This is a genomic window from Streptomyces sp. NBC_00829 (assembly GCF_045161795.1).
GTDB lineage: Bacteria > Actinomycetota > Actinomycetes > Streptomycetales > Streptomycetaceae > Streptomyces.
Map to the genome: position 1 here is coordinate 6360587 of NZ_CP108867.1, position 55627 is coordinate 6416213.

Here is a 55627-nt window from a genome sequence, read left to right on the forward strand (position 1 = left end):
TCGTTGGAGAGCTCGCCCTCCGCGGGAGCACGCTGGATCCACGACCAGCCCTCGCCCATCTTGTGCCAGTCGACCGTGCCGCCCTCGCCGCTCGCGCCGAGCACCTTGAGCGCGTTCTCCTCGCCGACCTTCCACTTCGCGGACTTGACGAACTGGAACACCCCGATCGGCCAGCCCTGGTTCCAGGCGCGCAGCGCCATCCCGAAGGCGGCTGTCGACTTCCCCTTGCCGATGCCCGTGTGGACCATCACCAGCGGCCGGTTTCGGCGCTGGCGGGTGGTGAGTCCGTCCCTGGGCACGATGGTCGGCTGTCCCTGCGGCATCAGGCGGCCCTTCCGGTTGCGGTGACGTCCCTGACAAGCCCGGCGATGCTGTCGGCGCGCAGCTCGTCCAGGGTGACGGCGGTGCCGCCGAGATCACGTGCGAGTTCCCCGGCGAGCCCGAGGCGCACCGGCCCCGACTCGCAGTCCACGACAACGGCGGCGGTGCCCTCGGCGGCATGCAGCCGGGCGGCCCGCGACGCGAGGGCGACGGCATCGCCGTGCGCCCCCGGGACGCGTACCCGTCCGCCGGGGCCGGCGGCCCCGGACCGGGTGGTGCCCGCCTGGCTCCCGGCCGCCGTCGCGCGGCCGTCCGTCACCACGACCAGCAGCGGGCGGCGCGCCGGATCGCGCATCCGCTCCACGCGCAGGACGTCGTGCGCCTTCAGCAGCCCGGCGGCCAGCGGCGTACGGCCGCCGGTCGGAAGCAGTTCGAGCCGGGCCGCCGCCGCGTCCACCGAAGACGTCGGCGGCAGGGCCACCTCCGCCTCCTTGCCGCGGAAGGTGATCAGCCCGACCTTGTCGCGTCGCTGGTACGCGTCGAGCAGCAGCGAAAGGACCGCGCCCTTGACCGCGCTCATCCGTTGCCGGGCGGCCATCGACCCCGACGCGTCCACCACGAACAGCACGAGGTTTCCCTCACGCCCCTCACGCGTGGCCTGGCGCAGATCGTCGCGCCGGACCACAAGACCGCGCCCGCTGCGTCCCCGCGCCCGCTGGTGCGGCGCCGCCGCCTGCACGGTCGCCGCCAGGTGCAGCTTGGTGAGCGCCCCCCGGGGACGCCGGGCACCCGTCGTCCGGCCGTGCTCGGTCCGCGCCCGGGACCTGCGCCCGGCCGCGCCCTCGCCGAGACCGGGCACGGTCAGCATCTTCGTACGGAACGGCTCCGCGGCTCGTACGGCCTGCTGCTCGGCGCCGACCGGAGCCGGTGGCAGCGGGGCCTCCTGCGGCGGCACGGAAGGGTCGTCCTGGCCGCCGCCGGCATCCGGCGGTGTGCCGGGGCCGTCCTGCGGCGGCTGCCCACCGCCGGACCCGGGCCCCTCCGGACCCGGGTCCGGCTCCGGGTCGTCGTCGCCGAACTCCTCCAGCGTCTCGTCGAGCTTGTCCTCGTCCAGCCCCGGAGCGTCGAAGGGGTTGCGCCGACGACGGTGGGGGAGCGCCAGCAGGGCTGCCTGGCGCACGTCCTCGGACGTGACGTCCGCGCGCCCCGCCCACGCGGCCAGCGCCGTCGCCGTGCGCGCCATCACGATGTCCGCGCGCATGCCGTCCACCTCGAAGGCCGCGCAGGTCGCCGCGATCTGCCGCAGCGCGCCGTCCCCGAGCCGGACCCCGCCAAGCAGCGCCCGCGCGGCCACGATCCGCTCCCGCAGGGCCGCCTCGGTCTCCGCCCAGCGCCCGGCGAAGGCGGCCGGATCGTCGTCGTACGCGAGCCGCCGCCGGACCACCTCCACCCGCTGGTCGGGCTCGCGGGAGGCGGCGACCTCGACGGTGAGCCCGAAGCGGTCCAGCAACTGAGGCCGCAGCTCGCCCTCTTCGGGGTTCATGGTGCCCACCAGCAGGAAGCGCGCGGCGTGCCGCACCGAGACGCCCTCACGCTCGACGTACGAGGCGCCCATGGCCGCCGCGTCGAGGAGCAGGTCCACCAAGTGGTCGTGGAGCAGATTCACTTCGTCGACGTAGAGAATCCCGCGGTGCGCTTCGGCGAGCAGCCCCGGCTCGAAGGCCTTCACACCCTCGGCCAGCGCCCGTTCGATGTCGAGCGCGCCGACAAGACGGTCCTCGGAGGCGCCGACCGGCAGCTCGACGGTCCGGGCGGCCCGCGCGAGACCGCCCCCGGGCTCGTGCGGACCGTCGGGGCACGCCGGGTCCGGAAGGCCGGGGTCGCAGGAGAACCGGCACCCGGAGACCACCGCGACCTCGGGAATCAGCGTGGAAAGGGCGCGCACCGCGGTCGACTTGGCGGTCCCCTTCTCACCGCGTACGAGCACACCGCCGACCGCCGGGGAGACGGCGTTCAGCAGCAGCGCGAGCCGCAGGTCGTCCTGCCCCACGATCGCGGTGAAGGGATACGGGGTACTCACAACGCCTCCTTGACGACGGTGTCCGCCGGCCTGCCGGTGCTCATGACGAGCCTCCGGGCGCTCCGGGCGGGATGAACGGAAGGCCGGCGGGGGCCCCCGACTCGACGAGACGCCACAGGGCGTCCGTGTCGGCGTACTCCTCGATCAGATCGCCGAGCCGGTCCAGCTGCTCCTCGCGCAGCGCGTCGAAGCAGGTGCCGGGTGCCGGTACGAAACGCCGGCCGGCGGCCGACGCCACCTCGCGCAGGAAAGCCCTGCGGAAGCCGTCGCTCTCCAGCGAGCCGTGCCAGTGGGTGCCCCATACCGAGCCGACCCGGCAGCCGTCCAGAAAAGGGTCCCCGCCGAGCACGTCGGCGACCCCGTGGTGGATCTCGTAGCCCTCGACCGTCTCTCCGAGCGCGTCGCCGACCGGGCGGGCCAGCGTCTTGTCGACCGCGAACCGTACGCGTACGGGCAGCAGTCCGAGCCCGGGGACCCGTCCCGCCTTCGACTCGACCTCGTCGTCGATCTGTTCGGACAGCGCCTGGAAGCCGCCGCAGATGCCGAGCACAGGCCGCCCCTCGGCGGCCCGGCGTGCCAGAGCCGCGGCCAGACCGCGCTCGCGCAGCCATTCGAGTGCCCTGACCGTGCCCCGGGTGCCGGGCACGACCACCAGGTCGGCGTCGGTCAGTTCCTCGGCCCGGTCCACGAACCGCACGACGACGCCCGGCTCGGCGGCCAGCGCGTCCACGTCCGTGAAGTTCGACATCAGCGGCACGGCGCACACGGCGACGCGCAGCACGTCCTCGCCGACCGGGGGCGCGACCACCGACTCGCGTACGGCCCCGCGCAGCGAGACGCGCAGCCCGTCCTCCTCGTCGATGCCGAGACCGTGCGCGTACGGCAGCACCCCGTAGGTGCGCCGACCGGTGAGCCCGTGCAGCATCTCCAGGCCCGGTTCGAGGAGCGACACATCGCCGCGGAACTTGTTGACCAGGTAACCCGCGATCAGCTCCTGGTCCTCGGGGGCGAGGAGCGCCGTCGTACCGAAGAACGAGGCGAACACGCCGCCTCGGTCAATGTCGCCGACCACCAGCACCGGCAGCCGTGCGGCCCGCGCGATGCCCATGTTCACGATGTCCGTGCGCCGCAGATTGATCTCGGCCGGACTGCCCGCCCCCTCGCAGATCACGGCTTCATACGTGCCCCGCAGTTCCTCCAGGCACTCCAGGACGGTGCCGAGCAGGGCCTCCTGGCGTCCGCCGTGGTAGCCACGGGCGCTCAGCTCACCGACCGGCTTTCCCATCAGCACGACCTGGCTGGAACGGTCGCTGCCGGGCTTGAGCAGCACCGGGTTCATCAGCGCGCTCGGCTCCACGCGCGCGGCCCGCGCCTGCATGGCCTGCGCCCGCCCGATCTCCGCGCCCTCGCGCGTCACGAACGAGTTGAGCGACATGTTCTGTCCCTTGAAGGGCGCGACCTTCACCCCCTGCCGCACCAGCCAGCGGCAGATCCCGGCCGTGACGACGCTCTTTCCGGCATCCGACGTGGTCCCCGCGACCAGCAGTCCGCCGCCCCTGCGCCTGCTCATCCCCGCCCCTTTCCGGCGCGCCGCGCGCGCAGCGCGTGCCCCGCGACGCGGCCCGCCGCGCAGGTCGCCAGAGTCAGCCAGCCGACGCGGCGGGAGAGCCGCACGGCGCGTTCGATGTCCCCGAACTCCACCGGGCGGCCCCCGCTGTTGAGCACCGGCCGGTGCTCAACACGTCCGCCGTACGAGAGGGTGCCGCCGAGCCGTACGCCGAGCGCCCCCGCGAACGCGGCCTCCACCGGTCCCGCGTTGGGGCTCGGATGCTTCTTCGCGTCGTTCCGCCAAGAGCGCACCGCCCCGCGCGCGTCCTCGCCCGCGAGCACAGCGAGAGCGGCGGTGAGCCGGGCGCCCGGCCAGCCGGCCACATCGTCGACGCGGGCCGAGGCCCAGCCGAACCGCCGGTAGCGGGGCGACTTGTGCCCCACCATCGCGTCCAGGGTGTTGACCGCGCGGAAACCGACGAGGCCGGGGACACCCGCGAGCGCGCCCCAGACCAGGGCGCCCACCACCGCGTCGGAGGTGTTCTCGGCGACGGACTCCACCACGGCTCGGGCGATCTGCTGTTCGTCCAGGGAGTGCGGATCACGCCCGCACAGATGCGGCAGCCGCTCCCGGGCCGCGTCCACGTCCCCGGCGGCGAGTGCGCCGCCGATGGTCCGCGCCTCCCGGCCGAGCGAGGTGCCGCCGACGACGGCCCACGTGGCGGCGGCGTTCAGCGCGACGGAAGCGGCGGGGCGGCCCCGCAGGGCGCGGCCGAGAAGCGCGGCGGCAGCGACGGCGCCCCCGGCGCACACGGCGGTGTGCAGCGCACCCCAGCCCCGGTGGTTTCGCCACAGTGCACGCTCGACACGCGACGCGGCCCGCCCGAACGCGGCGACCGGATGTCCCCGGCGAGGGTCACCGAGAAGCAGGTCACCGGCGAGGCCGGCGGCGGCGCCGTACACGAATTCACGGTCGGCACGCATCGGTTCAGGCCGGCGTTCCGCCTGGTAGGGCCTTCGTACTCACAGCAGGAAGTGAACCGCAGCCGGGCATGGCGATATGTCCTCACTCAGGGTGTCCGCGCCCTGGTTCGACGTGACGGGCGGCGAGAGTTCCTGGCTTCCGGAGGAGTGCTCCTCCGTGACAGTGGCGGGACCGCGCCGGATTCGCACCGGCTTCCTCTTCTGCCGCCCAGGGACGTGTCTCCCACGACATGTCCCAGATGGCCTCGGCAGTCCACCACGCTGCGAGAACGGCCGTCAACTTGCCTTTGACCTGCGAAGGGAGAGTGTGCTGCGGCACACACGCCGGGCCGGCCGCCCCGGGAGGGGTGACCGGCCCGGCTGGTGGGACGGGTGGTGAAGGCGCGCCCTCAGGTGACGATCAGATAGATGCCGTACGCCACGGCCCCGGCGCACAGCGCGAAGCAGGCGTACGCGCCGGTGCGTGCGAGCGCCGCGGAGCCGCCCTGCGCGGCGGCGGACTCCTGCTTGGTCATGCCCACCACGCCGAGGGTGAACAGGCTCACGAGAGCCACCGTGGCCACGAGGCTCACGCCGAAGACGGAGCCGAGTGCTGCCCAGTCGATGTTCATGCTGATCTGTCCTTACACCGTGGCCGGCTGGGGCGGCTCGGAGTCGGCCGCGGGGGCCGGAGCCGAGATGGTCGTCTTGAGATCCTGCGCGGGCGTGCCGACCGGCGGCGGGGAGACGGCGGCGATCGCGGCCGTCACGACACCGGCGGGCTCGGCGTCGGCGTCCGCCTCGTTGACGTTGGTGTGGTCGACGACCTGGCGGCGCGAGACGAGCCAGATCGCCGCGCAGGCGCCGATCAGGAACGCGGCGACCACCGCAACACCCCAACCGCCCTGCTTGGTCACGAACTCCGAGCCCGCGGCCACCAGCCCGGCGGCCGGCAGGGTCAGGCCCCACGCGACGAACATCCGGGTGGCGGTCGACCAGCGGACCACACCGCCCTTGCGGCCCAGTCCCGCGCCCATCACGGCGCCGGAGCAGGAGTGCGTGGTCGACAGCGAGAAGCCGAGGTTGGAGGAGGCCAGGATGACGCTGGCGGCGCTGGTCTGGGCGGCGAAGCCCTGCTGCGGCTGGAGGTCGGTGAGGCCTTTGCCCATGGTGCGGATGATGCGCCAGCCGCCGAGGTAGGTGCCCATCGCGATCGCGAGTCCGGCCGAGAGGATGACCCACAGGGGAGGGTTGGAGCCGGGCGAGAGCACGCCCCCGGCGACGAGCGCCAGCGTGATGATGCCCATCGTCTTCTGGGCGTCGTTGGTGCCGTGGGCGAGGGAGACCAGGCCCGCCGAGGCGATCTGGCCGGAGCGGTAGCCCTTCGCGGTGGCCTTCTCGTCGGCGTTCTTGCCGATCTTGTACGTGAGCCGGGAGGCCAGGAACGCGGCGAGGCCCGCCACCAGAGGAGCGGCGATCGCGGGGATCAGAACCTTGGTGACGACCGTGCCGCCGTTGACCCCACTGACGCCGACCGAGGCGACGGTGGCGCCGATCAGTCCGCCCATCAGGGCGTGCGAGGAACTGGAGGGCAGACCGATCAGCCAGGTCAGCAGATTCCAGAGGATGGCGCCGACGAGCGCCGCGAAGATGACTTCGGGGGTGATGCCTGACTCGGTGACGATCCCGCTGGAGATCGTCTTGGCGACCTCCACGGACAGGAACGCCCCGACAAGGTTGAGCGCGGCGGACATGGCCACCGCCGTCTTGGGCTTCAGAGCGCCGGTCGAGATGGTCGTCGCCATCGCGTTGGCGGTGTCGTGGAAACCGTTCGTGAAATCGAACACGAGCGCTGTCACGATCACAATCGCGAGCAGCAAGGTGATGTGTTCCATTTACCCAGGCAATCGTTTGACGTCAGTGGCCCGGCGAACGTAGTTAACCTGGGTGAACGGAAGATGAACTGTGATCGGCTCTGGAGTGTCCTCGGGTGAGGATTCCTCGCTCCGCTTGTGACGGCCGCGATGGCGTCGGGGAAATGCCGTATTTATGGTGATTCAAGTGATCTCCATCATCCATCCGCCCTGTGGCATTCCGTCCCCGCCTGACAGGATCGGCGCATGACCGATCAGGTGCGACAGGAAGTGATCGAGAAGGCGTGGCAGGACCTCGTGGCCACCGCCCGCAGGACGGCGGCGGAGGGCCTGGTGGTGGGCACGTCGGGCAATGTCTCGGTGCGGGTCGGCGAGCTGGTCCTGGTCACCCCGAGCGGAGTGCCCTACGAGCGGCTCACGCCCGGGGACGCGATCGGGGTCGGACTCGACGGCAGGCAGCTTCTCGGCGACCTGGCCCCCACCAGTGAGCTGCCGCTGCATCTGGAGGTCTACCGTCACACCGGCGCGGGCGCGGTCGTCCATACCCACGCCGTGCACGCCACCGCGGTCTCCACCCTCGTCCCCGAGCTCCCGCCCGTCCACTACATGGCCGCGGCCCTCGGCGGGAGCGTCCGCGTCGCCCCCTACGCCCTGTACGGAACCCAGGAGCTGGCCGCGAACATGCTCGGCGCCCTGCGCGGGCGCACCGCCTGTCTGCTCCAGAACCACGGAACCGTCGCGTACGGCGACAGCCTCGACCAGGCCTACGACCGCACCGCCCAGCTGGAGTGGATGTGCCGGCTCTGGCTGACCGCCGCGTCGGTGCCCGGGCGCGCGCCGAGCCTGCTCTCCGCCGCGCAGCTGCGCGAGGCGGGCGAGAAGCTCAGCGGCTACGGCCAGCGCGGCTGAGCCGCGCTCGGGCACACGGGTCGCCGGTCGCGTGGGGGTGGGCTCGGGCACACGGGTCGCCGGTCGCGTGGGGGTGGGCTCGGGCACACGGGTCGCCGGTCGCGTGGGGGTGGGCTCGGGCACACGGGTCGCCGGTCGCGTGGGGGTGGGCTCGGGCGACAGGGGTCGCCGGTCACGTCGGGCGGGCGCTCGGGCGACAGGGGTCGCCGGTCACGTCGGGCGGGCGCTCGGGTGACGCCGGCGTTCCGCGGAGCACCGCGACCCCGCCGCGTCTGCGCCCCTCGGTGACTTCCGGCGGCCGGGGTGCCCCCGAGGGCACCGGCGGCGGCCGTCCACTGGCAGGGCGGCCCGCGGGTGCCGACACTGGACTGGTGCGCCCGGTTATCGCGACGGCAGCAGCCGTCACCACAGTGATCGGCGTCGGCGCGGCCGCCATAGCGGCCGGCCGCTACGCAAGCGACGTCGCGCTCAAGGCGCGGCCGAGAAGGCCGCTGCCCGGCGACCCCCGGCCCACCGTGCACGCCGCGGCCGAGGGCCATGTGACACTCACCCGCAGCCTCGCCACCCAGCGCCCGGGCACGTACGGAATCGAGAGCGACGACGTCCACGCCGTCATCGGCCCCGTCATCGACGGGGTCGAGCACTCCGCCGACACCGTCGTACGCCGGCTGGAACGGGTCGTCCTCGGCAGCCTGGAACCTCGCATGCGGGTACGGCTCACGCCCCAGCTCCACCGGGGAGACCCGGCGACCGCACTGGGCCTCGACCACCGTGATGTCGACATTCCCGGCGAACTCGGTGCCCTGCCCGCATGGTTCGTGCCCGGCGCCCGCGAGACCTGGGTCATCACGGTCCACGGCCTGGGCACCACCCGGGAGCACCCGCTGAACCTCCTGCCGTTCCTGCACCGCCAGCAGCTCCCGGTGCTCAACCTCGGCTACCGGGGAGACCCCGGCGCCCCCGCTTCCCCCGACGGCCTCTGCCACCTCGGCGACTCCGAATGGCGTGACCTGGACGCCGCCATCCGCTTCGCGGTGAGCCACGGAGCCGAGCACGTGGTTGTGCACGGCTGGTCCACCGGCGCCTCGATGGCACTGCACGCCGCGGCCAACTCCGCGCTGCGCGACCGGATCAGCGGCCTCGTCCTGGACTCCCCGGTGCTGGACTGGGAGGGCACCCTGCGCAGCCTCGCCGCCGCCCTTGGCGCGCCCACGCCCCTGCTGCCCCTTGCCGTCAGGGCTGCCCAGGGCAGGACCGGACTGCACGGCGACCGGCTTCTGGAAGCCGCGGACCCGGGGGCCATGCGGGTGCCGACGCTGATCTTCCACGGCCCGGAGGACTCGCTCGCCTCCTGGCAGCTCTCCCGCGAACTCGCTTCCCGGCGCCCCGATCTGATCAGCCTGAACACCGTCCGCAACGCCCCGCACGCCGCGATGTGGAACGCCGGCCCGCAGCGGTACGAGGAAGCCCTGCGACGCTTCCTCACCCCCTTGATGTAGCGCCCCCCGATCCGACGCCCGGGCGCGGCCCCGCTCGCCCCGCGCACCGCCCGGCGGGCGAGTCGATCAGCGGGCCGACCAGGTTCCGTTTGGGCTTTCGGGCTGTCAGCGGGAAGACTGCTCCCTGTGACGTCCCGAAAGCCTGATGAGCAATTGGCGCGCAACTCCAGACTCCGTCTTGTCCGCCCGCGATCGCTGGCCACCGCACGGCGGGCAGTGACGACCCGGCGTACCCGTCCGGCCCCCCGGCCGCCCGAGGGCACTCCCGCCCCCTCGGAACTGGCCCGCCAGGCGAGGGTGGTCCTCGCCGACGCCGTACGCATCGCCCGCTGGGCCGCCGTCGAGCGGGACCCCAGCACAGCACAGCTCACGGACCGCACGCAGGAACGAGCCGCTGTCGCATTGGAGTTGACCCCGCTCCAGGTCCGCGCGGGCTGGGACCGGGCCCGTCTCGCCGGTCTGGTCGAGCTGCACGGCGACACGGCCCGCCCCGGCTGGCGCCTGCGCGCCTGGGACCGCGACGACATGGCCGTCCTGCGCGGCTGGGTCGCCCTCTTCGACGCCTGGTCGCTGGTCCACCCGGCCCCCGACGACATCGCGCCGACCGCGGTGGCGGAGGTTGTCGAGGCCGTGCCCCAGGTGCTCTCCCTCCTTCAGCTGTCGGCCGGACCCGTGCTCGTGCCGGTGCTGCTCGACCTGCTCCAGCAGCGCGTGGCGGAGCTGCGCGAGGAGCGGTGCGAGGTCCCCTACGGCCCGCAGTCGGACGCCGAGTCGGGTCCTGAGCCGGACGCCGAGTCGGGTGCCGCTTCGGGTACCGACTCCGCTGCCGTGCCCGCCGACTCCGGCGGTGGAGCCGACGTACCTGTCTCCCTCCTCCTCGCCTGGGCCCTTCAGGGCCTGTCCGCCGTCGGGGCCCTTACCCTCGACCAGGGCCGGTCCGCCACCCTGACTCCCCTCGGCAACTGGGCGGTCTGGGTCAAGCTGGAGCAGATCTGCGTCGCCGCCCAGAGCCCCGCGGGCAATATCGAGCAGTCCGCCGAGGACATGCTGCGCGGCTGCGCCCGCCTCACCCCCGGCCCCGCGCGGGTCGAGTACCGCGCGTGGCTCGCCGCCCGGACGGTCTCCGGCGCGGTCACCGAACTGCTCGCCGTCGCCCGGGGCGAGGACGCACTGCTGCGTGGGCTCGCCTTCGAGGCCCTGCGGGTCGTCGGCGCCCCTGCCGAGCCCGAGGTCCGAGCCGCCGTCGACGAGCCCTCCTTGCGCCCCTACGTCCTGCTCTGGCTCGCCGAGTACGAGGGCGCGGACCCCGAGGACGCCGCGGACGTCCTCACCCGGGAGGAAGCGACCTGGCTCTGGGTGGACACCGCGGCGGCCGTGGCCGACCACGGCGAGCCCCAACTGCTGCTGCGCCATCTCGACTCGGCGGTCCAAGGCACCGTGCCCGCTCTGCTCGACGCGGTCCGGGCCGGGGGCCACCCCCGCACCGTCCAGGTCCTGGTCGCCCTGGCCGCCGCGCACCCCGACCCGGCCCTTGCCAAAGCCGTGCGCCGGGCAGCGTTCCAGGTGCACACCGGAGGCTCGTGACCCGGCAGGCGGTCCTGCGGCGCCGGTCGGGCTCGAAGACGGGCCGGCCCGGCGGCGGGGACCGCTCACCTGTCCACAACCTCCCCGGACAGAACACCTAGGACCCCTCCGCCCCGGGCGCATACGTGCCGAAGCTCCAGACGTTGCCCTCGATGTCCCGCGCCATGTAGTCCCGCGCGCCGTAGTCCTGGTCGGTCGGCGGCATCACGATGTCCGCGCCGTGCTCCACCGCCCTGCCGTGGTGCGCGTCGACATCGTCGACATGGACGAACACCCCGGTCGGCCCGCCGCCCTCCATCAGCTTGTCGAACTCGCTGCCGGTCCCCTTGCTGCCGAGCATCACCATGCCGTTGCCGAAGGACAGCTCGGCGTGCATCACCGCGCCCGACTCGTCCTCGTACACCGCGTGCTCGGTGAAGCCGAATGCCTCGGTGAGCTGCTTGATCGCGGCTTTCGCGTCCGCGTACACCAGCGTGGGACAGATGCTCGGTGACTGAGTCATCTCGATCACTCCTTCAGGCTCGACGACAGGGATGTGATCTGTGTCTCAGTCTGGCAGCCGCCACTGACACTCCCGCAGACACTCAGCCGAAGGTGTTGCACGCGGCCACGTCGCCCGTGCGGAAACCGGTGGTGAACCACTGCCGGCGCTGCGCGGCCGAGCCGTGTGTCCAGGTCTCCGGAGTCACCCGCCCCTGGAAGCTCTCCTGGATCCGGTCGTCGCCGACCGCCGCCGCCGCGTCCAGGCCGTCCCTGATGTCCTGCCGCGTCAGTGTCCTCAGCAGCGGTCGCCCCGTCTTCTCGTCTCGGGTGGTCGTCGCGTGGCGCGCCCACACCCCCGCGTAGCAGTCGGCCTGGAGCTCCACTCTCACCGCGTTGCTGTTGGCGCCCTGCCGCCCGTCCTGTGCGCGCTGGAGCGTGCCCATCAGGTTCTGCAGATGGTGTCCGTACTCATGGGCCACCACATAGGCCTGGGCGAACGGTCCCCCGCTCGCCCCGAACGTGGTCCGCAGTTCGTCGAAGAAGCCGAGATCCAGATGGACCTTCCGGTCGGTGGGGCAGTAGAACGGCCCGACCGCCGAGGTCGCGGTCCCGCACGCCGTACCGACCCGGCCCGTGAACATCACCGTGGGCGCGTCGGGGTAGCGCCCCTGACGGCGCGCGAACTCCGCCCGCCAGAAGTCCTGCACGCTGTTGACCACCGCGACGATCCGGCAGTCCTCCCGGGTGTTCGCGTCCGCGCCCGTCCTGCACGCCTGATTCACCTGCGCCTGCGAGGAGGAGGCCGCGACCGGGGCCGGGTCGCCCGACGACAGTCCGAGCTGCTCGGGTCCCACGCCGAAGAGCAGCCCCATGACCAGCGCGATGAGGCCGACGATGCCGCCGCCGACGGTGGCCCTGCCGCCGGGGACGCGACTGCCGCGCACATCCTGGACCTCGGAAGTGTCCAGATCGGCGTCGTCGTCGAACTGCACGGGCCACCACCTCCGCTCCACGGCGGTGGCAGCCCGCCGCCCTGGGCCGAGTATCGATCAGTGCGGACCGTACTGCCCCTTTTGCCGCCTGCCCTGACGCTGCCTCGACCGTGCCCTGCCGGTGCCGTGGCGGTGCCCCGAGAGCGCCCCGCCGGAGCGCTTCGGGCGGCCGTCGACCCCGGCCGGCAGCTCCGAAGCCGACGCAAAACCACTTGCACGGTCCCGCTAGACTGGCCCGTATGGCAATTCTCCTTGCGCATTAGGCGGCGTCGAAGCTCCCGCGCCCGTCCCTTCCGCCGTCCATACCGCCCTGGAGTCTTTCCGTGATCACCGCTTCCGGCATCGAGCTGCGCGCCGGCGCACGCGTCCTCATCGAGTCCGCTTCCTTCCGCATCGCCAAAGGCGACCGCATCGGCCTGGTAGGCCGCAACGGAGCGGGCAAGACCACCCTCACCAAGTGCCTCGCGGGCGAAGGCATCCCCGCTTCCGGCACCATCACGTGCTCCGGCGAGGTCGGCTACCTCCCGCAGGACCCGCGCACCGGCGACCTCGACGTCCTCGCGAGCGACCGCATCCTCTCGGCCCGTGACCTCGACTCCGTACTGAGGAAGATGCGGGAGAACGAGCACCGGATGGCGAACGGCCAGGGCGCCACCCGCGAGAAGGCGATGAAGAAGTACGAGCGCCTGGAGACGGAGTTCCTCACCAAGGGCGGGTACGCCGCCGAGGCCGAGGCCGCCACCATCGCCGCCGCGCTCGGGCTGCCCGACCGGGTGCTCGGCCAGCCGCTCCATACGCTCTCCGGCGGTCAGCGCCGCCGTGTCGAGCTGGCGCGCATCCTCTTCTCGGACGCCGACACCCTGCTGCTCGACGAGCCGACCAACCACCTCGACGCCGACTCGATCGTCTGGCTGCGCGACTACCTCAAGACCTACCGCGGCGGATTCATCGTCATCTCCCACGATGTCGATCTCGTCGAGACCGTCGTCAACAAGGTCTTCTACCTGGACGCCAACCGCTCCACGATCGACATTTACAACATGGGCTGGAAGCTCTACCAGCAGCAGCGCGAGGCCGACGAGAAGCGTCGTAAGCGCGAGCGCCAGAACGCCGAGAAGAAGGCCGCGGCCCTCAATTCCCAGGCCGACAAGATGCGCGCCAAGGCCACCAAGACCGTGGCCGCGCAGAACATGGCCAGGCGGGCCGAGAGGCTGCTCGCCGGTCTCGAAGACGCCAGGGTCTCCGACAAGGTCGCCAAGCTGCGCTTCCCGGAGCCCGCGTCCTGCGGCAGGACCCCGCTGACCGCGGAGGGCCTGTCCAAGTCGTACGGCTCCCTCGAGATCTTCACCGACGTCGACCTCGCCATCGACAAGGGCTCCCGGGTCGTCATCCTGGGCCTGAACGGCGCGGGCAAGACCACCCTGCTGCGTCTGCTCGCCGGCGTGGAGACGCCGGACACCGGCGCGGTCACCCCCGGCCACGGCCTCAAGCTCGGCTACTACGCGCAGGAGCACGAGACGCTCGACCCGGAGCGCACGGTGCTGGAGAACATGCGCTCCTCCGCGCCCGACCTGGACCTCGTCGAGGTCCGCAAGACGCTCGGCTCGTTCCTCTTCTCCGGCGACGACGTCGACAAGCCGGCCGGGGTTCTCTCCGGTGGCGAGAAGACCCGGCTGGCGCTGGCCACCCTGGTCGTCTCGTCCGCGAACGTCCTGCTGCTCGACGAGCCGACGAACAACCTCGACCCGGCCAGCCGCGAGGAGATCCTCGGCGCTCTGCGCACCTACAAGGGCGCGGTGATCCTGGTCACGCACGACGAGGGAGCGGTCGAGGCCCTTGAGCCCGAGCGGATCATCCTCCTCCCGGACGGGGTCGAGGACCTGTGGGGCGCGGACTACGCGGACCTGGTGGCGCTCGCCTGACCGGCCCGGACGGGCATCTGTGTGCCGGTCCGGCTCTGATCCACTCCATATGGATCATTCGGCCTACGGGTGATCCATCATCTGGATGAGAACGTCTCGTACCTCGGCGTGGCGCCGAGCGGATCCCTTCCGTCCGGTGCCACGCGCCGCACGGCCTGTGTGCGCGCCTCTGACCTGGCACTTCTGCCGTCAAGGCGCTCGGACGTGCGAATACGAGCACTCGGAATTCTGGATTCCGGTCGTGGTGAGCGCTCCGTGCGCGGCAAAGCTTGTCGCACGGACCTTGCCGAATGGGTGGCCAGGAAGCCCTTGAGGGGTGATCATGAGAAGTCCAGAGCGCACTTCCCATGAGGAGGCACGGGTGGCCGAGACTCTGAAGAAGGGCAGCCGGGTTACCGGCGCCGCGCGCGACAAGCTCGCGGCAGACCTGAAGAAGAAGTACGACTCCGGTGCGAGTATCCGGGCGCTGGCCGAAGAAACAGGCCGCTCCTACGGATTCGTCCACCGGATGCTCAGCGAGTCCGGAGTCACGCTGCGCGGACGCGGCGGAGCGACGCGAGGCAAGAAGGCCACGGCCTGATCGGGGCCACCGCCTGATTCGCCTCGGTCTGGTCATCGAGGCTCCACCGGTCCACCGGTTTCCGCGGTGGTCACCCGGTCGGTCGCAGGGTCGGCCGGGTGGTTACTGTGCAGTCACTTATCTTTTGTCCGCAGTGACTGCACCCGAACCGGAGGCGCCCCATGACTTCGCTCGACTCTGTGCTCGACAAGGACGGCGTACGGCTCACCGTCGAGGACGCGGTCGCCACGGTGACCTTGACCAACCCGGACAAGCGCAACGCCCAATCTCCCGCTCTGTGGCGGGCGTTGGTGCAGGCGGGTCGGTCATTGCCGGGCGATGTGCGGATCGTGGTGCTGCGTGGCGAGGGCAAGTCCTTCTCCGCGGGGCTCGATCGGCAGGCGTTCACGCCCGAGGGCTTCGACGGCGAGCCGTCCTTCCTCGATCTGGCACGGGGCTCGGACGAGGAGCTCGACGCGGTCATCGCCGAGTACCAGGAGGCTTTCACCTGGTGGCGTCGTAGTGATGTCGTCACGATCGCGGCCGTCCAGGGCCACGCGATCGGCGCCGGGTTCCAGCTCGCTCTCGCCTGCGACCTGCGGGTCGTCGCGCAGGACGTGCAGTTCGCCATGCGTGAGACCAGCCTGGGGCTCGTCCCGGACCTCACCGGCACTCACCCGCTGGTGTCGCTCGTCGGCTATGCCCGCGCGCTGGAGATCTGCGCCACGGGCCGCTTTGTCCATGCCGAGGAGGCCGAGCGCACCGGGCTCGCCAACCTTGTCGTGCCCGCCGACGAACTCGACGGTGCCGTACGGGATCTCGCCTCCGCTCTGCTCGCCGCGCCGCGGGACGCCGTGATCGAGACCAAAGCGCTGCTCCAGGGTGTCACCGGGCGTTCGTACGAGGAGCAGCGCACCGCCGAGCGTGCTGCGCAGGCGCGCCGGCTGCGCGACCTCGCGGGCATCGGGGACTGATCCGACCGGTCCACTCGACCGGCTGATCCGACTGGTCCTCTCGACCGACCGACCGACTTCTGGTCCGGCCGGTCCGGCCGGTCCGGCTGGCCCAGGTCCGCCGGTCCGGCCGGTCATGCGATCCCGTCGGCCGGTCCGATCCACCGGCCACTGATCCCAGCCGCTCAAGCAGCCCCGGCGGATCCGTGCCCCTCACTCGGCCACGGCAGTGACCAGCACCGACACCGGGCGTCCGTCCCCGAGCGCGTCCGTCACCGCCTCGCGGACCGCCCGGACCACCTCCAGCGGGCGGTGCCCCGACGCCGTCGCCAGCTCGATGCGGACATGGTCCGGTGCGAGATGCACCGCCGTTCCCAGGGTCGCCGTCAGATGGGCAACGCCCGGTGCCCGCGACGCCGCCTCGCCCGCAAGATCCGTGGCGGTGACCGCCCGTACGCCGGGTGGCGCAGTGGGCTCCCACGTATCCGCAGCGGTGTCCAGCAGCTCCGTCACCCGCAGATCCACCTCCGTGACCGCCAGATCCAGCAGCTCCCGCGCCGCCAGGAACAGTGCCGTACGCAACGCGTCCGCCAAGACCGGCAAGGGCTCTCCCGCCACGGCCGCGAAATCCGTCTCGATCCGCAGCGGCCCCGGCGGCAGCGCGCTCGGCGGAGGCGGCACGGCAGGCCGGTCCGCGGCGCCCGGATCCACCGGCGCCAGCCGCATCCCGCCCGGCGCCACACCGGGCACACCGGCCGCGGCGCGCCGCAGCACTGCCTCGGCCGCCTGCTCGGTCAGCCAGGCCCCGTCGGCCGCCCCGCCCAGCGGCAGCAGCCTGCCGAGCCCGAGCCGTCGCCGTACTGCATCAGCGGTGGTCATTGCTCCAGCCTGCCGCATCCCCGGCGCGAGAGCGGGCAACCGCACTTAATGTGGACAACGGAGTCCAAGACGCTCGGAAAGGACGCAAGGCGATGACGGAAACCGCTCAGTCGAACCGGCCCGAGAACCCTGGCAGCGTGTCGTCGGGCTCAGGCGACGAACCACGGAGGACGTCCACCACCAAAAGGGGTATCGGTGATCCCGCATCCCGTGGACGCACCACGATCGCCGACGGCGTCGTCGAGAAGATCGCCGGACTCGCCGCCCGTGACGTCCTCGGCGTCCACGCGATGGGCAGCGGCATGTCCCGCACCTTCAGCGCGGTTCGCGACCGGGTTCCGGGCGGCAGCAAGTCCAGCGTCACCAGAGGAGTGAAGGCCGAGGTCGGCGAGGTACAGACGGCCCTCGACCTGGAGATCATCGTCGACTACGGCGTGTCGATCTCCGATGTCGCCCGGGCGGTACGCGAGAACGTCGTCTCAGCGGTGGAACGGATGACCGGGCTCGAAGTCGTCGAGGTCAACATCGCGGTCAGTGACGTCAAGCTGCCGGATGAAGAAGAGGACGAGCCTGAGCCGCGCATCCAGTAGCCGCGCATCCACCAGAGGAGCCCACGATGAGCATGGCTGTGGCCGGCCTGATCGCCGGCATGGCGCTCGGCTTTGCCGGATACTTCGGCGGATTCGGTGCGTTTCTGCTGGTCGCCGCTTTGGGGGCGGTCGGCTTCGTGGCCGGCCGCTTCCTCGACGGTGACCTCGAACCCGGCGACTTCTTCCGCGGTCGCGAGCGCGGCGACCGGCGGCGGTGACCGCGGTGGCCCCTGGGGGTCCCCCCGCCCGCGGCAGGGGAAACATCGAACCCGCCGAGCGCGGGGCGACCACGATCGCCGACCGCGTCGTGGCGAAGATCGCCGCGCAGGCGGCGCGGGAGGCGCTCCCCCGTGTGCCCGAGGGCGGCACACAGCCCCGTGCCATGGTCACGGTCCACCATGACGTCGCGCACGTGCGGGTCAGTCTGGAGCTCGACTACCCCTCCGACATCGGACGGCAGTGCGGTGCCGTGCGTCGCCGGGTCACCCAGCGGGTAAACGCGTTGGCGGGCATGGAGGTGCCCGAGGTGGTGGTCCAGGTCGAGCGCCTGCACTCGGTCCACTCGCGCACCGCGGCACAGGGGAGGATCCGATGAGCGAGCCCGTACGGCCCGTACTCGACCTGGACCAGTCGGCGTCGGCGGCGGCCTATCACCCGGGCCCGTCGCAGAAGGACGGCGAGGGGGGCAGGGCCGGACGATTCTGGTCCGTGCGCAGGGTGCCGGCCGGGGTGGTGGCCGCGATCGTGCTCGGCGCCGCGGGACTGCTGCTCTACGACGTCGCCGCGGTACGGGCCGACCGGCCCGCCATGCACTGGCGTCGGGTGCTCGCGGCCGACCTCGCGAAGTGGCCGCTCGACAACCCCTGGGTGATGGCGGTCGCGTCGGCTGCCATGCTCCTCGGCGTCTGTCTGATCGTCATCGCCGCCACGCCCGGACTGCGGTCGCTGCTGCCGATGCGGCGCGACGTCGCAGCCGTACGGGCCGGGCTCGACCGGGACGCGGCGGCGCTCGTGCTGCGCGACCGGGCGATGGAGGTCTCCGGTGTGCAGTCCGTGAGGGTGCGCATGCGGCGTACGAAGGTCTCCGTGCGCGCCCAGTCGCACTTCCGTGAACTCGACGACGTACGCGCGGATCTGGACACGGCGCTCGGCGCGGGCATCGTCGAACTGGGCCTCGCCAGGCCGCCGGCGCTGACCGTGCACGTCGCCCGGCCGCCGGCGAAGAAGAGGTGAGCCGGATGCTCTCGACGGTCAATCGCGTACTGCTCGGCCTCGCCGGGCTGGTGCTTGTGTTCCTCGGCGGCGCGGCTGTCGCGGCGGGAGCGGGCTGGCCCGTGCCGTCCTGGTGGCTGTGGGAAGGCCCGAACGACGTCCTGCTCAGCCAGGCGGACCGCGACCGCTGGCGCGACGAGGGCTGGTGGTGGCCCTCGGTCATCGCCGTGCTCGCGGTGGTCGTACTGCTCGCGCTGTGGTGGGTGATCGCCCAACTGCGGCGTGCCCGGCTGTCGGAGGTCCTGGTCGACAGCGGCGACGGCGAGGGCGCACTGCTGCGGGGGCGGGCGCTGGAGGGAGTCCTGGCGGGCGAGGCGGAATCCCTGGAGGGCGTGGCCCGCGCCCATGTCGCGCTGACGGGCCGGCGGAGCACGCCGTCGGCGCGGGTGGCTCTGCTGCTGGAACCGTACGCGTCCCCCGGGGAGTCGCTGACGCGGCTGACGGAGGAGGCGGTGGGGCACGCGCGGGATTCGGCGGGGCTGGAGGTGCTGCCGGCGGAGGTGAGGCTGAAGTCGGCGAAGCATGGGGCGCGGAGGGTGAGCTGAGGCGGGGGCCGCGAGGGGCCTTCTCCCCGGCCCGCCCCTTTGCGAATGCCGCCCTGGTGGCCGATGGGGGGTACGACCCGGGGGTGCGGGCCGGCCCCCGCAGCGGCAGCTTCGCGCCGCGCGTACGGGAGGCTGTCCGCAGCTGCGGCGACGCTCGGCTGCGGCCTGGACCCGGCGGGTGGGTGCCCTGGGCCGCCCGCGTGGGGACTGATTGATTCGGCGGGGTGGGGGACACCCCCGTGTGCGGCCCGGCGGGGACACACCCCGCCGGGCGGCACCCCGGCGACGGGCGGTCAGCGCCCCGTCCGGCCCCGACGCGGGACCGCCCTCAGAACCCCCGCCTCGCCCCGCCGTCCACCGGCAGCATCACACCCGTCAGGTACGACGCCCTCGGCGACAGCAGGAACGCCGCCGTGTTGCCGAACTCCTCCGGCGTGCCGTACCGCCGCAGCGGGATGCGGGACTCGTTCGATGCCCGGGCCGCCTCCGCGTCGCCCGAGAGCGAGTCCAGTTCGCGGACACGGTCCGTGTCGATGCGCGAGGGAAGCAGGCCCACGACCCGGATGCCCTGCGGGCCCAGCTCGTCCGCGAGGGACTTCGCGAAGCCCGCCAGACCCGGGCGGAGACCGTTGGAGATCGTCAGACCGGGGATCGGCTCATGGACCGACGCCGACAGGACGAAGCCGATGACACCGCCCTCGTCCAGCGCCGCCGCCGCGGTCCGGGCGAGGCGTACCGCGCCCAGGAAGACCGCCTCGAAGGCCGTCATCCACTGGTCGTCCGTGTTGTCCGCCGCGAAGCCCGGCGCCGGGCCGCCCACGCTGATCAGAATGCCGTCGAAGCGCCCGAAGTGCGCCCGCGCCGCCGCGATCAGCCGTTCGGCCCCCGCCGGGTCGGCGTTGTCCGAGGCGATGCCGATGGCGTTCGGGCCGAGCTCGGCCGCGGCCCCGGCGACGGACTCCTTGTCGCGCCCGGTGATGACGACCTTCGCGCCGTCCTCGGCGAGCGCGCGCGCCGCGGCGTTGCCCAGCCCCCGCGACGCACCCGTGACGACATAGACGCGGTCCCTCAGTCCAAGATCCATGGGTCTATCCTGCCGGGTCCTCCCCGGCCAGCGCGAGGGCCGAGGTCACCAGTCCGATATGGCTGAACGCCTGGGGGAAGTTCCCGACCTGCCGGCCGGATACCGGGTCGTACTCCTCGGCGAGCAGACCGACGTCGTTGCGCAGGGCGAGCAGCTGCTCGAACAGCTCTCGCGCCTCCTTCGCCCGTCCCGTCATCCGCAGTGCGTCGACCAGCCAGAACGAGCAGGCCAGAAACGCCCCTTCGTTCCCGGGCAGCCCGTCCACCGACACCCCGGCGGTGCTGTAGCGGCGTACGAGACCACCCGTGCCCAGCTCCGCGCGGACCGCGTCGACCGTCCCGATCACCCGGGGATCGTCCGGCGGCAGAAACCCGACCCGGGGGATCAGCAGTACCGCCGCGTCGAGGTCGACGGAGCCGTACGACTGCGTGAAGGTGTTCCGGACCGGGTCGTACCCCTTCTCGCAGACCTCCTCGTGCACCTCGTCCCGCATCGCCCGCCACCGGTCCGCGTCGCCGCGCAGCGTCGGGTATGTCTCCAGCGTGCGTACGGCGCGGTCGGCCGCCACCCACGCCATCACCTTGGAGTGCACGAAGTGGCGGCGCGGCCCCCGCACTTCCCACAGCCCCTCGTCCGGCTCGCGCCACTTGGACTCCAGGAAGCCGAGCAGGCTGAGCTGGAGATTCCAGGCGTGCTTCTCCGCTGGAAGCCCCGCCTCCCGCGCCACGAAGAGGGAGTCGATGACTTCTCCGTACACATCGAGCTGGAGCTGTTCGACCGCCTCGTTCCCGGTGCGGACCGGAGCGGAGCCCGCGTAGCCGCTCAGCCACGTCAGCTCTGTCTCCGGCAGCCGGCGCTCGCCCGACAGCCCGTACATGATCTGGAGATCGGCGGGGTCGCCGGCGACCGCCCGCAGCAGCCAGTCGCGCCAGCGCCCGGCCTCCTCCTTGTAGCCGGCCAGCAGCAGCGCCCCCAGGGTGAGAGTGGAGTCGCGCAGCCAGCAGTACCGGTAGTCCCAGTTGCGTACGCCCCCGATCTCCTCCGGCAGGGACGTGGTGGGCGCGGCGACGATCCCGCCGGTCGGCCCGTAGGTAAGGGCCTTGAGGGTAATCAGCGAACGGACGATGGCCTCGCGGTAGCGGCCGTTGGTGGCGCAGCTCCTGGACCACTCGTGCCAGTCGTCCAGGCTGCATTCGAGCGCTTCGTACGGGTCGATGAGCGTCGGCCGTTCCTCGTGCGAGGGGTGCCAGGTGAGGACGAACGCCACCTTCTCGCCCGCGCCGACCGTGAACGACGAACGGGTGCTGAACTGCTGACCCCAGGTCTTGACCTCCGGCTCGCTGCGCAGCCACACGGAGTCGGGGCCCGCGATCGCCACTCGGTGGCCGTTCGCGCGCCGCATCCACGGCACCACGGACCCGTAGTCGAAGCGCAGCCGGAGCGTGCCGCTCATCTCGACACTGCCGCTGACGCCCTCCACGATCCGGATGACGTCCGGACTGGTGTCGCGCTGCGGCATGAAGTCGATCACCTTGACTGTGCCGGTGCGGGTCTCCCACACCGACTCCAGGACGAGTGACTCCCCGACATAGCCGCGCCGGGTGCATGCGCCCGCGCCCTTGGGCGCGATCGTCCAGTGGCCGTTCTCCTCGTTGCCGAGCAGCGCGGCGAAGCAGGACGCCGAGTCGAAACGGGGCAGACAGAGCCAGTCGATGGAGCCGTTGGCGCCGACCAGCGCGGCCGTCTGCAGATCGCCGATGAGCGCGTAGTCCTCGATGCGTAGGTTCACGCTTTCGCCTGTTCCCGCAGCGAGCTGCCGTTAAGCAGTCGGCAGGACCTGTCGGGGGCGGCTACGCGTTCGCGGGGGCCGGCTCGGGCTCGGTGCGCGGCGCGCCGGCCGCGCGGTCGTGCTTCTCACGGCGTACGAGAATCACCCAGCCCACGGGTACCGCCGCGGCGAAGAGCCACCACTGGACGGCGTACGCCATGTGCGGGCCGATGGAGTCGTGGTCGGGGTCCGGTACCAGTTCCGGGCTGTCGCCCGCGGGCCCCGGAGCGGTCAGCTCCAGATAGCCGCCCAGCACCGGTCGGCCCAGCGACTTCGCCTGCTGCGCGCTGCTGATCAGCATGAACTGGCGGGGCGGCAGACCGGCCAGGTCCCTGATGCCGCTGGCCTTCGTCGTCTCGTCGGCCATGAGCCGCCCGGTCACCGTCACCGTGCCCTTGGGAGCGGGCGGGACGGAGGGGAAGGCCTTCTGGTCGGCGGCGGCCGGGATCCAGCCACGGTTGACGAGGACCGCCCGGCCGTCGGCCAGGACGAGCGGGGTCAGGAGATGGAAGCCGACGCGCTCGTCGGCGGAGGTGCGGCGGCGTACGACCACTTCGTGCGCGGTGTCGAAGGTGCCGGTCGCGGTGACCCGGCGCCAGTAGTCGGCGCGGGGGACGGTGTGCCCGGGGGAGGTGAGCCCGGTCACGGGGACGGGTGCGGCCCGGACGTTCTTCGCGATCAGTGCGTTCTGCCTGACCCGGTGCTCGTGCCGGTGAAGCTGCCAGAAGCCCAGCTCGATCATCGTGGGGATGAGTACGAGGCCGATGAGGGTGAGGATCACCCACTGGCGGGACAACAGGAAGCGGTACACCCCATGACCGTACAACCGGGGGCATGGGGTGCGGGGAGTGGGGTACGGGAGCGGCCCCGCCGTCGGACCGGCCCGGCCGCGGGCCGGTCACACCTTGTCGACGATGCCGGCCCTCCCTTCCGCGCGGGCGCAGTGTGTCGGGCCTCCACCACCGCGTACCGCCACGTCCGTGTGACCACACCCTCAGCGCTGGACGGTCGCCCTTCGGCCACACCGATACCTTCGGCTCCGGCCCGTCCTCTGGGCGCCAGGGGTGCACCTCCGTCGGCTCAGGGATCAGCTCATCGGCCTGTCTCTTTGCTGATCCGCCCCAGGTCTGTTCGGGCCGTCCTGAAGGCGGCCCCTGAGACAGAGCTCAGTGCTGCTCCGCTTCAACGTGCAGATGGAGCGCCTTGACCATGACCGCGTATAGAGGTGAGTCGTCGGAGGGCTTTGCCTCGCCTGCCTTGCTGTAGCCCCAACGCTCGTACAGGGCCTGCACCCTGGGGTGCCCAGTCTCCACCTGGAGCGTAACCATGTCGGCCGTCACCTCCTTGAGCAGCGCGTCATGGATCTGCTGTGCCCGTTCAGTACCGCGCCATTTGGGAATCACCATGAGTTCAGACAAAGCGAACACGGAACCCCTGAGGCCAGAAGGACGCCGGTGACCCTTCCACCAGCCACCCGGCTTGAACACAGAGCCATAGGCATAGCCAACCGGGCCGCCCTCCTCCCAGCCTGAAACGCATTGCCAGTCTTCTCGTGAAGACCAGAGATCAACGTAGTAGGAGAAGCGCTCACGCGAGTGGAACGGGTCCGAATCGTCAGCGTATGCCTCGTCGTGGATGTTCAGCAGCAGAGAACGTACGTCGCGTGCGTCTTCGTGCGTGTAGCGCTTCAGATCCATTGGGCAGACTCCTCGATCCACTCGGCAACTTCGGGTGCCTTCGAGCGCGAGGCTACGAGCACGTTGCGTGTGGCAACCAGAGTGTTGGTCGTGCGCCGTGACCCAGACGCTGAAGGCAGCATCACGTACGCCTTGCGACCTGTCGCGCTGGCGAGTTCCAAATCTCCTTGCCTAGCCTGAGCGAGGGCCAAGTGCGCGGTGTACAAGGCCCGGTTACGGACCATGCCATCTGGCAGGCTCGCAAGGGTGCGGTGCAAGCAGTACTCAGCCCTTCCGTGATCCCCTAGTGCCGTCCACATGAACGAGGACAGGGCGTCAAACTCGCTGCTGTCGTAGAAGCTGACCCACTCGGGGCGCTGTTGCTCGGTGGCCCGCGCAAAGGCGCGTTCGGCATCGTTGAGGGCACGCAGCGCGTCGGACCGCCGCGCCGGCAGGCGTGCTAGTCCGTTGGCGGTGCGTACGTGCCCGAGAGAGGCATACAGCGGATCTCGCCGCGCAATTGACGAGCGCTTCATCACCTCTGCCCCTGCCACGGCCTCAGGATGGTTCTCCCGCATGCTGGACGTCAGGAACATGTGGTTCCAGACGTGAAACATCGCCTCACTGTCCTGAGACAGACCAGCGAAGGTCAAGGCCCTGTCGAGGTGTACGCGCGCCCGCTGTGGGGCGCTGGCGTCGAGCGAAGCGAAGGCAGCGGAGCTGATGACTTCCGCGGCGAGCCGATGCAGCATGTCCCGCACGCGCGTCGAGGCCGTGGACACTGCTAGAGCGGACTCGATTCGAGAAGCCAGTTCCACCGCAAGGTTCTCCACCCTCGTCGAGCCCCGTCCCGCATCGTCAGCCCGGAGAATGGCCACGTAGTCCCGATGGAAGCGCCGGACATCACTGATGCCAAGTCGCCCATGGTCGCTGATACCTGAGGTCCCGAGAGCTATGGCTGAGCCGCTCGCTGCGTTGAGGAACGTACGTCGGTGCACAGGATCTGCCTCCTTCTTGCGGGGCACGAACCACTTCACGAGATCGTGAAGGACGCCAAAGGCAACCTCGGCGAGTACATGGGCGAGACGCTCGGTAAGTGCCACCTCCGCCCCATTGGTGGAGGCACGGAATGGGACGTGAATCCGCCTGAAATCAGGGAGTGCCCTCCGCAAGAACGGATGCAAGCGAAGTTGACAGTGGTCAACACGAGGAGCCGTGACGGGCGATGATCAGTCGGTTGGCGGCCTTCACGGGTCCCCTGTTAATCATGATGATTTCCGGCTCAGTCGGATTCGTCCTTGGCGTGACTCTAGCCAAGCCCCTATAGCCCCGTGGCCTCCTACCGGATGAGCCCATCGAAATGTTCCCCCGCGTTTCGAGCCCGGTAGGGGGCCGCGGTTCCAAACTCCCTTGTAGCTCAGTCAGGCAGAGCCCCGAACACGCCGATCCAGGGCGGACGTCACATCAGCGGGAGACCCCGGTTCAAGTCCGGGCAAGGGAACGGGCCTACCAACCAGGTGGGTCAGGAAAGTGCCGTTCTTCATTCGACGAAAAGGAGTGACCCATGCGTCACAGCCTTGCTTTCGAAACGGCGGGCGTCTCCGCCGACACGCTGACCTCCCTGGTGGAGGCCGTCAAGGATGACCCGGCCCCCGTGGTCACCTCGGTCCGGGAGTCCGTCCAGCGTTCTCAGCAGGACGTGAACAACTGCATGATGGGCGGCTGGACCTCCTGACATCGGCCCTGCCGCGCTGAACCAAGTGTGCCCGGGGCAGCTCTGTGCCCCGGGCGCACGCGACTCCAAAGAGGTCTCACATGCACTTCATGAACATCGGCCACACCTGCGAAAATGTGGCCAGGCTCGCCCGAGCAGTGCTGGGGGAGGTTCCCAGCGCTTCCGAACTGCCCAGCGCCTACAGGGCGACTATTTCGCAGATGCGGCCGATGCCGGCGAACGAAGCAGGGCTCTCCATCTCGTACGAAGATGGGGATTGGGCGGCCCACTGCGTGAACAACAGGGTCTTTGAGCACATCTTCAAGGGTGCAAGCCCCACGGAGGGCCCCACGCGGGAAGTCTGGGACGAGAAGGTGAACGAGGCCCTGGCGCTCATCGAGGCAATCAGTCCGGAGCTGCGGTTAATGGTTGACCTCCTGGTCAGCGATCTCGTGATCGTCAATTCCGGCGCTGACGGTGGCGGATCGGCTTCTCACATCCCCGGCGTGGTTGTCATGAGCCCTGGCCTCAAGTGGGGAATTCTCGACTACGCCATGTGTCTCGTGCACGAAGGAATGCACCTCAACCTGTTCGTGGGCGACGCGGTGTATGGGACTTTCAATCTGCCGTCCAGCGAGCTGGAGGCCGAGCAGTACCGCGCTCTCTCGGCCGTCAAGATCGGCCAACGAAGGCCGCTCGACAAGGCGTTTCACGCTGCCGTCGTCACGGTGCCACTCATGTTCATGGAGAACCACCAAGGAAAGACGATTTTGGTTGACATCTACAGGAAATCGCTCCGCGACGCGTGCGAAGACCTGAAGCGGCAGCGCCCGCACTTCACCGAGTACGGGCGCATGTTGCTGGACGAGCTTTGCGGCTTCGGTGAGGCGATCAACTTCGCTGACGTAGCCCGAGCCATCCGCGGTGCGGAGTTCGCAGGATATCGGCCGTCCGTGGCCGCCTAGGGCTCAAACAGAATCCCCGCTTCCCGTGCAAGGCTCAGGGCGAGTTCCATGGACCCTGTGCCTTGTACGGTTGCCCCTTTCAGGCTTGCAGCCCCTCCAACGTCGATTAGGGTGCAGTTCTCGAAACGCACACTGCCCATTTTGGCATTGGCGAACTGGGCTCCAGTGAGATCACAGTTCACGAAACGCACGTTGTGCATCTCAGCACCTTGGAAGTCAGCTCCGGCCATCTTGCAGTCAGTGAAGGCGACCGCGTAGAGCTTCATGTGCCGCATCATTGCTGGCGAAGCAATGCAGCCGTCAAGCCGCACATCTCGGAACGTGCCGGACTTCCATGAAGATCCAGTAATTCGACTACCGCTCATAGTGCAGCGAATCAGCGATACGTCCAGTGCTGTTACTTGCGAGAAGTCACACGTCCTGAAATGGGAGTCACTGAACTGGCTCTGACGAAATCGGGAACCCGTGAAACGCAAGTTCTCGAAAATGCAGCCTTCCGCCTCGGCAGCCTCAGCCTCGATCCCAATGAAGTGGGTTCCCTCGTACTTGATGCCTTTGAGGATCACATCATCCTCTAGGCCGTCTCTGGGAAATTCTGCTGCACGGAGGTTAGGTGACAATCCGGGAGGGCTCGGGTTCTTCAAACGAACAACCCGTCCGCCCTGCCTGATGGCTTGAGTCATCTCGGAGGTTCCATCCCTCTTAGGACTGGACGCTCGGTAGAGCTGCGGGGAGTCAAGTCTAGCGGGGTGGCCGACTCCTGGCAGACTCTTTCGCATGTCTGGTGTATATACGCGACGGGGGGCATGACCAACCCCGTCACAAATAACGTACGTGTCCTCTGAGCCGCACCAGGATGCCACAGGTCCGAAGTGTGAGCCAGTCGACAATTATTGTTAGCGCACCCCATGTGAGGCATCAATAGGCGTCCGGTTCGCCCCCTTGACGCCTTCGCCGAGTGGAATCGGGGACGCTTGCGGAAGACTTTCCTTGGAGGAATGACGGGGGCCGTGCGCCGAAGCGGGGACGGATTGTGAGCGATCTGGCCAGCCTTCCCCGCTTCCTCCCGAGCCCCAATCCTGACTGATGATCAGGTCGAAGAGATCCTTGAAATAGTGAATCTGAAGTGACAGAGGCGAAGTCGGGGTGAGCTCCATGGCCGCTACGCTGACCGGGTAGAATCCCCGGCCGGCAGAGCGCCGTCAGCTTGCCAGCGCTCTCCCTGCCCTCAACGATGCCGCGTATGACACGTTGCGAAGTGTGCGGAAACGAGTACGAGCTGGCGTTCACCGTGGAGACCCAGGACGGTGCGCGCCACGTATTCGACTCGTTCGCCTGCGCCATTCACCGCATGGCGCCCATCTGTGAGCACTGCCGGGTCCAGATCATCGGCCAGGGTGTTGAAGCTGACGGCCACTGGTACTGCGGCGGGCACTGCGCCCGCGCAGAAGGCAAGGCGGGCATCGTGGACAGGGTGGGAAGTGTGAGGAGATAGGCCAGGCAGCAGAAGGGCCCCTCCCGTGCGGGAGGGGCCCTCGGTGTTTGGTCAGGTTGCGGGGAAGACCGGCTCCACCCGTCCGGCATCGAACCGACCACCCCGGCTCTTGGCCGGTGGCTGCACCGCGCCCTGCGCGTGCACCTCGAAGGACATGCCGTAGTCGTTTCCGCATACCTCGCAACGTGCCATGCGCCACAGGGTGCGGGGCGGGCCGGCCGATCAGCGGGCGGCACGCCCGGCCGTCACCCGTCTGCCGGGGCCACATCACGCAGCAACTGGGTGAAGGCCGCCTCGTCGACGACGGGCGTGCCGAACGCCTTCGCCTTGACCGTCTTGGACGTCGCCGACTCGGGGTCGTTGGTCACCAGGAGGCTGGTCAGCCGCGAGACGCTGGTGGCGACGTGCAGGCCCGCCTCGATCGCCCGGTCCTCCAGCAGCTCCCGGTCCACGGAGGTGTCGCCGGAGAAGGCCACCCGCATCCCCTGGACCAGCGGCTTGCCCATGACGTACCGGCCGGGGTTGGGGTAGGGGCAGGCGGGGCGCCTGCGCGAGGGCCGCCAGCTGTTCTGGCCGTACGAACTCCGGCCGTACGACGCCTGGTAGCCGATCCGGGGAGTCGCGGGGGAGTCGGACCACTCGGTCAGCGGACGGCATTCGAGCAGCGGCAGCCGCACTCCGTCGCGGGCGGCGGTGTGCAGACTCGGCCGGAACGCCTCGGCCAGCACGCGCGCGTCGTCCAGGGCGTGGTGGGCCCGCTGCTGGATGACGCCGAAGTGCGCGGCGAGCGACTCCAGTTTGTGGTTGGGCAGCGGCAGTCCGAGCTCCTTGGACAAGGCAATGGTGCACAGCCGCTGCCGGGTGGGTGCGGTGCGCCGCGCGCGGGCGTACTCCCGGGCGATCATCGACCAGTCGAAGATGGCGTTGTGCGCGACGAGGACCCGGCCGTCGAGCCGCTCGGCGAACTCACCGGCGATGTCGCCGAAGAGCGGCGCGCCCTCCAGCACATCGCTCGTCAGACCGTGGATCCACACCGGACCCGGATCCCGCTCCGGGTTGACGAGCGTGTACCAGTGGTCCTCGACATTGCCCCGGGCGTCGAGGCGGTACACGGCAGCGGAGATTATCCGGTCGTCACGGGCGAGTCCGGTGGTCTCCACGTCGACGACCGCGTACCCCTCGGGATACGCGGTCGGCCACGCTGTAGCTGCGGTTGTACGGTCGTCGAGCATGGTCACAGAGAATACGGGTCCGCACTGACAGCGCCCGAGGCGCCCGCTCCCGGGCGCGGGCCGCCTGCCTCGCGCGCCCCCTCGGGGCGCCCGGCACCGGCCCAGGCCACAGGGCCGAAGGTCTCAACCGACGTCGGTGGCAGGCGTCTCCAGCAGGGCCCGCACCAACGCCCGTACGGACGACGCGAAAAGCTTCTCAGGGTTTGCCGGTCTCGCCAGCGCGCGGGCCAGCGCCGGGTCGTGCTCCGCCGTCCCGGCGTCCCACAGGTCGCGCTCGCCGGGCGACTGGACCGGTGAGCGTTCCCGGTTGCGCTCGACCAGGACGAAGCCGACGACCTGGAACTGCACGGCGCGCACCGCGTCGGCGGCGCGCGCACCGCGCAGCCCGGCGGCGTGCACCTCGTGCACGAGCGCCCGCTGGGCGGGCAGGAACATCCGTTCCGTGAGCCCTCGTTCATGGACCATCGCGATCAGATGGGGCCGCTCGCGCAGCTCACGGCGCAGCCGTACGGCGACCGAGACCACGCGCCGGGCGGGCGTGCGGCCGGTCGGCCGGATCGCGCCCATCTCCTGGACCGTGCGCTCGACGAGTGCGTCGAGGAGCGACTCGCGATTGCCGACGTGCCAGTAGATCGAGGTGACGGCCGTGCCGAGTTCGGCGGCGAGCCCCCGCATCGTCAGCGCGGCCGGGCCGTGCTGTTTCACGAGTGCCGCGGCCGCCTCCAGGACCTCGTCGCGGGTCAGGGCGGTGCGTGGCATGGTGCCCCCAACTCTCCTGCGTGCACGGCAACTTCTCGTGCGTGCACGGCTCTTTACCCTTCATCGGCCGCGGTGTAACTGTGTTACAGACCCCCCGGAAAGGCATCCACCACGAAGGGCGGCACCCATGGCACGCGTACGGTACGGCGCGCGCACCGAGGCGGAGATCGCCGCGGCCCGCGCATCCAGCTCCAGACTTCCCGACATCTGGTCCACCGGAGTGGTGGCGGTGTGGGAGAGCGACCCGGACGCGGTGGCGGCCGTCCTGCCGCCGCCGCTCAAGCCCACCGAGCGCCCGCTCGTCCGGGCGGCCATCAGCAGGGTCGAGCTGCCCGGCCATCCGCTCGGCGCGGGTTCGGTGGCGGTCGCGGCGCGGCACGACGGGCGCGAGGGCTGGTACCCCCTCGTGATGCCGATGACCCACGAGCGCGCCCTGATCGGCGGGCGGGAGGTCTTCGGCGAGCCGAAGAAACTGGGCGAGGTCGGCGTGGAGCGCGACGGTCTGGTCGTCCGGGCCGCGCTCGCCCGGCACGGCATCGCCTTCGTCGAGGTGCGGGGCGCGGTGGAGGGACCGCTTCCGCTGCCCGAGCCCGCCGAGAAGCTCGACTTCTACTTCAAGTTCCTGCCCGCGGTCGACGGCCGGGGCTTCGACGCCGACCCCGTCCTCGTGCACTGTGTCCGCAACGAGAAGGTCCGCAAGCTGGAGCGGCTCGTTGGGGACGTGGTGCTCCGCGAGTCGGTGTACGACCCCGTCGCCGACCTTCCCGTACGGCGGATCGTCGAGCTCACCATCGGCGAGAAGACCACCGACCAGAAGGGCTACGTCGCCGAGCGGGTGAGCGCCCGGGCGCTGCTGCCCTTCGTCCATCAGCGCTACGACGACCCGCAGCAGATCCTCGACGGCCCTCCCGCCGGGAGCGTCTGATGGAACTGAGGCGGGGACAGGTCGCCGTCGTCACGGGCGCGGCGAGCGGCGTCGGGCGTGCCATGGCCCGGCGGTTCGCCGCCGAGGGGCTGAACGTGGTCCTCGCGGACGTCGAGGAGGCGGCCCTGCGCAAGGCGGCCGGCGAACTCGCCGCCGACGGCGCCCGGGTGCTCGCCCACGCCGTCGACGTCGGCGACCGCGCCTCCGTGGTCGCGCTCGCGGACGCCGCGTACGAGACGTTCGGCGCCGTCCATGTGCTGTGCAACAACGCGGGCGTCGGCTCCGGCGCCGAGGGCCGGATGTGGGAGCACGAGCCGAACGACTGGCAGTGGGCCTTCGCCGTCAACGTCTGGGGAGTCTTCCACGGCATCCAGGCCTTCGTTCCGCGCATGATCGCGAGCGGCGAGCCGGGCCACGTCGTCAACACCTCCTCGGGCGACGGCGGAATCGCGCCCCTGCCGACCGCGTCCGTGTACGCCGTCACCAAGGCGGCCGTCGTCACGATGACCGAGTCCCTGTACGCGCATCTCAGGGCTGAGCACGCGCGCGTGGGCGCGTCCGTGCTCTTCCCCGGGCCGCACATGCTGCGCACCAGGCTGTGGGAGTCGCACCGCAACAGGCCCGAGCGGTACGCCAAGGAGCGGCCCCGCCGGACGCCCTACCGCAGCCTCGACCAGTGGGAGACGGCGATGAAGGACGCCGGTCACGAGGTGACCTTCACACCGGTCGAGGAGGTCGCCGCGTTCGTCGTGGAGTCGATCCGCGCCGCCCGCTTCTGGATGCTGCCGGCCAGTGAGCACAGCGACCGGCAGATCCGCGCCAGGTCGCAGTCGATGCTCGACCGTGCCGACCCCTCGTATCTCGAGCACTTCATCCTGGGCTGAGGAGCGACGATGACCGAGCCGAACGACCCGTACCTGATCATCTCCTCCGACTGCCACGCCGGGCTGCCCACCGAGCGGTACCGGCCCTATCTCGACTCCCGTTTCCACCGGGACTTCGACGTGTTCCTCGCCGGGCGCGACCGCCGCCACGAGGAGATGACCCGGCTCGGCGTACGCAACGAGGCGTTCGCCGAGAAGTGGTTCAGCGACAACGAGGAAGGCCTCAAGGGCGGCTGGGACCCGGCTCAGCGGCTCAAGGAGCTCGACGGCGACGGAGTGGCGGGCGAGGTCGTCTTCCCCGACGCGGACGCCGTCGACAGCCAGACCGCCGCACCCTTCGGGGTGGGGCTCGGGCTCTCCGGGGACCAGGACCCGGAACTCGGCATGGCGGGAGCACGGGCGCACAACCGCTGGCTGGCCGAGTTCGTCTCCGAGAACCCCGAGCGTCACTGCGGCGTCGCCCTGCTGCCCATCACGGCGGAGCCCGCGACGGTGGTCGCCGAGGTCCACCGGGCCAAGGAGTCCGGGCTCGGCGCGCTGATGATCCCCTCGATGTGGGTGGACAGGGCGCCCTATCACGACCGGCGCTACGACCCGGTGTGGGCGGCCGCGGCGGAGACCGGCATGCCGGTCCTCACCCACTCCGGCGCGGCCCCCCGGCACGAGTACGGCGACCACCTCGGCATCTATGTCTCGGAGGTCACCTGGTGGCCGGCCAGGCCGCTGTGGTTCCTGCTCTGGTCCGGCGTCTTCGAGCGCCACCCGGGCCTGAGGTTCGGTATCGCCGAGTCCGGCTGCTGGTGGCTGCCCAACCAGCTGTGGTTCATGGACCGGCTCTACCTCGGGGCGCACGGCGGCAAGAAGCTGTCGCCGTTCGCGGAGCTGAAGCGCCCGCCGAGTGAGTATCTCGACCGTCAGATCTTCATCTGCGCCACCAACACCAAGCGGCGCGAACTTGCCCAGCGGTACGAGATCGGCGTCGACAACATCCTCTGGGGCAGCGACTTCCCGCACCCGGAGGGGACCTGGCCCGACACGCGCGCGTGGCTGGCGAGAACCTTCCACGACATCCCGGTGGCCGAGACCCGCCGCATGCTGGGCCTGGCCGCGGCGGACGTCTTCGGCTTCGACACCGCGGCCCTCGCCCCGCTCGCCCGCCGCATCGGACCGACCCCGGGCGAACTGGGCCAGTCGCAGGACCAGAGTGCCGTCGAGGCATCGTGGGCGAGGTCGCGCGAGGTGGGCCGCCACTGGCTGACCGACCACGACTTCCCGGTCCTTGGGGCCTCGTCATGACGGACCGCTACACCGTCATTTCCGCCGACTGCCACGCCGGGGCCGATCTCCTGGACTACAAGCCGTACTTGGAGAAGACGTACCACGACGACTTCGACGTCTGGGCGGCGGGCTATGTCAACCCGTACGAAGACCTGGTCGCCGACACCGCCGACCGCAACTGGAACTCCGAGCGCCGGCTGTGCGAGCTGGAGGCCGACGGCATCGTCGCCGAGGTCGTCTTCCCCAACACCATCCCGCCGTTCTTCCCCAGTGCCTCGTTGCTGGCCCCGGCGCCCACGCGGGAGGAGTACGAGCGGCGCTGGGCGGGTCTGCGCGCCCACAACCGCTGGCTCGCCGACTTCTGTGCGGCGGCGCCCGGGCGGCGCGCCGGTGTCGCGCAGATCCTGCTCAACGACGTCGACGAGGCGGTCCGTGAGATCCGCCGCGCCCACCGGTCCGGTCTCACCGGCGGGATCCTGCTGCCGGGCACCCCGCCGGGCTCCGGACTTCCCGAGCTGTACTCGCAGACGTACGACCCGATCTGGGCGGTCTGCGACGAGCTGGGCGTCCCCGTCAACCACCACGGGGGCTCGGCCTCGCCGCCGCTCGGCGAGGAGCCCGCGGCCCGTGCGGTGTTCATGGTGGAGACGACCTGGTTCTCGCACCGGGCCCTGTGGCATCTGATCTTCGGCGGGGCCTTCCGCCGTCACCCGGACCTGACACTGGTCCTCACCGAGCAGGGCTCGGGGTGGATCCCGGGCGTGCTCGACATGCTGGACTACTACCATGGGCGGCTCGTCGCGGCGGCGACCCGCGCCTCCACGGCCGAGTCCAAGTTCGGTGCGGGGCTGGCCGCTTCGATGGGCCGGGGACCGAGCGAGGTCTGGCGCGACAACTGCTTCGTCGGCGCCAGCTTCATGCGCCCGCACGAGGTTCCGCTGCGTGACCGGATCGGCCTCGACAAGATCATGTGGGGCAGCGACTATCCACACGACGAAGGCACCACCCCGTACTCCCGCGAAGGCCTCCGCATCGCCTACGCGGGGCTGCCGAGGCACGAGGTCGCGGCGATGGCCGGCGGCAACGCCGCCCGCGTCTACGGCTTCGACCTCGGCCTCCTCGATCCCATCGCGGCCGAAGTCGGCCCGACCGTCGAGGAGATCGCCCGGCCGCTGACCGCGATCCCGGTGCGGGCGACCAGCCCCGCGTTCGCGCGGGGCGGGTCGGTGCGCGTGTGGTGAGGAGGAGGGTGAGACCCTCCCGGAGTGACTGACACACCGCACGACGAAGCCCACGGCGGGGGGCTCGGCACGCGCCTCAACTGGTTGCGCGCCGCGGTCCTCGGCGCCAACGACGGCGTCGTCTCCACCGCGGGCCTCGTCGTCGGTGTCGCCGGGGCCACCGGCTCGCGCTCGGCCCTGCTCACGGCGGGCCTCACGGGACTGCTGGCCGGTTCGATGTCCATGGCGGCAGGTGAGTACGTCTCCGTCTCCACCCAGCGCGACTCGGAGAAGGCTGCCCTGGCGCAGGAGCGGCGCGAGCTGCGCGAACAGCCGGTGGAGGAACTCGATGAGCTGACCGGGCTGTTGGCGGCCCGCGGTCTGTCGCGGGAGGTGGCACGCGAGGCGGCGGAGCAGCTCACCGAACGCGACGCGCTGCGCGCCCACGCGCGCGTGGAGCTGGGCATCGACCCGGACGAGCTGGCCAACCCCTGGCATGCGGCGGGTGCGAGCTTCCTCGCTTTCACGGTGGGGGCGCTGCTGCCGCTGCTGGCGATCGTGCTGCCGCCCTCCTGGCTGCGGCTGACGGTCACGGTCCTGTCGGTGCTCGCGGCCCTGGCTCTGACGGGCTGGTGGAGCGCACGCCTCGGCGCGGCGGCGGTGGCACCCGCGGTGCTGCGGAACATGGGCGGGGGAGCGCTGGCGATGGCGGTCACCTATGCGGCCGGATCCCTGCTCGGCGCGGTGGGCGTCTGACATCGCCCTGCGCGGCGGCGCCGCGCCCGTGCGCGCGTCCATCCCGCAACTGCTCCCCGACGTCCTGGACGCGCCCCTCGCCCCCTCGCCCGTCTTCGACCTGTCGGTCGGCCTCGACGGTGTCCCCGCGGGCTACCGGGCCATGGACGAGCGCACCGCGCTGACGGTCCTCATCAAGCCGTAGGTGCTCTGTCCGCCAAGGGCCGGACGCGAAACTCGCGTCCGGCCCCGAAAAGTGCCGCGGTGAGCGGCTGTTACCGGCGGACCGCGTCCAGAGCGTCCGCGACGCCCGTGCCGTAGAAGCCGTTGTAGCGCTTACCGCCCTCGCACACCGCGTCGATCGTGCCGTCGCCGTTGATGTCGTACGGGTCGGTGCAGGCCGTGTCGTCGGCCTCCCCGTACAGCAGCGCCTTGATCGCCGCCGCGGAGGCATGCAGGTGCTTCGACTTGATCAGCGCGACGACGCCCGCGACATGCGGCGACGCCATGGACGTACCGGCCTTGTAACCGTACTTGCCGCCCGGCAGCGTCGACAGGATCCGGCCGTCGACGGCCGGCGCGTCCGGCTTCTGGAAGGCGGTCGAGTCACCGCCCGGGGCGGAGATGTCGATCATGCCGAGGCCGTAGTTGGAGTACGAGGACTTCAGACCCTTCGCGCCGAGCGCCGAGACGGTGACGACTCCGGGCAGCTGGGAAGGGATGTCCAGGCACTCGCGCGGGTTGATGACCCGCTCGACCGGGGTGGTGTCGTTCGGGCTCGTCGTGTCCGTGATCGCGTCGGAGGCGAGGTCCGTCTCGGAGTTGCCGGCCGCGGCGACGTTGACGGTGCCCTTGCGTTCCGCGTACCGGGTGGCGCGCGTGACGGCCTCCACCAGGGCGCCCTGGTCGGGGTCGTTCTTGCAGTTGAACAGCCACGGGTCGGTGTAGTAGCTGTTGTTGGTCACATCGACGCCGTGCTCGGCGGCCCAGACGAAGCCGCAGACGACCGACTCGGTGTAGAAGAAGCCCGCCGTGGTCGCCACCTTGATGCCGGCGACCTTGACGCCCGGGGCGACACCGGTGACACCGACGCCGTTCTTGGCCGCGGCTATGGTGCCCGCGACGTGCGTGCCGTGGTCGCTCTCGCCGACGGCGGGCCGCCAGGAGCCCGGGGTGGTGTCCGGCTTGCCGGTCACGCAGTTGGCCGACGCGTTGACGTCGAAGTTCGGCGCGAGGTCGGGGTGCGTGTCGTCGACGCCGGTGTCGATGACAGCGACCGTGACCTTCTTGCTGCCCAGGGTCTTCTCATGGGCCTTGTCCGCCTTGATGGCCGGCAGGTCCCACTGAAGGGGCTCCAGCGGGTCCTGGCCCGCCTCGGCCTGCGACGCTGCCGCCTTCGCCTCCTGGGCGGTCAGCGGACGCTCGGAGTTGATCGAGTTGTCGCTCGCGGCGGCGATCGGCGCGGTGCGCGTCGCGCCGGCCGACTGCACGCCCCGGACCTTACGGATCGTCTTGGCGAAGTCGGGGTTCTGCGAGTGGACGACTATGACGCCTATCTGGTCATAGGCGATCACCACCGAACCGCCGGCCTTGGCTATCGCCTTCTTCACCGACGTGGCGGTGCTGTGGCCGCCCTTCACGTTCACGACGTACGACAGCTTCGGGCCGTCGGTCACCACCGTGGCGGGGACCTCGTCCGCCGGGGCCGCCGAGGCGGCTCCCGCGGGAAGGAAGCCGAGCGAGGCAGTGAGCGCCAGACCGATGGGCAGGGCGAGTGCGCGTCGTCGTCTGGATCCCAGATGAGCCATGGGTTCTCCACATCATCCGTGACAACCGCCCGGACACAGGGTGCGAATGGGCGGGTACATGACCAGCGAAGCTATCGCCGATCACGCGCCGCCAGCAATGAGTTCATGAGGAAAGCGGAAGAAAAAGGCCGACGTTGAACCGGTTCGGCGTGCTCTCCGTGCCGTTGTCAGGGGGTGGAGCAACATCAAAACCACCCCCGACAGTGAGGTCGTCCCCATGTCCTTTCCCACCGCACCCGTGTCGCGAGGAGATTCCGTGGCCACCGATGCACCGCCGCCCCCGGGCGTAGCGGAGACCAGCCCCGCCCAACCCACGACAGAGTCGTTCGTCGAGGTGCAGGAGAGCGCGGAATTCGGCGAACTGCGCCGCGCGTACCGCTCCTTCGCCTTCCCGCTGACCGTCGCGTTCATCGCCTGGTACCTGCTGTACGTACTGCTGTCGAACTACGCCGGCGGCTTCATGGGCACGAAGCTGTTCGGCAACATCAACGTCGCCCTCGTCTTCGGACTCGCCCAGTTCGCCACCACGTTCCTCATCGCCTGGCTCTACTCGCGTCATGCCGCGGCCGAGCTCGACCCGAAGGCCGAGGCGATCAAGTCCCGCATGGAGGCCGACGCATGAGCGCGCCGCACGCCGCGAGTCCCGCCGTCCTCCTCGCCGCCGAGGGCGCGAGCGAGCACCGCCCGCTGATCATCACGCTCTTCGCATGCTTCGTCGTCGCCACCCTGGTCATCACCGTGTGGGCCGGACGCCAGACCAGGAGCGCCGCCGACTTCTACGCGGGCGGGCGCCAGTTCACCGGGTTCCAGAACGGGCTCGCGGTCTCCGGCGACTACATGTCCGCCGCGTCGTTCCTCGGTATCGCCGGCGCCATCGCTCTCTTCGGCTACGACGGCTTCCTCTACTCCATCGGCTTCCTCGTGGCCTGGCTGGTCGCGCTGCTGCTGGTCGCCGAGCCGCTGCGCAACTCCGGCCGGTACACGATGGGAGACGTCCTCGCCTACCGGATGCGCCAGCGTCCGGTCCGCACCGCCGCCGGCACCTCCACCATCGTCGTCTCGATCTTCTATCTGCTGGCGCAGATGGCGGGCGCCGGTGTGCTGGTCTCGCTGCTGCTCGGCATCACCAGCGACGCAGGCAAGATCGCGATCGTCGCCCTGGTCGGCGTCCTGATGATCGTGTACGTGACCATCGGAGGCATGAAGGGCACCACCTGGGTGCAGATGGTCAAGGCGGTCCTGCTCATCGCGGGCACCGTCCTGATCACCTTCCTGATTCTGCTGAAGTTCAACTTCAACCTCTCCGACCTGCTCGGCAAGGCCGCCGAGAACAGCGGCAAGGGCGCGGCCTTCCTGGAGCCGGGACTCAAGTACGGCGCCACGGGCACGTCGAAGCTGGACTTCATCTCGCTCGGTATCGCGCTGGTCCTCGGCACCGCGGGACTGCCGCACATCCTGATCCGCTTCTACACGGTGCCCACCGCCAAGGCCGCCCGTAAGTCCGTCAACTGGGCGATCGGCATCATCGGCGCGTTCTATCTGATGACGATCGTGCTCGGCTTCGGCGCCGCGGCCATCCTCAAGCCCGGGGACATCATCGCCTCGAACAAGGCGGGCAACACCGCGGCACCGCTGGCGGCCCTGGAGATCGGCGGTGGCTCGGGCTCCACCGGAGGCTCGATCCTGCTCGCGGTGATCTCCGCGGTGGCCTTCGCCACGATTCTCGCGGTGGTGGCGGGCCTGACCCTGGCGTCCTCGTCCTCGTTCGCGCACGACATCTACGCCAACGTCATCCGCAAGGGCCAGGCCACCGAGAAGGAAGAGGTACGCGCCGCCCGCTGGGCGACCGTCGCCATCGGTATCGTCTCCATCGCACTCGGCGCGATGGCCCGCGACCTGAACGTCGCAGGCCTGGTCGCCCTCGCCTTCGCGGTCGCCGCGTCGGCGAATCTGCCGACGATCCTCTACAGCCTGTTCTGGAAGAGGTTCACCACCCAGGGCGCCCTGTGGTCCATCTACGGCGGCCTGGCCTCGGCCGTGGTGCTGGTGCTGTTCTCGCCGGTCGTCTCCGGCAAGCCCACCTCCATGTTCAAGGGAGCGGACTTCTACTGGTTCCCGCTGGAGAATCCGGGCATCGTCTCGATTCCGCTGGGCTTCCTGCTCGGCTGGCTCGGCACCCTGCTCTCCAAGGGGGAGCCCGACAAGGGAAAGTACGCGGAGCTCGAGGTCAAGTCGCTCACCGGGATCGGAGCGCACTGACCGGGCATCGTACGCATCGAGGACAGGGCCGTGTCGTAGAGTCCTACGACACGGCCCTGCAGCGCCTCGTGACAATCGGCCCCACGCGTTGTCGGACCGCTGGCGTAGGCTCGGAAGCAATATGATCCGCCTAGCGGGGAGGGGGCCCACAGTGCTCATCGACACCTATGGCCGTGTGGCCACTGACCTGCGCGTTTCACTGACCGACCGGTGCAATCTGCGCTGCACGTACTGCATGCCCGAAGAGGGGCTCCAGTGGCTCGCCAAGCCCGATCTCCTCAGTGACGACGAGATCGTCCGGCTGATTCGCATCGCCGTCACCGACCTCGGTGTCACCGAGGTCCGCTTCACCGGCGGAGAGCCGCTGCTCCGGCCCGGCCTGGTCGGGATCGTCGAGCGCTGCGCGTCCCTGGCACCCCGCCCCACGATGTCGCTGACCACCAACGGCATCGGGCTCAAGCGCACGGCGAGCGCCCTCAAGGCCGCCGGCCTGGACCGTGTCAATGTCTCGCTGGACACCCTGCGGCCCGACGTCTTCAAGACCCTCACCCGGCGTGACCGCCACCACGATGTGCTGGACGGCCTGGAGGCCGCCCGCGCCGCGGGCCTCACCCCCGTCAAGGTCAACACCGTCCTGATGCCGGGCCTCAATGACGACGAGGCCCCCGAGCTGCTCGCGTGGGCCGTGGCCCACGACTACGAGCTGCGCTTCATCGAGCAGATGCCGCTCGACGCACAGCACGGCTGGAAGCGTGACGGCATGATCACCGCGGGTGACATCCTCGCCTCCCTGCGGACGCGCTTCACGCTCACCGCAGAGGGCGACGAGGCCCGTGGCTCGGCGCCCGCGGAGCGCTGGATCGTCGACGGAGGACCCCAGCGGGTCGGGGTCATCGCCTCGGTCACCCGCCCCTTCTGCCGTGCCTGCGACCGCACCCGGCTCACCGCCGACGGACAGGTCCGCACCTGTCTGTTCGCCCGCGAGGAGACGGACCTGCGGTCCGCGCTGCGTTCGGACGCGCCGGACGAGGAGATAGCCGGCATCTGGAAGCTGGCGATGTGGGGCAAGAAGGCTGGCTCGGGCCTCGACGACCCGTCGTTCCTGCAGCCCGACCGCCCGATGTCAGCGATCGGCGGCTGAGCCGGAGCCGGGACCCTTCTCCCACTCGTCGAGCGTCACGACATCCTTCAGAAAGCCGCGCAGGCCAAGGAAGTTGGACAGATACTCACGGTGCTCGTCACAGGCGAGCCAGGTCTTGCGGCGCTCGGGAGTGTGCAGCTTCGGGTTGTTCCACGCGAGCACCCAGACGGCGTCGGCGCGGCAGCCCTTCGCGGAGCAGATCGGGGTCTCGTCACTCACTCTGGCGCACTCTTACGTCCGTATGGAAGGCCGTCACATGGCGACGCCGAGCAGCCACGGGGGGAGCTGCCCGGCGTCGGTCCGTCGCTCCGACGGGGGATGCGGAGCGCCTACGAAGTATGTCACGGGGAGTGGGGTGCGGTGCACCGGAACTTCACGATTGATCTGAGCTTTTCGTGAGCTTCAAAGGACCTGGCAGGCCCCCTGGAGTCAGCTCTGCTCCCGCTCTTTCGAGCTCTGCGGACCGCTTTCCGATTCCGTCCCGGGCTCCGAAACGGTGGGCTCGGTGTAGGGCGCGATCATGGGCCGGGAGGGGGTGGAGACGAAGGTCGATGGCAGTGAAGGGGCGTTCTCCCGGCCCGCGTTCGCGATCACCACGGAGATGTAGGGGAGTATGCCACCGACCACCAGCGCCACAATCGCCACATGGCGTTCCACGCTCCACAGGACGGCGGCGAGAATCACCGCCACGGTCCGCACCGACATCGAGATCACATAGCGACGCTGCCTGCCGCGCACATCGTCGGCGAGACCCTGGCGCGCGCCGGTGATCCGGAAGACCTCCGCACTGCCATGCTTCCGCATCACGTTCCACCACCCGAGTTTCCGCGCCGGACGCTCCCCGGTCCCGACGCCTTCCACGGTACGCCGCGCATCCGACAGCTACGAGAGCGGGTCGCCTCCCGGCTGCGTGCCCGGGCTGCGGCGTAGCGTGTATGGGCTTGCCCGACATGCGCTGTATGACGGGTGGCCCGAGACTGGCGGCATCACTGCTCACGCAGAGCCGTACCTGGAGGCAGCCATGAGCTGGTTGTGGGCCATCATCGTGGGATTCGTTCTGGGCCTGATCGCCAAGGCGATCATCCCCGGCAAGCAGCACATTCCCCTCTGGCTGGCCACCATCTGCGGTATCGGCGGTGCCGTCATCGGCAACTGGCTCGCAGTGCTGTTCGGGATCGACGAGACCAAGGGGATCGACTGGGGTCGGCACGTCCTGCAGATCGCAGCGGCCGTCCTGATCGTCTACCTGGGGGAGAAGGCCTACACGGCGGTGAAGGGCAACAAGAGACAGCGCGCCTGAACGAACGGCGTCCGGGCGGGATGCCCGGACGCCGTTCCGCGAGCCGTGCCTCAGGCCGAGGTGACCTCGACCGCGGCGAGGTTCTTCTTGCCACGGCGCAGTACCAGCCACCGGCCGTGCAGCAGATCCTCCGTCGCCGGCACCGCGTCCTCGGCGGTGACCTTGGCGTTGTTCACATAGGCCCCGCCCTCCTTCACGGTGCGGCGGCCGGCCGACTTGCTGGGCACCAGACCGACCTCGGCGAACAGGTCCACCACCGGTCCCAGCTCCGTGACCTGGGCGTTCGGCAGCTCGGAGAGCGCGGCGCGCAGCGTCGGCTCATCGAGCTCGGCCAGTTCGCCCTGACCGAACAGAGCCTTCGAGGCATGGACGACCGCCGCGCACTCGTCCGCGCCATGGACGAGTGTCGTCAGCTCCTCCGCAAGCGCCCGCTGGGCAGCACGCGCCTGTGGCCGCTCCTCGGTCAGCTTCTCCAGCTCCTCGATCTCCTCGCGGGACGTGAAACTGAAGATCCGCAGGAACTTGGAGACATCACGGTCGTCCGCGTTCAGCCAGAACTGGTAGAAGGCGTACGGAGTGGTCCGCTCGGGGTCGAGCCAGACCGTTCCGCTCTCCGTCTTGCCGAACTTCGTGCCGTCGGCCTTGGTGATCAGCGGAGTGGCCAGCGCGTGCACCTCGGCCTGCGGCTCGACCCGGTGGATCAGGTCGGTGCCCGCGGTGAGGTTGCCCCACTGGTCGCTGCCGCCGGTCTGGAGGGTGCAGCCGTACCGGCGGTTCAGCTCCAGGAAGTCCATGCCCTGCAGGATCTGGTAGCTGAACTCGGTGTAGCTGATGCCCGTGTCGGAGTTCAGCCGCCGGGCGACCGCCTCCTTCGCGATCATCTTGTTGACCCGGAAGTACTTGCCGACATCACGCAGGAAGTCGATCGCCGACAGCCCCGACGTCCAGTCCAGGTTGTTGACCATGGTCGCGGCGTGCGGGCCCTCGAAGTCGAGGAACCGCTCGATCTGCCCCCGCAGCCGCTCCACCCAGCCCGCGACGACCTCCGGCGCGTTCAGCGTGCGCTCGGAGTTCGGCTTCGGGTCGCCGATCAGACCCGTCGCGCCGCCGACCAGACCCAGCGGGCGGTTGCCCGCCAGCTGGATCCGGCGCATGGTCAGGATCTGGACCAGGTTGCCGAGGTGCAGGCTGGGCGCGGTCGGGTCGAAGCCGCAATAGAACGTGACAGGACCGTCCGCGAACGCCTTGCGCAATGCGTCCTCGTCAGTGGAGAGGGCGATCAGCCCGCGCCACTGCAGTTCGTCGACGATGTCCGTCACGTCTCTCGCGTCTCCTTCGCTGTGCCAATAGACGTGTACGAGGTTATACGCCCTGGCTGACCGAACTCATATTGAAATCCGGGACCCGGAGCGCGGGCATCGCGGCCCGGGTGAACCAGTCACCCCACTCGCGCGGCAGCGTCTTCTCGGTCCGGCCCGCCTCGGTCGCCCGCGAGAGCAGATCGACGGGCGACTCGTTGAACCGGAAGTTGTTCACCTCGCCGACCACTTCGCCGTTCTCCACGAGATAGACGCCGTCCCGGGTCAGCCCCGTCAGCAGCAGCGTCGCCGGGTCGACCTCGCGGATGTACCAGAGGCAGGTCAGCAGCAGACCGCGCGCGGTGGCCGCGACCATCTCGTCCAGCGAACGCTCCCCGCCGCCGTCCAGGATCAGATTGCCGATCCCCGGCGCGACCGGCAGCTTGGTCAGGGCGGCGCTGTGCCGGGTGGTGACCAGGTGCTCCAGCGTCCCCCCGCGCACCCAGTCCGTCGCCGACAGCGGCAGACCGTTGTCGAAGACGGAGGCGTCGTCCCCGGAGGAGTGCGCGATCACGAACGGCGCGGACTCGAGCCCCGGCTCGTTCGGGTTGCTGCGCAGGGTCAGCGGAAGCTCGGAGAGCTTCTCGCCGACGCGGGTGCCGCCACCCGGCTTGGAGAAGACCGTACGGCCCTCTGCCGCGTCCCGGGCGGTCGACGACCACAGCTGGTAGATCAGCAGATCCGCGACCGCGGTCGGCGGCAACAGCGTCTCGTACCGGCCGGCGGGCAGATCGATACGGCGCTCGGCCCAGCCGAGCCGCTGCGCGAGCTCCGCGTCGAGCAGGCCCGGGTCCACGTCCTTGAAGTCCCGGGTGGAGCGGCCCGCCCAGGCGGACCGGGAGCGGTCGGGGGACTTGGCGTTGACCTCCAGCGTGCCGTTCGGCTGGTCGTGGCGCAGCCGCAGCCCCGTGGACGTGCCGAGATAGGTGGTCGTCAGCTCGTGGTTGGCGAAGCCGTACAGCTCACGGCCACCGGCCCGTGCGCGGGCGAAGGCCTCACCCAGCGCGGGGGCGAAGTCCGCGAAGACACCGGAGGAGGTCTCGGCGGGCGCGTCGGTGAAGTCGGGGGAGTCAGGGACGCCGGTGACGAGCGGCTGGGCGTCCTCGGCGGGACCGGCCCCACGGGCGGCGGTCTCCGCGGCCCGTACGAGCGGTGCGAGGTCGTCGTCGGTGACGGCGGACCGCGAGACGACACCGGACGCGGTGCCCTCGGCGCCGTCGACGGTGGCGATGACGGTCAGGGTGCGGCCACGGGTGACGCCGTTGGTGGTCAGCGCGTTGCCGGCCCAGCGCAGATTGGCCGAGGAGTGCTCGTCGGCGATGACGACGCAACCGTCGGCCGTGGACAGCTCCAGGGCCCGCTCGACGATCTCGTGCGGCTTGCTGCTGCGGCTCATCGACCGGCCTCCTGCGTGGTGTTGAGGATGTTCACTCCGCGGAACAGCGCGGACGGGCAGCCGTGGGACACCGCCGCGACCTGGCCCGGCTGGGCCTTGCCGCAGTTGAAGGCGCCGCCCAGGACATAGGTCTGCGGGCCCCCCACCTGCTCCATCGAGCCCCAGAAGTCCGTCGTCGTCGCCTGGTACGCCACATCGCGCAGCTGACCGGCCAGCCTGCCGTTCTCGATGCGGAAGAAACGCTGCCCGGTGAACTGGAAGTTGTACCGCTGCATGTCGATCGACCACGACCGGTCGCCGACGACATAGATCCCGCGCTCGACGCCCCCGATCAGATCGTCCGTGGACAGACCGCCCGGGTCCGGCTGGAGGGAGACGTTCGCCATACGCTGCACCGGCACATGGGCGGGGGAGTCCGCGTACGCGCAGCCGTTGGACCGGCCGAGGTCCGTCAGCTTCGCGATCCGCCGGTCCAGCTGGTAGCCCACCAGCGTGCCGTCCTTGACCAGGTCCCACGACTGCGCCTCGACGCCCTCGTCATCGAACCCGATCGTGGCGAGACCGTGCTCCGCCGTCCGGTCGCCCGTCACGTTCATGACCGAGGAGCCGTACGCCAGCTTCCCCAGCTTGTCGAACGTGGCGAAGGACGTCCCGGCGTAGGCCGCCTCGTACCCCAGCGCCCGGTCCAGCTCCGTCGCGTGACCGATCGACTCATGGATGGTCAGCCACAGGTTCGACGGATCGACCACCAGGTCGTACCGACCCGCCTCGACGCTCGGCGCGCGCATCTTCTCCGCGAGCAGCGACGGGATCCGTTCCAGCTCCCAGTCCCAGTCCCAGCCCGTGCCGGACAGATACTCCCAGCCGCGCCCCACCGGCGGGGCGATCGTGCGCATCGAGTCGAACTCGCCGGTCGTCTCGTCGACGGCGACCGCGGTCAGCTGAGGATGCAGGCGCACCCGCTGCTGCGTGGTGACGGTGCCCGCGGTGTCCGCGTAGAACTTGTTCTCCTGGACGGTGAGCAGCGACGCGTCCACATGCGCCACGCCGTCCGCGCGCAGCAGCCGGCCGCTCCACTCCGCGAGCAGCGCCGACTTCTCCTCGTCGGCCACCTCGAACGGATTGATCTCGTACGAGGAGATCCAGGTGCGGTCCGCGTGCACCGGCTCGTCCGCCAGCTCCACCCGCTCGTCGGAGCCCGCTGCCGCGATCACCTTCGCCGACAGCTTGGCCATCGCGACCGCCTGGCCCGCGACCCTGGCAGCCGCGTCCATGGTCATGTCGACCCCGGAGGCGAACCCCCAGGCGCCGCCGTGGACCACACGCACCGCGTAACCGAGGTCGGTGGTGTCCGACGATCCGGCGGGCTTGGCGTCGCGCAGGCGCCACGCCGCACTGCGTACGCGCTCGAATCGGAAGTCGGCATGCTCGGCGCCGAGCGCACGCGCCCGGGCGAGCGCCGCGTCGGCGAGTGCCCGCAGCGGCAGCGCTGTGAAGGCTTCGTCGATGGAATGAGGCACGGATGTCTCCTGTCGTCGAGACGGGTCGCCCCCGATCATGTCGCGCCGGAGTGGCCATTGCCCAGCGGCATTCTGTAGGGACCCGACAGTGACTGGATGAAGGCGCTGTCAGGGCCCGATTCTCCGTGAAGGGGAGGGGACCGATAGGTTTTCGCAGTACCAGACCACTATCGAAAGGGTGATCCGTTGAGCCGCTCGGTTCTCGTCACCGGAGGAAACCGGGGCATCGGCCTCGCCATCGCCCGCGCGTTCGCCGATGCCGGCGACAAGGTCGCCGTCACCTACCGATCCGGCGAGCCGCCGGCCGGCTTCCTGGCCGTCAAGTGCGACATCACCGACGCCGAGCAGGTGGAGCAGGCCTACAAGGAGATCGAGGAGAAGCACGGTCCCGTCGAGGTGCTGGTGGCCAACGCCGGCGTCACCAAGGACCAGCTGCTGATGCGGATGTCCGAGGAGGACTTCACCTCCGTCCTCGACACCAACCTCACCGGCACCTTCCGGGTCGTCAAGCGAGCCAACCGCGGCATGCTGCGCGCGAGGAAGGGCCGCGTCGTGCTGATCTCCTCCGTCGTGGGGCTCCAGGGCTCCCCGGGGCAGGCGAACTACGCCGCCTCGAAGGCCGGCCTCGTCGGCTTCGCCCGCTCCCTCGCCCGTGAGCTGGGCTCGCGGAACATCACGTTCAATGTTGTCGCCCCCGGATTCGTCGACACCGACATGACCCGGGTCCTCAGCGACGAGCAGCGCGCGGGCATCGTCGCCCAGGTGCCGCTCGGCCGCTACGCGCAGCCGGAGGAGGTCGCCGCCACGGTGCGCTTCCTCGCCTCCGACGACGCCTCGTACATCACTGGAGCCGTCATCCCCGTTGACGGCGGATTGGGCATGGGTCACTGATCACATGAGTGGAATCCTCGCCGGCAAGCGCATTCTGATCACCGGTGTCCTGATGGAGTCCTCCATCGCCTTCCACACCGCCAAGGTGGCTCAGGAACAGGGCGCGGACGTCATCCTCACCGCGTTCCCGCGGCCCACCCTCACCGAGCGCATCGCCAAGAAGCTGCCCAAGCCCGCCAAGGTCATCGAGCTCGACGTCACCAATGACGAGCACCTGGCCCGGGTCGAGGACGTCGTACGCGAGGAGCTCGGCGGTCTGGACGGAGTCGTCCACTCCATCGGCTTCGCGCCGCAGGACGCGCTCGGCGGCAACTTCCTCAACACGCCCTTCGAGTCGGTGTCCACCGCGATGCACGTCTCGGCGTTCTCGCTGAAGTCGCTGACGATGTCCTGCCTGCCGCTGATGCAGGAGGGCGGCTCCGTCGTCGGCCTGACCTTCGACGCGCAGTTCGCCTGGCCGCAGTACGACTGGATGGGCCCGGCGAAGGCCGCCCTGGAGGCCACCAGCCGCTACCTGGCCCGTGACCTCGGCAAGCAGAATGTCCGCTGCAACCTGATCTCGGCCGGACCGATCGGCTCGATGGCCGCCAAGTCCATCCCGGGCTTCTCGGAGCTGGCGGACGTGTGGAACCACCGTTCCCCGCTGGAGTGGGACATGTCCGACCCGGAGCCGGCCGGTCTCGGCGTGGTCGCGCTGCTCTCGGACTTCTTCCCGAAGACCACCGGCGAGATCGTCCACGTCGACGGTGGCGTGCACATGATGGGCGCATAGCCCCTCGTACGACGACGCCCCGCTCCCCGCTCCGTGCCGGGGAGCGGGGCGTCGCCCGTTCGGCTGCCAGCGCGCGCGGTGTGCCTCCGCGGCGGCGAGGCTTGAGAGGCAATCCCCCTTGTGGTGCAGCCGCGGCCCGGCGGGCCGCAGTACAGCCGAGGAGGTCCTGATTGTGCCTACGACCTGGCGTTTCGCCTCCGCACTGATCGCGGTGACAGTGACGCTGTTCGCGGCGCCCACCGCTGCCTCGCTGCCGTACAGCCAAGAGCCTCTGCCCCGGACACCGGTCAAGCCCCCGACCTACGAGGCCGACTGCCGCACCGTCGTCGACGGCTCCCGCGCCACCGCCTACTGCCACAATCCGTACCCCTCCACCGACCGTGTCCGCCTGCATGTCGAGTGCGATCGCTGGTGGGACATCGACGTGGACAGCGCGCCCGTCGAGGTGGGCCCGGCCGACTACGCCGAGCTCACCGACCGCTGCTGGAAAGAGGTCCGCACGGTCTGGGTCAGTCATCAGCCTCTGAAGGACTCCGCAGGCACATGAACGGGTAACCGGCCGCCTCTGTGGCCGCGGCGTCGCCGTCGCCCGCGCGGATGGCCTCGACCATCCGCGCGTGGTCCATGTGGTTCTCCGGGCGCAGTTCATGGCCTACGTCGTCGCGCAGCCAGTCCCGGAGCAGATCGCCGAGGTCGGCGTAGAGCTCGGTGAGCACCTCGTTGTGCGAGGCGGCCACCACCGCCAGGTGGAAGGTGGCGTCGGCGGCGACGAACCGTTCGGCATCACCCGTCGCCCACGCCTCCTCGCGGCGGGCGAGGAGTGTGTCCAGCTGCCGCAGATCCCGAGGGGTACGACGCTCGGCGGCGAGCCTCGCGGCCGATGACTCCAGGGTGGAGCGCAGCTCGGCGACATGGCGGGGGTCGGCGTCGGCGAAGCGGCGGTGCATCACTCCGGCCAGCTCGCTCGTGGCCACGACATACGTCCCCGAGCCCTGGCGGATGTCCAGAAGACCGTTGTGCGCGAGGGCGCGGACCGCCTCGCGGACGGTGTTGCGGGCCACGCCCAGCTGCTCGACCAGCTCCGGTTCGGTGGGGATGCGTGAGCCCACCGGCCACTCGCCCGAGGTGATCTGGTTCCGCAGCTCGGTGATCACCTGGTCGGACAGCGCGGAACGCCGGGGGGAGGTCAACGCCATGGTGCTCCTTGCGTACGAAACGAGTTGAGGATTGGACAATCAATCATCCCATGATTCTATGATGGCCTCATGCCCGACGTGACCCGGACACAGACCCTGGCCGAGACCCGGACCCCGAGCCCCGCCACCACGGACCGTACCGCCGAGGCGGCCGCGTCCCCGCGCCCTTGGCTCACCCGGCTCATGATCGCCGGGATCGTCCTCGCGGCACTCAACCTCCGGCCCGCCATCACCAGTCTCGGCGCGCTCCTGGAAGAGGCTCGGACCGGGCTGCACATGAGCGGCAGCGTGGCCGGAGTGCTCACCTCCGTGCCACCCCTCTGCTTCGCGCTCTTCGGGATCGCGGCGCCCCGGCTGGCCCGCCGCTTCGGACCGGGCGCCGTCGTCTGCGCCGGCCTGGCGGCCATCGCCACCGGACTGCTGATCAGGCCCTTCGCGGGAGGCACGGCGGGCTTCCTCGCCGCCAGCGCGCTCGCCCTCATGGGCATCGCCGTCAGCAACGTCCTCATGCCGGTGATCGTCAAGCGCTACTTCCCTGATCGCGTCGGCTCCATGACCGGCCTCTACTCGATGGCCCTGGCGCTCGGCACTTCCATGGCCGCCGCCGCGACCGTGCCCATGACCGAGGCGCTGGGCGGCAGTTGGCGCGCCGGACTCGGGATCTGGGCCCTCCCCGCCGTCCTCGCCGTACTGCCCTGGATGGCCCTCCTGCGCGACCGGAGCGCCGCCGCACGGAGCACCCCGGCCGCACGGGACCAGCAGTCCCCGGCCCCCAGGATCACCCGCAGCCCCACCGCCTGGGCCCTCGGCTGCTTCTTCGGACTCCAGGCCACCGGCGCCTACATCACCATGGGCTGGATGCCCCAGATCTTCCGGGACGCGGGTGTCCCGGCCGGCACGGCCGGAGTGCTGCTCGCCGTGACCATGGTGATGGGCGTGCCGCTCGCCTTCGTCATCCCGAGGCTCGCCACCCGGATGAAGACCCAGGGCCCGATCGTCGTCGCCCTCGGACTGTGCGGACTGACCGGCTACGCGGGCCTGTTTCTCGCCCCCGCCGCGGGAGCCTGGGCCTGGGCGCTGCTGCTGGGCATCTCCAACTGTGCCTTCCCTCTCGCCCTCACCATGATCGGCATGCGGTCGAGGAGCGGCGCCGGAGTCGTACGCCTCTCGGCCTTCGCGCAGTCGACCGGCTATCTGATCTCCATCCCCGGCCCGCTCCTGGTCGGCGTCCTCTACCAGCACAGCGGCGGCTGGGGGCCGCCGGTCGCGCTGATGGCGGGGCTGATCGTGCCCCAGATCGCGGTCGGCATCCTCGCTGGAAGGGACCGGACGATCGAGGACGAATGCTGAGGTGCGAGACTGGCCCCATGCCTCTGCTCGACCCCAGTCCCCAGAACGGCCAGAAGAAGCTTCTCTATGTCTTCGGAGCCATGATCGCCATCACGGTCCTGATCGGGATCATCGCGTCCATCGCCTCTCCCTGACCGCGGTGTTGGGCTCCCGACGGCCCATGGTGGTGCCAGCACCACCATCCCCTAGGGGGCCAGGGTCAGGGTGAAGTGGGTGGGTCGCCGGATGGGCCCGTACGCCCATGATCCGTAGGTTTGAAGCATCGAACCGCAGACCTACGGAGCCATGGAGGCGGCCATGTCGGCGCACACGCACACCCCGTCCCAGGCCCAGGCCACGGGCAGCGTCGACATCAGGCTGCCGTGGTGGGCCCTCGCCCTGCCGATGATCGCTTTCGTCGTTCTGCTGCTGCTGATCGCCGACCCCGGCCAGGCACAGGCCGTGGGCAGTGAGCACGCGGTCGGACAGATCCTGGAGCGCATTCAGCACACGCTCGGCCGGTGAGGCGTTCACCCGTGACGGGGGGAGCCCGTCAACACCCTGCGCCCGCTGGCGCATTTCATGCGAAGCTGGGGTGCATGAGCGACGCCGTGTCTTCCGGGGGGACGACCCCCGGATCCCCCGAATCCCGCAGGATCGTCCTCCTCCGGCATGCGAAGGCCGACTGGCCGCAGGTGCCCGACCACGATCGCCCGCTCGCCGAGCGCGGACGTCTGGACGCGTCGACGGCCGGCCGCAGGCTGGCCGATACTGGTATTGCCTTCGATCTGGCTCTGTGCTCGACCGCGACCAGAACGCGCGAGACCTGGAAGCTAGCGGTGCACGAGCTGCCCCACCGACCGAAGACGGTGTACGAGGAGAGGCTGTACGAAGCCTCCCTCGGCGATCTTCTCGCGGTGCTGAACGAGGCCCCGGACGAGGTGAACGACCTGCTGGTCATCGGACACAACCCGGGGATGCACGCCCTTGCGGACGCGCTCTCGGGCAAGGCCGAGGGCGACACCCTGGCCCGGATGACCCAGACCGGCTTCCCGGCCGCGGCGATCGCGGTGGTCGGTTTCACGGGCTCCTGGAAGTCGGTGGAGCACGGCGTGGGCACGCTGCTCGACTACTGGGCCCCCCACACGTGATGCCGCCGCCCGCCCGATAGATCGGCCCCGCAGACAGATCGGCCCCGGCGCCCGAGCGTCGGGGCCTCCTGTCTGTCAGGACTGGGTCGTGTCCGCGACGTCTCACCTGGTTCGCGGCCCAGGGTCTTCTGTCTGGATCGGACCGGATCAGTGCGCGGTGCCGGAGCACGCGAGCCCGGCAAGATCCGAACGAGAGGCCCTCAGGGCTGTCCCGCGATCCCCCGCCGGGCGATTGCGGGACAGCCCTCAGTGTTCGGCGCCCGGGTCGTCCGCGGCCTCGACCTCTTCGCGGGTGATGCCCAGCAGATACAGCACGGTGTCCAGGAACGGCACGTTGACCGCGGTGTGGGCGGCCTTGCGGACTACGGGCTTGGCGTTGAAGGCAACGCCCAGACCGGCAGCGTTGAGCATGTCCAGATCATTCGCGCCGTCGCCGATCGCGACGGTCTGCGCGAGCGGCACACCCGCCTCCGCGGCGAACCGGCGCAGCAGTCTGGCCTTGCCCGCCCGGTCCACGATCTCGCCCGTGACCCGGCCGGTGAGCTTGCCGTCCACGATCTCCAGGGTGTTCGCCTGGGCGAAGTCGAGACCGAGCCGCTCCTTGAGATCGTCCGTGACCTGGGTGAAACCGCCGGACACGACCCCCACTTGGTAACCGAGGCGCTTGAGCGTACGGATCAGGGTGCGGGCGCCGGGAGTCATCCGGACCTCGGTGCGCACCTTGTCCACCACGGAGGCGTCGAGGCCGGCGAGCAGCGCCACGCGCGCGTGCAGCGACTGCTCGAAGTCCAGCTCTCCGCGCATCGCCGCGGCCGTGACCTCGGCGACCTTGTCCTCGCACCCCGCGTGCGCCGCGAACAGCTCGATGACCTCGTCCTGGATCAGTGTCGAGTCCACATCCATGACGACCAGCCGCTGCGCCCGGCGGTGCAGCCCGGCCGACACGACCGCCACATCGACACCGATCCCGGCCGACTCGGTCGCCAGCACGGTGCGCAGGGCCTCGGTCTCGACGCCCGACACCGCGAACTCCACCGCCGTGACCGGGTACTTCGCGAGCCGGAAGATCCGGTCGATGTTCCCGCCGGTGGCGGCGATCCGGGCCGCTATGGCGGCGGTCGACTCGGCGGTCAGTGGGTGGCCGAGAACGGTGACATGCGAACGGCCGCTACCACGGGGGCGGTTGTCGCCGGTACCCGAGATGATCTCGGCCTGCAACTTCATGGACTCGGCCCAGCTGTGCACGGTGGCCCGCAGGTCGCCCTCGCTGGTCCCGCCCGCGCTCGGCGCGGTGACGAGCGCGCACAGCACGAGGCGTCCCCGGGAGACGACCTGCTCGATGTCGACGACATCGACGGCGTAGGCGGCGAGGGTGTCGAAGAGTCCGGCGGTGATCCCGGGACGGTCCTTCCCGAAGATCTTGACGAGGAGGGTGCGTACGTCGGAAGTCTGCGATGCGCTCATGGTGATTCCACCGTATCTGGCGCGGGTGGGGGTGAGACGACCTGTCCCGCCTGCCGGACGGCGGGTGGGGGTGCTCCCCGCCCCGACCCTTCCCGGAACCGGGGGCCGCGCCCCCAGGGCTCCGTACCCGGCTTCGCGGCACGGAGCGGAACCCGGTCACCGCCCTGACCTCGGCCTCCCCGGGGGTGGCGGGCCTTCCCCTTCCGGGGGCGGAGGTGGAGGTGGAGGGGGCAGCGGTGGGGTCGGGCCCGCCATCGTCGGGGCACCGTGGATCTCCGGTGGCAGGCGCAGATACGGATTCGTCGAGTCGTTCGACGGACGATACGGCGGCGCCGGACGATACGGCCCCGGCACATCCACCGCCCCCGCCCCCGCCCCCGAACCGGGCGCGGAAACGGACACCACCGGCACCCCGCCCCGCACCACACACACCAGCACCGCCCCCAGCGCCCCCGCTCCCGCCCCCCACACAGCCCCCAGCACCAGCGCGGCGCCCAGCCGCCCGTGCAGTTCCACCCCCGCGCCCAATGTGTCGAAGCCCAGCACCGACAGCGACGCGTCCGCGGACACACCCGTCAGCCACACCAGCAGGGGCAGCGCGAGCCCGGTCACCGCGCCCAGCCGCACCGCACACCACCCGGCGAACCCGAGAACACCGGGACCACCCACCGTCACCGGCGAAGCCACCGTCACCGCTGTCGTCCGCGATGCCGTCAGCACACCCGCGTACAGCATCATCACCGCCGCCGCGACCGCCAGCAGCCACACCCGCCCGTCCAGCCCGGCCAGCCGCCCCACCGTCACCGGCTGGTCCGTCGAGACCCCCAGCAGGTCGTCCAGCGGATCCGGCAGCAGATTCACCAGCTGCCCCGTCGCGCGGCCGTCCCACGGCACGAACAGCCCCAGCGGAATTCCGAGCCACACCCCGTTCGGAGCACCGAGCAGCGCCGCGCCGGCGATGCGCTTCGGATGGTCGTCGCCGATGGCCGCGTACGCCGCCGCCGCGTACCCCGCGAGGACCGCGACCAGCAGTACGGCCACCACCGCGGACACCGCCGGCCTGACCCATCGGCGCAGGGTCTCCCACGCCGCCCCCGGCGGCAGGGGCGAACGCCGGGACGCGAGCAGTGCGACGACGAGCACCCCGAGCACCCAGATCAGCGCTCCCGCCAGCGAATCCGCGGTGTTCACGCTGAACCCCACCGCCGCCCTGGCGTCCACGAGATCCCCGAGGCGGTCCGGCAGCAGCCCACCGATGTCGCCGACGTCGCCGAGCCCCGGCACCTCGATACCGCCACCGTCGCCGCCGCCCACTCCCGGGATCCTGCCGACGTCGAGCCCCAGCCGCGCCCCGTCGATCGTGATCACGTCGTGACCTGCCCACGCCAAGCCTCCGACGGTCGCGACGAACAGCGCCACCACCCCGCCCGCCCGCGCGGCGAGTTCGCTCCCCGAGATGAACGGCGACGCGCGACGCAGCGACCGTAGAAAGAAGTACGCAAGGAACAGCGCCCCGACCAGACCCACCCCAAGTGGCGCGATGTCGACGGCGGTCCGCGCCTGCGCGCCTTCCAGCCCGAACGCGGACACCTCACCTGTCGGTGTGACCGATCCGCCCACCGCGAGCACCACCGCCGCCGCGGTCATCGGCCCGAGCGACCCCGCCGAATCCGCGCCCAGCAGATGCAGCCCGAGCGCCGCCGCGCCCGCCATTCCCACCAGCGCCCAGCTCACCGCCGCGACGGACGCCAGCAGTACATCGACCCAGGGCACCTTCTCGGCACCCACGCCTGCATCCATCCGGACCCCCCGATCCTTGCTGGGTTTGACCCAGTTGCCCCCACTCACGCATGATCCGTACGCTCTCGTGGGCGCTTACCATGCTCCGTGCGCGTTTCTCCTCCGTCAACGGTCAACCCGGACTCGGTCTTCACCTGGCCCGGCTTTCGGATACGGGACCGGGCCTGAAATAGTTCCTCACGATGTTCGCCATCCCTAGACTCCCCGTGTGGGGGTAACTCGGGGGACAACTAGTGGGGCATGGAGTGCCGGAACTCGTACTGGAATTGAACGGAAGGACCTGGACCCTCGATCCGTCCAGGTCATACACCCTTGGACGTGATCCGCAGGGTGACCTGGTGATCGACGACGCAAGGGTCTCGTGGCGGCACGCCAGCATCAGCTGGAGCGGCCGCAGTTGGGTGATCGAGGACCACGGCAGCACCAACGGTACATATGTGCAGGGCCAGCGCATCCATCAGACGGAGATCGGCCCCGGCTCCGCCGTGCACCTCGGCAACGCCACCGACGGCCCCCGGTTGAGCCTTTCCGGCCAGGCGGCCAGTGCGGGTGCCGGTGCATACAGCGCGGCACCGCAGGCGCAGGCAGCGGCCCAGGCACAGGCCCCTGCTCAGCCACAGCAGGGCTGGCCGCAGCAGCAGGCTCCGGCCCAGCCGCAGCCGCAGCAGGCGTGGCCACAGCAACAACAGCAACCGCAGGCACAGGTCCCGCACCAGCAGGGACCGGGCGGCGCGGGCGGTGTCGCGGGGGCTCCGCCGGTGTACGGGGACCGCAGCCCGACCACCTTCCACCAGCTGTCGCTGGGCCGCGTGATGCGTATCGGCCGTGCGCTCGAGAACGAACTGGTGGTCTCCGACCTCCAGGTCTCGCGCCACCACGCCGAGTTCACCGCCACGCCCGACGGCCGCTTCGAGATCCACGACCTCGGATCTCACAACGGCACCTACGTCAACGGTCAGCCGATCGCCAAGTCCGGCACCGCACTCATCGGCCCGAACGACATCGTCGGCGTCGGTCACTCGACCTTCCGCCTCGTGGGCGACCGCCTTGAGGAGTTCGTCGACACCGGTGAGGTCTCCTTCTCCGCACGCCACCTCACGGTGACGGTCGACGGCGGCAAGCAGATCCTTCGGGACGTCTCCTTCGGCGTGCCGGAGAAGTCGCTCATCGGCGTCATCGGCCCGTCCGGTTCCGGCAAGTCCACCCTGCTCAAGGCGCTCACCGGCTACCGGCCCGCCAACCAGGGCGATGTCCTCTACGACAACCGCAGCCTCTACAAGCAATTCGCCGAACTGCGCCAGCGCATCGGTCTGGTCCCGCAGGACGACATCCTGCACAAGGAGCTCACCGTCCGTAAGGCGCTCAAGTACGCGGCCAAGCTCCGCTTCCCCGGCGACACCGCCGAGGCCGAGCGGGAGGCCCGTATCGACGAGGTGCTGCGCGAGCTCAAGCTCGACATCCACAAGGAAAAGAA

The 55627-nt window shown here is 70.3% G+C and carries 58 protein-coding genes, 1 pseudogene and 1 riboswitch (2 of these 60 cut by a window edge); of the genes and pseudogenes, 32 read left to right on the forward strand and 27 right to left on the reverse strand.

Annotation, left to right across the window (positions count from 1 at the left end; all coding sequences use genetic code 11):
* From cobO to OG293_RS28325, 6 genes are all read right to left on the reverse strand, one after another.
* A protein-coding gene (gene cobO / locus OG293_RS28300) for a cob(I)yrinic acid a,c-diamide adenosyltransferase (protein WP_406001603.1) crosses the window boundary here: on the reverse strand, positions 1-323 show its 5' portion. It extends 286 nt beyond the left edge of the window; the window shows 323 of its 609 coding nt (coding positions 1-323); the start codon lies at positions 321-323; the stop codon falls past the left edge of the window.
* Positions 323-2401 carry a putative cobaltochelatase gene (locus OG293_RS28305; protein WP_406001604.1) on the reverse strand — a complete coding sequence of 693 codons (2079 nt, stop codon included), beginning with the start codon at positions 2399-2401 and terminating at the stop codon, positions 323-325. The genes cobO and OG293_RS28305 overlap by 1 nt, the downstream gene beginning before the upstream one ends.
* 40 nt (positions 2402-2441) lie before the next feature.
* Entirely contained in the window at positions 2442-3971 is a 1530-nt protein-coding gene (locus tag OG293_RS28310) for a cobyric acid synthase (RefSeq protein WP_406001605.1), read from the reverse strand.
* Positions 3968-4933 carry a cobalamin biosynthesis protein gene (locus OG293_RS28315; protein ID WP_406001606.1) on the reverse strand — a complete coding sequence of 322 codons (966 nt, stop codon included), beginning with the start codon at positions 4931-4933 and terminating at the stop codon, positions 3968-3970. The genes OG293_RS28310 and OG293_RS28315 overlap by 4 nt, the downstream gene beginning before the upstream one ends.
* A gap of 104 nt (positions 4934-5037) precedes the next feature.
* A riboswitch (cobalamin riboswitch) is annotated at positions 5038-5175 on the reverse strand.
* 147 nt (positions 5176-5322) lie between these two features.
* A complete protein-coding gene (locus tag OG293_RS28320; RefSeq protein ID WP_406001607.1) occupies positions 5323-5544 on the reverse strand; it encodes a hypothetical protein in 222 nt (73 codons plus the stop codon).
* Between the two features lie 12 nt (positions 5545-5556).
* Entirely contained in the window at positions 5557-6807 is a 1251-nt protein-coding gene (locus OG293_RS28325) for an anion permease (RefSeq protein WP_406001608.1), read from the reverse strand.
* A gap of 225 nt (positions 6808-7032) precedes the next feature.
* Here OG293_RS28325 and OG293_RS28330 point away from each other — a divergent pair, with 225 nt between their 5' ends.
* The 3 genes from OG293_RS28330 (at position 7033) to OG293_RS28340 (ending at position 10778) form a co-directional block, all read left to right on the forward strand.
* On the forward strand, positions 7033-7695 hold the full coding sequence (locus OG293_RS28330) for a class II aldolase/adducin family protein (RefSeq protein WP_406001609.1): 663 nt from the start codon (positions 7033-7035) through the stop codon (positions 7693-7695).
* A 371-nt stretch (positions 7696-8066) separates the two neighbouring features.
* On the forward strand, positions 8067-9194 hold the full coding sequence (locus OG293_RS28335) for an alpha/beta hydrolase (RefSeq protein ID WP_406001610.1): 1128 nt from the start codon (positions 8067-8069) through the stop codon (positions 9192-9194).
* A gap of 126 nt (positions 9195-9320) precedes the next feature.
* Positions 9321-10778, forward strand: a complete 1458-nt coding sequence (locus OG293_RS28340) for a hypothetical protein (RefSeq protein WP_406001611.1) — start codon at positions 9321-9323, stop codon at positions 10776-10778.
* A 97-nt stretch (positions 10779-10875) separates the two neighbouring features.
* On the opposite strand, the gene OG293_RS28345 is transcribed toward OG293_RS28340, so the two are convergent.
* Together OG293_RS28345 and OG293_RS28350 are read right to left on the reverse strand one after the other, a co-directional pair.
* Positions 10876-11280, reverse strand: coding sequence for a VOC family protein (locus OG293_RS28345; RefSeq protein ID WP_406001612.1), 405 nt, complete (start codon positions 11278-11280; stop codon positions 10876-10878).
* Between the two features lie 82 nt (positions 11281-11362).
* A complete protein-coding gene (locus OG293_RS28350) occupies positions 11363-12253 on the reverse strand; it encodes a neutral zinc metallopeptidase (protein WP_406001613.1) in 891 nt (296 codons plus the stop codon).
* A gap of 323 nt (positions 12254-12576) precedes the next feature.
* Between OG293_RS28350 and OG293_RS28355 the strand changes: the two genes are divergently transcribed.
* From OG293_RS28355 to OG293_RS28365, 3 genes are all read left to right on the forward strand, one after another.
* On the forward strand, positions 12577-14175 hold the full coding sequence (locus OG293_RS28355) for an ABC-F family ATP-binding cassette domain-containing protein (protein ID WP_406001614.1): 1599 nt from the start codon (positions 12577-12579) through the stop codon (positions 14173-14175).
* 361 nt (positions 14176-14536) lie between these two features.
* A complete protein-coding gene (locus OG293_RS28360; protein WP_185035675.1) occupies positions 14537-14755 on the forward strand; it encodes a helix-turn-helix domain-containing protein in 219 nt (72 codons plus the stop codon).
* Positions 14756-14916: 161 nt separating this feature from the next.
* Positions 14917-15708: an enoyl-CoA hydratase/isomerase family protein gene (locus OG293_RS28365; RefSeq protein WP_406001615.1), complete on the forward strand. Its 792-nt coding sequence runs from the start codon at positions 14917-14919 to the stop codon at positions 15706-15708.
* Positions 15709-15900: 192 nt separating this feature from the next.
* Here the strand turns inward: OG293_RS28365 and OG293_RS28370 are convergent, their stop codons facing one another.
* On the reverse strand, positions 15901-16566 hold the full coding sequence (locus tag OG293_RS28370) for a hypothetical protein (protein ID WP_406001616.1): 666 nt from the start codon (positions 16564-16566) through the stop codon (positions 15901-15903).
* 92 nt (positions 16567-16658) lie between these two features.
* Here OG293_RS28370 and OG293_RS28375 point away from each other — a divergent pair, with 92 nt between their 5' ends.
* The 5 genes from OG293_RS28375 to amaP are packed head-to-tail and all read left to right on the forward strand — an operon-like array spanning position 16659 to position 18973.
* Entirely contained in the window at positions 16659-17156 is a 498-nt protein-coding gene (locus tag OG293_RS28375) for an Asp23/Gls24 family envelope stress response protein (protein WP_406001617.1), read from the forward strand.
* Between the two features lie 26 nt (positions 17157-17182).
* Positions 17183-17374, forward strand: coding sequence for a hypothetical protein (locus OG293_RS28380; RefSeq protein ID WP_404726158.1), 192 nt, complete (start codon positions 17183-17185; stop codon positions 17372-17374).
* Positions 17375-17379: 5 nt separating this feature from the next.
* Positions 17380-17751, forward strand: a complete 372-nt coding sequence (locus OG293_RS28385) for a hypothetical protein (protein ID WP_406001618.1) — start codon at positions 17380-17382, stop codon at positions 17749-17751.
* A complete protein-coding gene (locus OG293_RS28390) occupies positions 17748-18389 on the forward strand; it encodes a DUF6286 domain-containing protein (protein ID WP_406001619.1) in 642 nt (213 codons plus the stop codon). The genes OG293_RS28385 and OG293_RS28390 overlap by 4 nt, the downstream gene beginning before the upstream one ends.
* Before the next feature lie 5 nt (positions 18390-18394).
* Entirely contained in the window at positions 18395-18973 is a 579-nt protein-coding gene (gene amaP, locus OG293_RS28395) for an alkaline shock response membrane anchor protein AmaP (protein WP_406001620.1), read from the forward strand.
* 328 nt (positions 18974-19301) lie between these two features.
* Here the strand turns inward: amaP and OG293_RS28400 are convergent, their stop codons facing one another.
* The 5 genes from OG293_RS28400 to OG293_RS28420 form a co-directional block, all read right to left on the reverse strand.
* Positions 19302-20057, reverse strand: a complete 756-nt coding sequence (locus OG293_RS28400; RefSeq protein ID WP_406001621.1) for an SDR family oxidoreductase — start codon at positions 20055-20057, stop codon at positions 19302-19304.
* Between the two features lie 4 nt (positions 20058-20061).
* The gene (locus OG293_RS28405) at positions 20062-21846 is read right to left on the reverse strand and encodes a glycoside hydrolase family 15 protein (protein WP_406001622.1); all 1785 of its coding nucleotides are present in this window, start codon (positions 21844-21846) and stop codon (positions 20062-20064) included.
* A gap of 61 nt (positions 21847-21907) precedes the next feature.
* The gene (locus tag OG293_RS28410) at positions 21908-22696 is read right to left on the reverse strand and encodes an SURF1 family protein (protein WP_406001623.1); all 789 of its coding nucleotides are present in this window, start codon (positions 22694-22696) and stop codon (positions 21908-21910) included.
* 355 nt (positions 22697-23051) lie between these two features.
* The gene (locus OG293_RS28415; RefSeq protein WP_406001624.1) at positions 23052-23582 is read right to left on the reverse strand and encodes a GNAT family N-acetyltransferase; all 531 of its coding nucleotides are present in this window, start codon (positions 23580-23582) and stop codon (positions 23052-23054) included.
* Positions 23573-24664, reverse strand: coding sequence for an XRE family transcriptional regulator (locus tag OG293_RS28420; RefSeq protein WP_406001625.1), 1092 nt, complete (start codon positions 24662-24664; stop codon positions 23573-23575). The genes OG293_RS28415 and OG293_RS28420 overlap by 10 nt, the downstream gene beginning before the upstream one ends.
* A gap of 461 nt (positions 24665-25125) precedes the next feature.
* On the opposite strand from OG293_RS28420, the gene OG293_RS28425 reads away from it, so the two are divergent.
* Both OG293_RS28425 and OG293_RS28430 read left to right on the forward strand, forming a co-directional pair.
* Positions 25126-25296 (forward strand): hypothetical protein, encoded by a 171-nt coding sequence (locus OG293_RS28425; protein WP_406001626.1) that lies wholly within the window; start codon positions 25126-25128, stop codon positions 25294-25296.
* Positions 25297-25376: 80 nt separating this feature from the next.
* A complete protein-coding gene (locus OG293_RS28430) occupies positions 25377-26240 on the forward strand; it encodes an aKG-HExxH-type peptide beta-hydroxylase (RefSeq protein WP_406001627.1) in 864 nt (287 codons plus the stop codon).
* On the opposite strand, the gene OG293_RS28435 is transcribed toward OG293_RS28430, so the two are convergent.
* The gene (locus OG293_RS28435) at positions 26237-26923 is read right to left on the reverse strand and encodes a pentapeptide repeat-containing protein (RefSeq protein ID WP_406001628.1); all 687 of its coding nucleotides are present in this window, start codon (positions 26921-26923) and stop codon (positions 26237-26239) included. The two genes, OG293_RS28430 and OG293_RS28435, sit on opposite strands and share 4 nt — an antisense overlap.
* A gap of 560 nt (positions 26924-27483) precedes the next feature.
* On the opposite strand from OG293_RS28435, the gene OG293_RS28440 reads away from it, so the two are divergent.
* Complete coding sequence (locus OG293_RS28440; RefSeq protein WP_406001629.1) at positions 27484-27735, forward strand: hypothetical protein; 252 nt, start codon at positions 27484-27486, stop codon at positions 27733-27735.
* Between the two features lie 51 nt (positions 27736-27786).
* On the opposite strand, the gene OG293_RS28445 is transcribed toward OG293_RS28440, so the two are convergent.
* The 3 genes from OG293_RS28445 to OG293_RS28455 form a co-directional block, all read right to left on the reverse strand.
* Positions 27787-27927, reverse strand: coding sequence for a hypothetical protein (locus OG293_RS28445; RefSeq protein WP_406003863.1), 141 nt, complete (start codon positions 27925-27927; stop codon positions 27787-27789).
* Positions 27928-27980: 53 nt separating this feature from the next.
* The gene (locus tag OG293_RS28450; protein WP_406001630.1) at positions 27981-28967 is read right to left on the reverse strand and encodes a DEDDh family exonuclease; all 987 of its coding nucleotides are present in this window, start codon (positions 28965-28967) and stop codon (positions 27981-27983) included.
* 123 nt (positions 28968-29090) lie between these two features.
* Complete coding sequence (locus OG293_RS28455; RefSeq protein ID WP_406001631.1) at positions 29091-29726, reverse strand: TetR/AcrR family transcriptional regulator; 636 nt, start codon at positions 29724-29726, stop codon at positions 29091-29093.
* Positions 29727-29853: 127 nt separating this feature from the next.
* Here OG293_RS28455 and OG293_RS28460 point away from each other — a divergent pair, with 127 nt between their 5' ends.
* From OG293_RS28460 to OG293_RS28485, 6 genes and pseudogenes are all read left to right on the forward strand, one after another.
* Positions 29854-30651 carry an acetoacetate decarboxylase family protein gene (locus OG293_RS28460; protein WP_406001632.1) on the forward strand — a complete coding sequence of 266 codons (798 nt, stop codon included), beginning with the start codon at positions 29854-29856 and terminating at the stop codon, positions 30649-30651.
* Positions 30651-31535, forward strand: coding sequence for an SDR family NAD(P)-dependent oxidoreductase (locus OG293_RS28465; protein ID WP_406001633.1), 885 nt, complete (start codon positions 30651-30653; stop codon positions 31533-31535). Before OG293_RS28460 ends, OG293_RS28465 begins: the two co-directional genes overlap by 1 nt.
* Before the next feature lie 9 nt (positions 31536-31544).
* Positions 31545-32831, forward strand: a complete 1287-nt coding sequence (locus tag OG293_RS28470) for an amidohydrolase family protein (RefSeq protein WP_406001634.1) — start codon at positions 31545-31547, stop codon at positions 32829-32831.
* Positions 32828-34054 (forward strand): amidohydrolase family protein, encoded by a 1227-nt coding sequence (locus OG293_RS28475; protein WP_406001635.1) that lies wholly within the window; start codon positions 32828-32830, stop codon positions 34052-34054. Before OG293_RS28470 ends, OG293_RS28475 begins: the two co-directional genes overlap by 4 nt.
* Before the next feature lie 24 nt (positions 34055-34078).
* Positions 34079-34789: a VIT family protein gene (locus tag OG293_RS28480; protein WP_406001636.1), complete on the forward strand. Its 711-nt coding sequence runs from the start codon at positions 34079-34081 to the stop codon at positions 34787-34789.
* Positions 34788-34973: pseudogene (locus OG293_RS28485) on the forward strand (IMP dehydrogenase); the annotation flags it as partial. The gene OG293_RS28480 and the pseudogene OG293_RS28485, both read left to right, overlap by 2 nt.
* 70 nt (positions 34974-35043) lie before the next feature.
* Here the strand turns inward: OG293_RS28485 and OG293_RS28490 are convergent.
* Entirely contained in the window at positions 35044-36576 is a 1533-nt protein-coding gene (locus OG293_RS28490) for a S8 family peptidase (RefSeq protein WP_406001637.1), read from the reverse strand.
* 256 nt (positions 36577-36832) lie between these two features.
* On the opposite strand from OG293_RS28490, the gene OG293_RS28495 reads away from it, so the two are divergent.
* The 3 genes from OG293_RS28495 to moaA all read left to right on the forward strand — a co-directional run bounded on the left by OG293_RS28495 (position 36833) and on the right by moaA (position 39976).
* Positions 36833-37198 carry a DUF485 domain-containing protein gene (locus OG293_RS28495; protein ID WP_406001638.1) on the forward strand — a complete coding sequence of 122 codons (366 nt, stop codon included), beginning with the start codon at positions 36833-36835 and terminating at the stop codon, positions 37196-37198.
* Complete coding sequence (locus OG293_RS28500) at positions 37195-38835, forward strand: cation acetate symporter (RefSeq protein WP_406001639.1); 1641 nt, start codon at positions 37195-37197, stop codon at positions 38833-38835. Before OG293_RS28495 ends, OG293_RS28500 begins: the two co-directional genes overlap by 4 nt.
* Positions 38836-38986: 151 nt before the next feature.
* Complete coding sequence (gene moaA, locus OG293_RS28505) at positions 38987-39976, forward strand: GTP 3',8-cyclase MoaA (protein ID WP_406001640.1); 990 nt, start codon at positions 38987-38989, stop codon at positions 39974-39976.
* Here the strand turns inward: moaA and OG293_RS28510 are convergent.
* Together OG293_RS28510 and OG293_RS28515 are read right to left on the reverse strand one after the other, a co-directional pair.
* Positions 39959-40195, reverse strand: a complete 237-nt coding sequence (locus OG293_RS28510; RefSeq protein WP_406001641.1) for a hypothetical protein — start codon at positions 40193-40195, stop codon at positions 39959-39961. The two genes, moaA and OG293_RS28510, sit on opposite strands and share 18 nt — an antisense overlap.
* A gap of 210 nt (positions 40196-40405) precedes the next feature.
* Positions 40406-40780 carry a DUF3099 domain-containing protein gene (locus OG293_RS28515; protein ID WP_406003739.1) on the reverse strand — a complete coding sequence of 125 codons (375 nt, stop codon included), beginning with the start codon at positions 40778-40780 and terminating at the stop codon, positions 40406-40408.
* Positions 40781-40997: 217 nt separating this feature from the next.
* Between OG293_RS28515 and OG293_RS28520 the strand changes: the two genes are divergently transcribed.
* The gene (locus tag OG293_RS28520; protein WP_406001642.1) at positions 40998-41276 is read left to right on the forward strand and encodes a GlsB/YeaQ/YmgE family stress response membrane protein; all 279 of its coding nucleotides are present in this window, start codon (positions 40998-41000) and stop codon (positions 41274-41276) included.
* Between the two features lie 50 nt (positions 41277-41326).
* Here OG293_RS28520 and tyrS read toward each other — a convergent pair whose 3' ends face one another.
* The 3 genes from tyrS to OG293_RS28535 are packed head-to-tail and all read right to left on the reverse strand — an operon-like array spanning position 41327 to position 45550.
* Positions 41327-42595, reverse strand: a complete 1269-nt coding sequence (gene tyrS, locus OG293_RS28525) for a tyrosine--tRNA ligase (protein ID WP_406001643.1) — start codon at positions 42593-42595, stop codon at positions 41327-41329.
* A gap of 43 nt (positions 42596-42638) precedes the next feature.
* Complete coding sequence (locus OG293_RS28530; RefSeq protein ID WP_406001644.1) at positions 42639-44030, reverse strand: metallopeptidase TldD-related protein; 1392 nt, start codon at positions 44028-44030, stop codon at positions 42639-42641.
* Positions 44027-45550, reverse strand: a complete 1524-nt coding sequence (locus tag OG293_RS28535; protein ID WP_406001645.1) for a TldD/PmbA family protein — start codon at positions 45548-45550, stop codon at positions 44027-44029. Before OG293_RS28535 ends, OG293_RS28530 begins: the two co-directional genes overlap by 4 nt.
* Before the next feature lie 186 nt (positions 45551-45736).
* Between OG293_RS28535 and fabG the strand changes: the two genes are divergently transcribed.
* The 3 genes from fabG (at position 45737) to OG293_RS28550 (ending at position 47760) form a co-directional block, all read left to right on the forward strand.
* The gene (fabG, locus tag OG293_RS28540; protein WP_406001646.1) at positions 45737-46441 is read left to right on the forward strand and encodes a 3-oxoacyl-[acyl-carrier-protein] reductase; all 705 of its coding nucleotides are present in this window, start codon (positions 45737-45739) and stop codon (positions 46439-46441) included.
* A 4-nt stretch (positions 46442-46445) separates the two neighbouring features.
* Positions 46446-47213: an enoyl-ACP reductase FabI gene (gene fabI, locus OG293_RS28545; RefSeq protein WP_406001647.1), complete on the forward strand. Its 768-nt coding sequence runs from the start codon at positions 46446-46448 to the stop codon at positions 47211-47213.
* A gap of 172 nt (positions 47214-47385) precedes the next feature.
* Positions 47386-47760: a hypothetical protein gene (locus OG293_RS28550; RefSeq protein WP_406001648.1), complete on the forward strand. Its 375-nt coding sequence runs from the start codon at positions 47386-47388 to the stop codon at positions 47758-47760.
* On the opposite strand, the gene OG293_RS28555 is transcribed toward OG293_RS28550, so the two are convergent.
* Positions 47723-48409 (reverse strand): FadR/GntR family transcriptional regulator, encoded by a 687-nt coding sequence (locus OG293_RS28555; RefSeq protein WP_406001649.1) that lies wholly within the window; start codon positions 48407-48409, stop codon positions 47723-47725. The two genes, OG293_RS28550 and OG293_RS28555, sit on opposite strands and share 38 nt — an antisense overlap.
* 69 nt (positions 48410-48478) lie before the next feature.
* On the opposite strand from OG293_RS28555, the gene OG293_RS28560 reads away from it, so the two are divergent.
* The 4 genes from OG293_RS28560 to OG293_RS28575 all read left to right on the forward strand — a co-directional run bounded on the left by OG293_RS28560 (position 48479) and on the right by OG293_RS28575 (position 50889).
* Positions 48479-49759 (forward strand): CynX/NimT family MFS transporter, encoded by a 1281-nt coding sequence (locus OG293_RS28560; protein WP_406001650.1) that lies wholly within the window; start codon positions 48479-48481, stop codon positions 49757-49759.
* 17 nt (positions 49760-49776) lie between these two features.
* Entirely contained in the window at positions 49777-49893 is a 117-nt protein-coding gene (locus OG293_RS28565) for an SGM_5486 family transporter-associated protein (protein WP_406001651.1), read from the forward strand.
* A gap of 163 nt (positions 49894-50056) precedes the next feature.
* A complete protein-coding gene (locus OG293_RS28570) occupies positions 50057-50263 on the forward strand; it encodes a hypothetical protein (RefSeq protein WP_406001652.1) in 207 nt (68 codons plus the stop codon).
* Between the two features lie 74 nt (positions 50264-50337).
* Positions 50338-50889, forward strand: a complete 552-nt coding sequence (locus OG293_RS28575; RefSeq protein WP_406001653.1) for a SixA phosphatase family protein — start codon at positions 50338-50340, stop codon at positions 50887-50889.
* Between the two features lie 246 nt (positions 50890-51135).
* Here the strand turns inward: OG293_RS28575 and serB are convergent, their stop codons facing one another.
* Together serB and OG293_RS28585 are read right to left on the reverse strand one after the other, a co-directional pair.
* Positions 51136-52353: a phosphoserine phosphatase SerB gene (gene serB / locus OG293_RS28580; RefSeq protein ID WP_406001654.1), complete on the reverse strand. Its 1218-nt coding sequence runs from the start codon at positions 52351-52353 to the stop codon at positions 51136-51138.
* 156 nt (positions 52354-52509) lie between these two features.
* Complete coding sequence (locus OG293_RS28585; protein WP_406001655.1) at positions 52510-54141, reverse strand: streptophobe family protein; 1632 nt, start codon at positions 54139-54141, stop codon at positions 52510-52512.
* A gap of 245 nt (positions 54142-54386) precedes the next feature.
* Here OG293_RS28585 and OG293_RS28590 point away from each other — a divergent pair, with 245 nt between their 5' ends.
* Positions 54387-55627, forward strand: partial view of an FHA domain-containing protein gene (locus OG293_RS28590; RefSeq protein WP_406001656.1) — the 5' portion only. The gene runs 1303 nt beyond the window's last position; the window shows 1241 of its 2544 coding nt (coding positions 1-1241); it begins with the start codon at positions 54387-54389; its stop codon lies off the right edge, out of view.

Coding starts and splice junctions, on each gene's coding strand:
- OG293_RS28490 (WP_406001637.1), bottom strand. CDS start 36,576: ATGGCTCATCTGGGATCCAGACGACGACGCGCACTCGCCCTGCCCATC.
- OG293_RS28470 (WP_406001634.1), top strand. CDS start 31,545: ATGACCGAGCCGAACGACCCGTACCTGATCATCTCCTCCGACTGCCAC.
- OG293_RS28555 (WP_406001649.1), bottom strand. CDS start 48,409: ATGGCGTTGACCTCCCCCCGGCGTTCCGCGCTGTCCGACCAGGTGATC.
- OG293_RS28455 (WP_406001631.1), bottom strand. CDS start 29,726: ATGCCACGCACCGCCCTGACCCGCGACGAGGTCCTGGAGGCGGCCGCG.
- OG293_RS28530 (WP_406001644.1), bottom strand. CDS start 44,030: ATGAGCCGCAGCAGCAAGCCGCACGAGATCGTCGAGCGGGCCCTGGAG.
- OG293_RS28425 (WP_406001626.1), top strand. CDS start 25,126: ATGCGTCACAGCCTTGCTTTCGAAACGGCGGGCGTCTCCGCCGACACG.
- OG293_RS28520 (WP_406001642.1), top strand. CDS start 40,998: ATGAGCTGGTTGTGGGCCATCATCGTGGGATTCGTTCTGGGCCTGATC.
- OG293_RS28515 (WP_406003739.1), bottom strand. CDS start 40,780: ATGCGGAAGCATGGCAGTGCGGAGGTCTTCCGGATCACCGGCGCGCGC.
- OG293_RS28390 (WP_406001619.1), top strand. CDS start 17,748: ATGAGCGAGCCCGTACGGCCCGTACTCGACCTGGACCAGTCGGCGTCG.
- serB (WP_406001654.1), bottom strand. CDS start 52,353: ATGAGCGCATCGCAGACTTCCGACGTACGCACCCTCCTCGTCAAGATC.
- OG293_RS28375 (WP_406001617.1), top strand. CDS start 16,659: ATGACGGAAACCGCTCAGTCGAACCGGCCCGAGAACCCTGGCAGCGTG.
- OG293_RS28560 (WP_406001650.1), top strand. CDS start 48,479: ATGCCCGACGTGACCCGGACACAGACCCTGGCCGAGACCCGGACCCCG.
- OG293_RS28445 (WP_406003863.1), bottom strand. CDS start 27,927: ATGGCACGTTGCGAGGTATGCGGAAACGACTACGGCATGTCCTTCGAG.
- OG293_RS28465 (WP_406001633.1), top strand. CDS start 30,651: ATGGAACTGAGGCGGGGACAGGTCGCCGTCGTCACGGGCGCGGCGAGC.
- OG293_RS28400 (WP_406001621.1), bottom strand. CDS start 20,057: ATGGATCTTGGACTGAGGGACCGCGTCTATGTCGTCACGGGTGCGTCG.
- OG293_RS28320 (WP_406001607.1), bottom strand. CDS start 5,544: ATGAACATCGACTGGGCAGCACTCGGCTCCGTCTTCGGCGTGAGCCTC.
- OG293_RS28380 (WP_404726158.1), top strand. CDS start 17,183: ATGAGCATGGCTGTGGCCGGCCTGATCGCCGGCATGGCGCTCGGCTTT.
- amaP (WP_406001620.1), top strand. CDS start 18,395: ATGCTCTCGACGGTCAATCGCGTACTGCTCGGCCTCGCCGGGCTGGTG.
- OG293_RS28440 (WP_406001629.1), top strand. CDS start 27,484: ATGACACGTTGCGAAGTGTGCGGAAACGAGTACGAGCTGGCGTTCACC.
- fabI (WP_406001647.1), top strand. CDS start 46,446: ATGAGTGGAATCCTCGCCGGCAAGCGCATTCTGATCACCGGTGTCCTG.
- OG293_RS28345 (WP_406001612.1), bottom strand. CDS start 11,280: ATGACTCAGTCACCGAGCATCTGTCCCACGCTGGTGTACGCGGACGCG.
- OG293_RS28415 (WP_406001624.1), bottom strand. CDS start 23,582: ATGGATCTGAAGCGCTACACGCACGAAGACGCACGCGACGTACGTTCT.
- OG293_RS28570 (WP_406001652.1), top strand. CDS start 50,057: ATGTCGGCGCACACGCACACCCCGTCCCAGGCCCAGGCCACGGGCAGC.
- OG293_RS28325 (WP_406001608.1), bottom strand. CDS start 6,807: ATGGAACACATCACCTTGCTGCTCGCGATTGTGATCGTGACAGCGCTC.
- OG293_RS28370 (WP_406001616.1), bottom strand. CDS start 16,566: ATGACCACCGCTGATGCAGTACGGCGACGGCTCGGGCTCGGCAGGCTG.
- OG293_RS28430 (WP_406001627.1), top strand. CDS start 25,377: ATGCACTTCATGAACATCGGCCACACCTGCGAAAATGTGGCCAGGCTC.
- OG293_RS28500 (WP_406001639.1), top strand. CDS start 37,195: ATGAGCGCGCCGCACGCCGCGAGTCCCGCCGTCCTCCTCGCCGCCGAG.
- OG293_RS28460 (WP_406001632.1), top strand. CDS start 29,854: ATGGCACGCGTACGGTACGGCGCGCGCACCGAGGCGGAGATCGCCGCG.
- OG293_RS28575 (WP_406001653.1), top strand. CDS start 50,338: ATGAGCGACGCCGTGTCTTCCGGGGGGACGACCCCCGGATCCCCCGAA.
- OG293_RS28365 (WP_406001615.1), top strand. CDS start 14,917: ATGACTTCGCTCGACTCTGTGCTCGACAAGGACGGCGTACGGCTCACC.
- OG293_RS28435 (WP_406001628.1), bottom strand. CDS start 26,923: ATGACTCAAGCCATCAGGCAGGGCGGACGGGTTGTTCGTTTGAAGAAC.
- OG293_RS28310 (WP_406001605.1), bottom strand. CDS start 3,971: ATGAGCAGGCGCAGGGGCGGCGGACTGCTGGTCGCGGGGACCACGTCG.
- OG293_RS28565 (WP_406001651.1), top strand. CDS start 49,777: ATGCCTCTGCTCGACCCCAGTCCCCAGAACGGCCAGAAGAAGCTTCTC.
- OG293_RS28330 (WP_406001609.1), top strand. CDS start 7,033: ATGACCGATCAGGTGCGACAGGAAGTGATCGAGAAGGCGTGGCAGGAC.
- OG293_RS28475 (WP_406001635.1), top strand. CDS start 32,828: ATGACGGACCGCTACACCGTCATTTCCGCCGACTGCCACGCCGGGGCC.
- OG293_RS28315 (WP_406001606.1), bottom strand. CDS start 4,933: ATGCGTGCCGACCGTGAATTCGTGTACGGCGCCGCCGCCGGCCTCGCC.
- OG293_RS28450 (WP_406001630.1), bottom strand. CDS start 28,967: ATGCTCGACGACCGTACAACCGCAGCTACAGCGTGGCCGACCGCGTAT.